Here is a 56835-nt window from a genome sequence, read left to right on the forward strand (position 1 = left end):
GTCGTACAAATGAAATCGAAACTCTTTATCTTGAGTTGGACCGCGTCATCACACGCCACAGCCTTCCCGAGCGGACTATTGATGCGCTGTTCGACGCGGCCATGCGTATGCGTGTCCGGCGGTCTGTGTACAAAGCAATTCTGAAGAGTCAGGGCAATGAGCCCATAAGCGATCAAACTGCTACACGCGACTTGCAAAGCCTTGCCAATCTCGGGCTGCTAATTCCGCATGGCGAGAAAAGGGGCAGGTACTACACTGCCGGGGAGCAGATAGCTGCAATCCGCAAGTCATTAATCGGTAGACGCACTCCAAAGGATGAAACCGATCCATTCAGTGCGCAGGCTGTTACACCGACTGACCTGGGGGAACTTTCCTAGGCCAAGGCGCCTAGCTAGTTGCCTTGGACAGAATCACCGGTGCAAATGTTGTAGTGGCCAGCCGGGTTGAATGTCTCGCCTTTGCTCGGGAAATACCATTTAGCCGCTTGGTACATCAGTTGACCGTTGCAGGTGCCGAGGTTGTAGGCGACGATCGTCGCCGGTTGGGAAACCGCCTGTGCGACGTTGCCGCCAGGGGGCACCCAGTTGGCAGTCCCGGCGCCTGTAGCTTGTTCTTCGCCCCATGAGGACCAGGTAATGTCCCAGATCATGCCAGTAGGGTCACCGCCGTTGTAGACCGTGGCCGGCTGCACTGCCCCATAACCCTGCTGGTTCGATGCCCAGACGCGGCCCAGGGTTGGTGATTGGCCGGCTGAGGCTCCGGCGGCCCCAGCTATCGCAACTCCGACCAATACGGCGACGACGCGTAACGACTTCAGCACGTCCATGAATCCCCCAAATTTCTGATGACACCGTAACTATGACACGTCAGCGGTGGGATGTCGGCGGGGCAGCCAAGATGGCCCGCCGGGCGGGCTGTGCAGGTCAACAACAAGGCATCCGCCGACTATGGGGCGCCGAGTGGGGTTCCCCAGAAAAAGTGGACGCGGTTAGGTTGCTTCCGGGGTGACTTTCAGTGATTGCTCGTAGGTGATGGGTGAGCGCATTCCGATCGCTGAATGCCTACGTCGGTGATTGTAGAAACGCATCCAATTGTCAACTGCTGCAATCAGTTCCGATTTTGTGTGGAAAGTATGCCGGTAGTAGTACTCGTGCTTGAACGTCGACCACAGCGGTTCGGCGCCGGCGTTGTCCGAGCAGATACCCAGGCCGCCGCGCGGGCAGCCGCCCGTGCGCCACGCACCCGGGCAAGTGCGCAGCGTCGATGCGCTCATCGACCAGACGCCACATCGTGGTCGTCGACGCCTTCGCCCCGCACACGTCCTCACGGTCGCCGCACAACTGCCCGACACCGTCGATGCAGTCCGCCCCGTCGGCGACCGCAACCGCCAGATCGGCGAACACCTCGCCAGGTGCATACACCCACGGACCGCGGTAGGTGTCGGCTAACACAGCGGTGACCTGCGCCGATAACCCGGTCCGATCGGCGAGTTCGCGCAGCATGCCCATCCCGGCATGCTGCGCGACACCACCGCCGTCGGCCGACACTTTGACCCGCGAAGAGGCCGCGATATTCTTCACCTGCGAGGTGCCTTCCAGCTGGAACGATCCGAACCTTAGACAAGTCCGATTATTCCTTGCAGGACAGGCACTTTCGCTTATCTACACACCGCCACAAGCGACATTCCACGAAAAATCCGGGCTAGCGCGGCCATCGTCGTGGGGTTGGCCTCGGCACGTGGTGCGATACCGAATTGCTAGAACGGGCTCACTTTGTGCCAACGAACGTCCATTCCGGTTGCCGAGATGAATCACGATGCCAACTGGGTTAGGCCCATCCCGAACGCCCACGCAACGGTGGCGAGCAGTGCGCCGGCGAGCTCGACACCCATCGACAACGCGACACCTTTCACGGCGTGCTTCGTCGAAGCCCATGCCAGCCGCTGGTCTCCGCGGGCGGCCAGCTCCGCCGCGTAGACGCCCAGCACGAAGCCGATCGCCAGGCCGATCACCGGGATCACGAAGAAACCAATGAGGCCCAGCCCCGCGCCCGCCGCCAAACTCAGCGTGCGCACGTCGGCGGCACGCATCCGCTTCACCGGCCAGGTGTACTTGATAAATGTCGCCGCACCAAGCAGGACGACCACCACGCCGAGCGTCACCCACGCGGTGATGTTGTTCTCCACGACGGCCCACACCACGATCGCACCGAGCACCAGCAACGTGCCCGGCAATACCGGCACCACGATGCCGATGATTCCGACGGCGATCGCGAGTGCTACGAGGACGATGCCGACAGCACTCATCTTCTCAAGGTATCTCTAGTGGCCGCTACGGTTCGTGTCCACCAGCGCGGAAGCAGCCCGATCCTCAACAAACGTTTTTCGCGCGCTGACCAGGCGCCCGAAGGCGACACCGTCGACGAATGTGTCTTTACGCGCTACCTGCCAATCGTCGGTCACGGTCACCAGATCGATGCAGTCCCAGCTGACCGCCCGACCGGGTCCGTCGTCCTCCGGCAACAAGCACGTCAGCGTCCAATCCAAAACCCAATGCCGAGAACCGAATTGGGTTCGGTGGACGTCGAACCCGAAGCCGGGGAGTGCGGCGAACATGGCCGTGAACTCGTCATGCACGGCGACACGACCGGTCACCGGGCCTCGGCCGTGATGCAGCCAGAACATGGTGTCTGCGGCATGGAGCGCGACGATCGCGTCGACGTCGCGGGACTCCCAGGCCAGTAGGTAGCGCCGGTAGAGGGCGCGCAACGCGCTCATCGGACCGCGAAAACCCGGTAGCGGACCTCAGAAAGCGACACCTCGTTGATCGCCACCGTGTGAATTGCGTTGAGCCACCGGTAGCGGGGATCGTCGGTGTCGAACAGGGGGCTGGATCGGGCGATCATCTCGTCGTGCCGGATCAGCTCGCCCGCCGTGAATCGGTCGGTCGCCGCACGACTCATGTGCACCCGACCGGTGTTGGTGACGTGGATGTGCGCGCCGTCGTCCGTCCGCAGCGTGGCCCGAACATCCAGTCGTGCCACCCGGTCGGTGCCGAACAGTATCCAGTCGCCGCCGCCCGGCAAGATGTCGCCGGCGATGCGGGGACCCTCGCAGCGCCCACGCCGGACCACGTAGGTGAACCGGGTACCGACCGGCGTCGGGAAGATCTGCACCGGGTCGAATTCGATGCGAATGTCGAGCAAGTGCTCCAGCGACGGGCGTGCGTCGATATCGACGAGGACGGTCATGGTGGTTCCTTCCGACACTCCGAAGCTACGCCTCTTACTTGGAGAAACCAAGTGACGACTTGGAATAGTCAAGTATCTGATACCGTCATGGCGTGGCAGCCAAGTCGTACGGTCAGCATTGCGCGCTGGCGAAAAGCCTTGACCTGGTTGGCGATCGCTGGACATTGCTCGTGGTGCGGGAGCTGCTCGACGGTCCGCGCCGCTATGTCGATCTGCTGCATGCACTGTCACCGATCGCGACCGACATGCTGGCGGCACGGCTGCGGGATCTGGAAAACAACGGCTTGGTCGTGCGCCGTGACCTGCCGCCGCCGGCCGCGGTGAAGGTCTACGAATTGACCGACGAGGGCCGTGCGCTCGAGGACGTGGTCAATGCGTTCGCCCGATGGGGCCGTCGTCTGCTCCACACTCGCAATCCCGGCGATCAGGTGCGCCCCGAATGGCTCGCCAGGGCGGTGCGGGCGTACGTGCGAGCCGAACGACCCGGCGTCGACCTGGTGCTGCAACTGACGACGCCGGAGGGATCGACCACGTTGCACATCGACGAGAACACCGTCGAGCCTACGACGGCAGAGCCGGATGTCACCTTGTGCGGCCCGGCGGAAGCCCTTGCGGCAGCGACGAATCCGGCTCATTTCGCCGACTTGGTCTCGTCCGGAGCCCTGACCGTCGAGGGTCGCCGCGCCGCCGTGCGTCAACTCGCGGTGTTATTCGGTCGATAGCCGGTTAATAAACTTCGCGAAAGCCGCCGATCAAGGTGATCGTGTTGCCATCCGGGTCGCTCAGCGCCGACAGCCGCACTCCCTTGTTCACGTCCTGGATCTCCCCCGGCGCGTATCCGCGCTCGGCGAGATCACCGACTGCCGCATCCAAATCCTCGACGGCGAGGTTGACCGCCGTCCTGCCGGCCTTCTCCGCGTCGGCGAAAACCTGGATCCAGCCCGTGCTGGTCGACCGCCACTCGACCAGTGTCGGCATCGGGTTGTTGCTAGGCGGCGTACCGAAGAAGCCGGAGTACCAGTGCGTTGCCGCTTCGATGTCGGTCACCGGAACGACCGCCAGCACATGCTGTACCTGCATTGAGTGCCTCCCTTCCGGTTGGTAAGACTCCGACCGGAAGGCAAATTCATCGGCAGACCAGCAGTAGCTCAGGATCGGACTACGGAACCCCGGGCGATCCGTCCAAACCGAGCACCCCGCCGGTGCCGCCGGCGCCGGCCTTTCCGGCTTTGCCCGGGTTCACGCTGGTGCCGCCGCTGCCGCCGTCACCGCCATTGCCGATCAGCAGGGCGTTGCCACCCTGACCGCCGTCGCCGCCGACGCCGCTCGGGTTGATGGTGACGTTCATCCCGCCGTCACCACCGTGGCCGCCGTTGCCGATCAGCCCGGCCGTGCCACCAGCCCCGCCCTTCCCGCCGATAATCGCGCTGGTACCGCCGGCGCCGCCGGCTCCGCCCTCGCCGAAGAGCAATCCCGCCTGGCCGCCGGCCCCACCGTCCCCGCCGATCGCGGCGTTCGAGGCGGCACCACCGCCGCCACCGCTGCCGCCGGTTCCGACGAGCATGCCGGCGCGGCCGCCGGCCCCGCCCTTCCCCCCGATGGCGGCTGATGTGCCGCCGGCGCCGCCCGTGCCGCCGGCTCCGGCGAATAAGCCGGCCGCGCCGCCGGCCCCACCGTCACCGGCAAACAAGCCCCCACCGCCACCGGCGCCGCCGTCCCCGCCATCGCCGAAGAACATGCCGGCCGCCCCGCCGGCCCCGCCACTACCGTTGATCGCGCCGCCGCCTCCGCCGGTGCCGCCGGTCCCGCCGTCGCCGCCGAAGGTGCCCCCGTGGCCACCGGCCCCGCCATCTCCGTTGATTGCACCGGCTTTGGCGCCCGCACCGCCGAAGCCGCCGGTACCGCCGCTCCCGACGAACCCGCCGGCACCGCCGGCGCCGCCCGGGCCCGCGACGGCGGTCTCGGTGTACCCGCCGATCCCGCCAGTCCCGCCGCTGCCGAACAGCCCCGCGGTGCCACCGACTCCGCCCGCCCCACCGTTGCCTCCGACGCCGTTACCGCTGCCACCCGCGCCACCAGCGCCGCCCGAGCTGAACAACCCGCCTGCCCCGCCCGCGCCGCCGTTGCCGCCGGAGCCCGCGGCGTTGAATCCGCCGGCGCCACCGCTGCCGCCAGCGCCGAACAAGAGCCCACCGGCTCCACCGGTGCCGCCGTTGGTGGTGCCGGGACCGCCCGCCCCGCCTGCCCCACCGGTGCCCAGCAGCCCCGCCGCGCCGCCGGCACCTCCGTTTTGACCGGCCCCGCCGGACCCGCCGTTGCCGCCGCTGCCGATCAGGATTCCGCCGGCCCCGCCGTTGGCCCCACTGCCCGGCGCTCCGTTGATTCCGTTGCCGATCAGGGGACGCCCGGTCAGCGCCAGGAAGGGCGCATTGATCGCGGTGAGGACAGGTTGCAGGGGTGTGGCGGCGGTGGCTTCAGCACTGGCATACGAGGCCGCACCGGTAGTCAAGGTCTGCACGAATTGATCATGAAACGCCGCCGCCTGGGCGCTGATCGCCTGATATCCCTGGCCGTGCCCGGAAAACAGCGTCGCGATTACTGCTGAAATCTCATCGGCGCCCGCCGCCAGTACCGCCGTCGTCTGCGCTCTCGCGGCAGCGTTGGCCGCGTTCAACGCCGATTCGATACCGGCCAGATTCGCTGCTGCCGTTGCCAGCGCCTCTGGCGCTGCGAATAGAAACGACATATTGGACACCTCCCAGTGCGCCATGGCGCTCAGGCCATGCCCCCCCGGGGAATCGCCGCGTTCAATATGCGGCTAGATACATGATCTCGCTTCAGAGCACGACATCGTGGGGTTTCGCCGAGATTGAGGGCTGACATCGACCCGTCGGTGTGAAACGTCGGCTTTGATTGTGAATCCACGGCTTCGCCGGTGAGCGCAGGGCGAAAAAATCGACGATTCCTCGCCCAGGCTTCACCCGCAACGCCCAGGCTTCACAGTCAAAGCGAGGGCGGGGCGTAGCGCCCGCGCTCGGTGACCACCGCGCTGATCAATCCAAACGGCGTCACGTCGAAGGCGGGGTTGAACACCGCGGCATCCGACGGAGTGACGGCAGACCCGGCAAAGGTCCGCAGTTCGTCAGGCGCGCGTTCCTCGATGGCGATTTCGGCACCGGTGCCAAGCGACCCGTCGATCGTGGACGAGGGTGCCACGACGACGACAGGCACATCGTGGTGACGCGCCGCGATGGCCAAGCCGTAGGTGCCGATTTTGTTGGCGACATCGCCATTCGACGCGATCCGGTCGGCGCCGACGAGCACGCAGTCGACGAGGCCACGCGCCATCGCCGCCGCGGCCGCGCCGTCCGGTTGCACCCGGTACGGCACGCCCGCCTGGGCCAGCTCCCAGGCGGTGAGCCGGGCGCCCTGCAGCAGTGGTCGGGTCTCGTCGACCAGCACCGACTCCACCAGTCCGCGCTCGTGCAGATGCCAGACGACGCCCAGCGCGCTGCCCCACGCCACGGTGGCGAGATGACCGGCGTTGCAGTGACTCAACAACCGCAACGGCCGGCGACCGCACAACTCCAGGACGATCTCGGCGGCGCAAGCGGATGCGGTCCGATTCAGCCGCTCGTCCTCGTCAAGAATTTCCAGGGCTTCGGCGAGCACGGCTTCGGCACCCTGGTCCAGCCGCTCCAGCGCACGTGCCACTCCCCAGCTGAGGTTCACCGCGGTCGGTCGGGCCGCCGCGACCCGATGAGCCGCAGCCCGCACGTCGCCGCCCTCGCGGACCGCGAGCACCACGCCGAGTGCCCCCGCCGCCCCCAGCGCCGGCGCGCCGCGCACGGCCAGGCGACGGATCGCGTCGATCAGCTCGTCGACCGTGCGCAGCCGCAACAAGCGGTAATCAACCGGCAGCGCGGTCTGGTCGATGATCGTGACCGCATCGCCGTCCCAGTCGATGGTCCTGTGCACCAGCCGACCCTACGCACGCCCGTTTACGCTGTAGCCACGATCGGACGAATCGGAGGGTCATGGCCGAGTTGACCAAGGGCGCCAACGCACCGGTACCCACTGCCGAACTGACCGTCGAAGTCAGTTGGCAGGCCGTCGCCGGAGTCGATGCCGACGCCAGTGCGCTGCTGCTGACCACGGCGGGAAAGGTGCGCGACGACACCGATCTCATCTTCTACAACCAGCCCACCTCGCGTGACGGGTCGGTGCGGCACACCGGTTCGATCCCGACGGGCGGTGACCGTCTGGTGGTCAACGCACCGGCCGTCCCCGACGTCGTCGACCGCATCGCGTTCGTGGCCTCCATTCACGACGCCGCCGCCAAGCGTCAGTCATTCGCGCAACTGCCCGGACTGTCGATCAAGATGTCATCCGGCGGCACACCGGTGGCGAGCTATTCGATCTCTGGGCTGACCACCGAGACCGGACTGATCTTCGGCGAGTTGTACCGCCGGCAGGGCGCGTGGAAGTTCCGCGCGGTCGGCCAGGGTTACGACACCGGGCTGGCCGGCATCGCGACCGAGTTCGGGATCTCCGTCGACGACGAACCGGCCACGCCACCGCCCGCGCCCCAAACGCCGCAAGCGCCTCCGGCGATCGACATGAACAAGCAGCGACAGATCAACCTGCGCAAGGCCGTCTCGGACAAGTCGCCGGTACTGCTGAAGAAATTCGACGCCGCCACCGTGTCCCTGGAAAAGCGGGGATTCCTCGGCGAGCGCGCCGAGGTGATCCTGGTGCTCGACGTCTCCGGCTCGTCGCGCCCGTTGTTCAGCAACGGCAGCTACCAGGAACTCATCGACCGGTTCCTCGCTCTCGCACTGCTTTTCGACGACAACGGCACCGTCGACACCCTGCTGTTCGATCACCGCGTGCACGAAGGTGAACCCGTCACCCTGGCCAACCGCGAAGGCTGGACCGACCGCGCCATCAACCGCAAGGGCATCTGGGGCATGACGAAGTACGCCCCGCCGATCGAGCAGATCGCCGGCAATCTAGAGCGCGGCGCCCGGCTGCCCACCTACGTCGCCTTCATCACCGACGGCGGCAACAGCGACCGCAAGAACGCCGCGGACGCCGTCTTGCGCGCGTCCGGGTTGCCGATGTTCATCCAGTTCATGGCGATCGGGCGGGAAAGCGACTTCCCGTTCCTGCACAAACTGGACGAACTGACCGGCCGCGAGATCGACAACGCCGGGTTCTTCGCCGTGGAGCAGGTGCGGGCGCTGAGCGACGAAGCGTTCTACGACAAGGTCATGACGGAGTTCCCGGATTGGCTGGGCGCGGCGCGTAATGCCGGCATTGTCGGCAGAGGGTTCTGAGCGCTCTACCAAAACGCGCCCCAGTGGCCAATGATGGGCGAATGAGTGATGTACACCACACCGATGTGGACGTCGTCGTCGTGGGTGCCGGCTTCGCGGGCCTGTACGCCGCGTACCGCCTGCGGTGCGCGGACCATTCGATGCGCATCTTCGAAGCGGGCGACGACATCGGCGGCACCTGGTACTGGAACCGATACCCGGGGGCCCGCGTCGACATACCGAGCCTGGACTACATGTTCAGCTTCGACCCGGAGTGGTCGCGGGACTGGCAGTGGTCGGAGAAGTACGCCACCCAGCCCGAGATCCTGCGATATCTGAACCACGTCGCCGACAAGCACGACCTTCGTCGCGACATGCAATTCGGCACCCGGGTCACCCACGCGCACTGGGACGACGATCTGCCCGGGTATCACGTGCGCACCGACGACGGCCGCGAAATCACCTGCCGCTACCTGGTAATGGCGACCGGCTGCCTGTCGGTGCCGAAAGAGCTCGACATCCGAGGCATCGAGAACTTCGCCGGTGAGGTGTATTTCACCAGTCGCTGGCCACATGAACCGGTCGACTTCACCGGTAAACGTGTCGGGGTGATCGGCACCGGGTCGTCGGGGATTCAGTCGATCCCGCTGATCGCGGCGCAGGCCGCGCAGCTCACGGTATTCCAACGGACGCCGTGCTTTTCGATCCCCGCGCACAACGGCCCGATCGCACCGGACAAGCTGGCCGCGCTCGCCGACGACGGCGCCTACCGGCAGGCGGCCCGGTACTCGTTCGGCGGGGTGCCGGTGGAACGCACCATCACCCCGTGGTTCTCGGTGCCCCTCGAGGAAAGGCAGCGACGATACGAAGAGTGTTGGCGGCGCGGCGAATTGCTGGAGGTGCTCAATCTCTACGCCGACACCATGAGCAACCCGCTGGCCAACGCCGACTTCGCCGACTTCGTCCGTGCCAAGATCCGCGGCATCGTGCACGATCCACAGACAGCAGACGTCTTGTGCCCCACCACCTATCCGGTCGGCGCCAAACGACTGTGCCTGGACACCGGCTACTACGCCACGTTCAACCTGCCCCATGTGCGGCTGGTCAACCTGCAGCAGCAGCCGCTGCTGGGCGTGTCGAGCACCGGGATCGACACCGCCGGTGAGTCTTTCGAGTTCGACGCGATCGTGTTCGCCACCGGCTTCGACGCCATCACCGGCGCGGTCGCGGCGATCGACATCGTCGGCCGCGACGGACTCGAGCTGAAGACAAAATGGTCGAACGGTCCGGACACGTACCTGGGGCTGACCACCGAAGGGTTCCCGAACTTCTTCCTGATCGCCGGCCCCAACAGCCCCTCGGTGCTGTCGAACATGGCGGTGTCGATCGAGCAACACGTCGACTTCGTCGCCGACGCGCTGACGTATCTGCGCAACCGCGGCTTCGACCGGATCGAACCCACCGCGCTCGCCGAGGCCGGCTGGATGCAGCACGTGGCCGATGCGGCGGCCATAACGCTGTTCCCGCAAGCGAATTCGTGGTACGTCGGCGCCAACATCCCCGGCAAGCGGCGGGTGTTCATGGCCTACGCCGCCGGGGTCGACTTCTACCGGGTGGCGTGCGACGAGTTGGTGGCTCGCGACTACCTGGGTTTCCGGTTGTCCGGCCAGGACGGTTCGCTATGCAACGACGGCATAATCCGCCGCCTGCAGCCCGACGTCCAGATGGTGCTGGAGCAGATGGCGTTGTTGGACCTGCCGCCGTTGGAGTCGCTCGGCGTCGACGGGATACGGGCCTTCATGGACGAGACCAACCTCGCACGCCCACCCGGCCCCGACGTCGGCGCAATAGTCGACGGCACACTCCCCGGCGCTGCCGGCCCATTGAACTACCGGTTATACCGGCCCGCGAGTCCGGGTCCGCATCCCCTCGTCGTCTATTTCCACGGCGGCGGTTGGGTTCTCGGCGACGCCGCATCCGACGAGCCGCTGTGCCGCGACCTGTGCGTGCGCAGCGACACGCTCATCGTGTCGGTGGACTATCGGCATGCCCCCGAACACCGATTCCCGGCGGCATTCGAAGACGGCTGGGCCGCTACGCAATGGATCGCCGAGCACGCCGAAGAACTCGGCGGCATTCCCGGTCAGCTCGTCGTCGGCGGCTGGAGCGCGGGCGCCGGAATCGCCGCCGTGGTTTGCCAATTCGCCAGGGAAGCGGCCCGGCCGACCATTCTCGGTCAGGCCCTGCTCACTCCGGTCACCGATTCCGACCAGACGCGACCGTCCTACCTCGAGAACGCCGAGGGCTACGGTCTGACCGCCCCGCTGATGGCCTGGTTCTTCGACCAGTACGCCGACCCGGACGTCCGCACCGACCCGAGGATCGCCCCGTTGCGCACCCCGGATCTGTCGGCGCTGCCGCCGGCGGTCGTGGTGGCCGCGGAGTTCGACCCACTGCGCGACGAAGGTATCGCGTACGCGGAAGCCCTTGCGGCGACCGGGGTTCCGACCGAGCTCGTGCGGGCGAGGGGACACACGCATCTGTCGCTGACGATGGTCGACATGGTGATGTCCGGAGCCCCCGTCCGGGCCCAGATCGCCGAGGCGCTGCGGGGTTTCTTCGCGCTCAGCGCGGCCACACACTGACGCCGCGCGTTGTCACGAGCACGGCACGACCACAGGCGATAGACGATGGGCGAACGCGTCACCTTCGAGAGTTCCACAGGCCCGAACCTGGCCGGGATCATCGACCCGCCGGAACAGGAATCGCGCGGCTGGGGAGTGTTCGCCCACGGCTTCACCCTGGGCAAGGAATCACCGGCGGCGGCTCGCATCTGCAAGCAACTGGCCTCCGACGGGATCGGCATGCTGCGTTTCGACGCGCTGGGACTCAGTGGCTCCGAAGGCGACTGGGGAGACGGGTCGTTCACCGTCAAGGTCGACGACATCGTGAAGGCCTGCCAGTTCATGGCGGACCGCGGCAAGCCTGCCGACATCCTGGTCGGGCACTCGTGGGGCGGCGCCGCGGTACTCGCCGCGGCACACCAAGTGCCCGGTGTCCGCGCGGTCGTCACGGTAGCCGCGCCGGTGGACCCCAGCCACGTGGAGAAGCACTACGACGCGGTGGTGGACCGCTGTCTGTCCGAGGGCAGAGCCGAATGGATGGTGGGCGGGCGCACACTGACCCTCAAACGAGCGTTCGTCGAGGACGTCCGCGCGGCCCATCTGCACGACAGGATCAAGAGCCTGCGCCTGCCGCTGCTGATCCTGCACTCACCCACCGACAACACCGTCGACATCGAAAACGCCAGCGAGATCTTCCGATTGGCCCGTCACCCGCGCAGCTTCGTTTCCCTGGAGGGCTCCGATCATCTGCTCACCGCCCGCGGCCAAGCTCGCCGGGCCGGACGCATCATCGGCGCGTGGGCCGACGCATATCTCGACGAGTCCTGACGTCAGCGTCGTAGCAGGGCCGCGAGTTCCTCGCGACTGGAGACGCCGGTCTTGGCCATGGCCCGATAGATGTGGCCCTCGACGGTGCGCACCGACAGCGTCAGACGTTCGGCCACCGCACGGCTGGACAGACCCTCGCCCAGCAGCGTCACGATCTCATGCTCCCGCACGGTGAACGGAACGCGCGTGCTGGCCTGCCGTAGCGCGGGCGTCGACGCCCCGCCGCAGCGCTGGGCCAGCGCGTCGGCCCGCGTCGAGCAGCCCAGCGCCGATCCTCGTAACCCCTTGTGGCGGTAGGTGATTGCCGCGTGGGCAGCCGCATCCGTCGCGGCCACCAGGTCGCCCATCTCTTCGAAGTCCTCGGACACCGAGGCCAATCCGGCCGCGTCACCCGCATTCAACGCGGCAGCGAACCTGGCGGCCACCGCTACCCGGGGACCCTCGACGATCGTTTCCAGCTCCCCCAACCGGACCGCGACCGAGCCGTCGCCGAACTGCGCCGCGGTCTGCAGGCACACCACCTCGGATCCGAATTGACCTCTTGCACATGATTTTTCGGCAGCCGACAAGGCGATCTTGATCGCGTCACTGACGACACCCTGGGCGGCAGCGAGCCAGGCGCGGGCGAGTTCTCGTTCATACTCGACGAAGCCGTAACTTCGATGGGGTTCGGTTTCCACCGCGTCGAGCGCGATGGCCGCTTCGTCGGTCCGGCCGGACATGGCCAGCGCCGTGGTGAGCGGAACCAGGTAACGGTAGCGGAAGCCGTTGGAATCGCCCATGAACAACTCGACCACGGTTCCCAGCAGTGCCCTTGCTTCGTCCAGTCGGCCCGACGCGGCGGCGACCCGACCCCGGATCCCCATGCTGAGTTGCTGGGCGACACCGGGAACGTCCGTCGTCTGCCTGCGCGCCTGCTCGGCCAGCGAACCCGCCTCAGTCAACCGGCCACACTGCAGCAGCGCGCCGACATGCCGGTCGACGATGAGGAGCCGCATGTGCGCGGCCGTGCCCACGCGCTCTGCATAGGCATAACCGATTTCAGCCGCCCGGCTGGCCTCCGCAGCGCACCCCGCGTCCCCGTGCGCCACGGCGAGCGCCCACGCCGCTGCCGAGCTCATGATTCCGGGGAGCTGCTCGAGGTCCAGGCCGGCGCCGAACTCCCGGGCCTTCGCGGGCTGCGCCATCGACGCCCAATAGACGGTCAGGTAGGCGTCGGACCAGCTGCGCGTGTCCGCCGTCGCCATCCCGGCGGCTTCGTCGAAATGTCGCTTCGCACCGTCGGGATCGGCGAGTGCCCACAGCTTGCTGAAGCCTCGATGCCCGAGCAGGTACACGTGGTCGGCCACGCTGAAGCCCTCGGTCGGAGTGGCGGCCACCACCGCGTCGGCCTCCTCGCCGCGGCCCTGCCACGCCAGCGCGAACGAGCGGATGTGGTAGGCCTGAACCCCCGCGCCCGCCTGGATCGCCGCTGCGGCCAGCCGGTCGGCCAGCGGAGCATCGGCCAGGAACATGGCGCCCTCGGCTGCGGTGAGCAGCAAGCCCGGGTCTGCCGGAAGGTCGGAGTCGACGCTCAATACCGCGCGCCGCACCACCATTCGCGCCTCGTCGCGTTCCGGGGACGCGGCCAACTCTTCGGCCACCCGGCCGCGTAGCCGGCGCAGTCGGGTGGGCGCGGCCCGTTTGCGACGCAGCTCGCCATACAGCGGGTGGGCCAGCCGGACCTGCACGCCGCCGTCGACCGTGGCCAGCGTGATCAAGCCGCGCACGTCGGCTTCCTCGACGGCCACCGGGTCGGTGATCCGCGACAAGGACGCCAGCTCGATCGGCTCCCCCACCGCAAGCGCGTCCACCACCTCGCCGACCGCGCCGGGGAGCGTGCCCATCCGCGACTCGATCAGTTCGGCCAAGCTGGGTGGCACGACGGGTTCACCAGTCCAGCGCCAGTAACCGTGCCGTATAGCAAACCGCCCGTCGGACACCTCTTGCTCGACGATGTTGCGCAGATACAGCGCATTGCCCCGCGTCAGTTTCCAAATATGTTGCGCGGCAGCGGGATCCACCGGACCGTCCAGTGTTGCCGACAACAGCGTGGCGACCTCGTCGGCCGAGAGGGGTTGCAGGTCGAGCCGTTCGAATGCGGCACCGCGCCACACGTCCTGCACCGCAACGGGAACCGGCTCGCCACTGCGGATGGTCAGTAGGACTTTCGCCGCGCGACGTTCGACGATCTGGTGCAGGACGAACGCCGACAAGTCGTCGAGCAGGTGCGCGTCGTCGACGGCGACCACCACCGGTGTGCGGGGCGCTCCGGCGGTCAGCGACTCGATCATGTCGCGGACCAGATGCACCAGCTGGCTGTGGTCGGGATCCGGCAGACTAACCCACGAAGCAAAGGCCCCCAACGGAAGCGATCGCGCGGATGCGCTGCCGACCGCCCAACGGATCTCATACCCTTCGGCGGCCGCCGCGGCGAGTGCTTCATGCGCCACCCGGCTCTTTCCGACGCCGGCGGTGCCCCAGACGACGATTCCGGACGCTGTGGCGTCGGAAATGGCGGCTTCGATGACCGCCAATTCCTGCGACCGTCCGATCAGCGGCCACGAAAGACGCACGCCGATAGCGTAGCCCGATACGCAACTGACGGAAGCCGATTCCGAACCTCGCGCCGCTACTGTTGCAGGGCAATGAGTTTCGCCTCAGCCAGCCGATAGACACCGTCGAGGGAACCGTTTTCGACACCGACGTATTCACAGATCACTTCCCGCGCGACACCGGCGTCGCGCAGCCGCAGGGCCAGCGAGTACGGCAGCGGGAGTTTGCGCAGCGCTTGTTCACGCTCGCTCAGAACGTCGGACACCGCATCAGCGTGCGGTCCGGCATCCGGGATCGACTGAGTAGCGCGGTACTCGATTCGGCAGGCTTCAGGGATTACGCACGCATTCGTAGGTCAGCGGAACCTCCGGGCCCGACTCCACCACCTCGAAACTGTCCACCCCGACCTTGCTGAACGACTGGGCGGTGATCCCGAGGCTTTCCCATTTGGCGGTGTTGTTGGAATCGTCGGCGAACGTCAGGGGTATCTGCCCGCCGTCGGCCAGCAGCATCCCATATGTCTTGAGCGCCTTGATGATTACCTTTTCCGAGGCCGAGAACGGTGACTCGTCGAAGTCGGCCTTGAGCCGGAACCGCACCCCGTACGGCGGGGCGTTCGGGTCCTCGCTGTCCGGGCCGCCGGCGTGCGTCGCCGGACGCACGTACACCTTCGCCTTCATCCGGGGATTGGGCAGGATGAATCGCAGCGGGTGGTTGACCGCACCCGCGGCGACTTCGTCGGCGGTGGGCAACAGCGCGGCGATCGGGAACCCGGCGGCGTCGGCACTGGTGCACTGGTCGCCCCGCAGCGTCTCCGGGTACTTCTTTTTCAAATCCCACACGAAGAAGGCGTGCGCGGCTATCGAATCGCCCTTCTTGCCGCCCAGATAGATCTCGTACAGCTTGTGCTCGTCACGTTCGGCGACCAACAGGTGGCAGTCGCTCTGACCGTCGGTGCTGCCGGTCACGTCGCAACTCAAATCCGACGAACCCTCGAAATGGGCGCCGGCCGGCACCGGCATCTTGGCCGGAACCTTGTCGCAGTCCGGCCCGCCGTCGCAGTAGTTGTCGTCGGCGACCACCTGCATGCGCGGTGAGTTCTTGTCGGCGAAGAACAGCGGAATGGAGAAGTCGACCTGGAAAACGTTGTCGTTGCCCCAACCACCCATGTTGCTGAGCGCGGCGATGATGGCGGCACTGCGCGCGGAGACCTTGGCTCCGCTGACGTTGTTGGTGAACGGCTGGTTCCCGTCGAACAACGGTCCCCCGGCACCGGGTTTGCCGCCGCTCGGCTGGGCACTCGAACCCGGGCTGGAAGCGGCGGGTTGGTTGCTGCCGCCCTTAGTGCACCCCGCGCACACCAACACCAGCGCGCAGAGCACGGCCAGCGTCTTGCTGCAGTTGTTGCCCACAGCGCATCGCTAAATCAGTGGTTGGCGAAGTCGGGGCAGAGGTTGGTCGTCGAGGCGCTGACGAACAACGTTCCCTGGCTGAAGCCGTACCGCTGTTCGACCTTGGTCATCTCGTCCAGCACCGAAGCACCACCGCGCAGGTCGCTGCACACCTGGTTGCCCGCGGCAATCGTCTGGGCCGGAGTCTTGTTCGGCAGGTGGACGTTGTTGACCTGCAGCTCGTCGAGGAAGCTGTTGGGGTCGGCCGCCGCCGATGGCGCCCAGACCACGGCCAGGACGGCCAGCGCGGGTGTGGCGAGTCGCAGCATCGTTTTCATGGGCGGGTCCTTTCGCACGGTTGCTGGAAACGCGTGAGCCGCACCCCCGACATATGCGTTCAGCTAGGACGATCTTTGCGCATTTCGGCTGTTTTGAATAGCCGGATCATTCATCCGGCCGGCGCGCGTGGTAAATCGAGAAGGATCCCGTCACCGTCGGAATCACCGCTTTCTCGGCGACGTCCACGAAGCCGGCCTGCCCGATCAACTCCGGCAGGATGCCGTCTGCGTTGGGCTGGGTATCGGCCTTGCCGTCGACGCGTTGCACGCCCCGGAACAGAAACCGCATCAGCGCGCTGCGCTGCCATCCGTAGTCGGCGATGACGAGTTCGCCGCCGGGCCGCAGCAGCGCGAACATGTTGGCGATGATCGCCTTCTTCATCGGCACCGGGCATTGATGCAGCACCAGACTGGACACCGCTCTGTCGGCGCTGCCCGGCCCGACGCGTTCGGCCGCCTGGTCGCCCATGGCGTGCACGAATTCCACGTCCACGCCGGCCTTGCGCACCTTGTCCCGCGCAATGGCCAGGATCTGCGCGTCGGGGTCCACCCCGATCACCCGCGCGTCCGGCTGCGCCTGCTTCACCCTGATCGCCAAAGATGCTGTGCCACAGCCGATATCGACAACAAGCTGACCGGATTGCAGACCGAGTTGCGCGATCGCGGCCGAGCGCCAACGCTGCTCACGGGTCAGTAGCGCGATGACCGTGTCGTAATACCTGGTGTACTTCGGGTCGCCGGCGGCCGGCGTGAACGACGGTGTCGACATGAGCGTCAGTCACCCGGCCGATAAACCGGAAGCGCCCGATATTTCGACATGAACGTGGCCTCGTCGTACTTGTCGCCGACCTCGCCGTCGTGGGCGATCACCGTCGGCCCGTCCACGGCGGTGAAGGTGAACTGCGGCACCTGCATCTCGTGGTACAGCGGGCTGCGTTGCAACCGTCCCAGCGCGAGGGCCGCCACGATCCTGGTGCGCGCCAGCCGCCGGCCGGTTTCCAGAATGCGCACGTCGATCAGTCCGTCGTCCATCCTGGTCCGCCGGGCCGGCGCGAATCCCGTTGGCAGATAAAGGGAATTGCCGACGAAGAACAGCGATGTCTGCAGCGTCTTGTTGTCGTAGCGGATGCGCACCGGCTGTTCGTTGCGCAGCGTGCTCAGCATGGCGTAGAACCCGGCCAGCGGCTTGCCGATGCGCCGCTCCAGCTTTTCGCGCCTGCGCACGAACGCGGGGTAAGCGCCGATGCTGGCGGTGTTGACCACCATGTGGCTTTCGTTGAGGCACATCAGGTCCACCGCCGCGACGCTGCCGCGACGGACCGCCTGCACGGTCTTGGTCACCGTGTCGCAGCCGATGTCCTTCGCGAAGTGGTTGAACGTGCCGGCGGGAAAGACCGCCAGTGGCAGCTGCGCTGCGACGGCGACGGCCGCCGCCGCGGACACCGTGCCGTCGCCGCCGGCGACACCGAGTACCTCGGCACGTGCGGCGGCGTCGCGCAGCACCGGTATCGGGTCTTCGCCGGGCACCAGTTCGACGATCTCGGTCTGCGGCAGTTCGGCACGAACCTGTTCGAGGACGCGGGCCCCGGTGCCGCTGCCCGAGGCCGGGTTGACCACCAGCACGATGCCCGAGCCGTCCGGCCGCTCCGGCACCGGAACCCACAGCGGTTCGGTTTTCGGCAGCGAGGTCTCGACGATCGGCGGCACCAGGCGACTGCCCGCGACGGCGATGCCGGCCCCGATGCCGAAGCCGATCACGACGTCGCCGGGATAGTGGGCGCCGGTGGCCACCCGCGACAGTCCGACCAGACCCGCCAGCACGGCCAGACCGAAGCCCAGCGGCGGATTTTCCAGACCCACACCGACCGCGAACGCGGCGGCGCTGGCGGAGTGCCCGGACGGCAGCGAGTTCGAGGTCGGCCGGCGGCGCGGCCGTCTGATCAGCGGGACCGACTCGTAACGCGGACGTGGGCGCTGCCGAATCCGCTTGGCGCCCTGGTTGGTGAACAGACTGGCCACGCCGAGCGTCACCAGTCCCCGCACCGCGCCGCGCCGCGCCGAATGCTTTCCAGTCGCGAGCAGGACTGCGGCGATGGCAAACCACAGCTTGGAATGGTCGGCCGCCCGGGTCAACGGCGGCATCGCCGTGTCCAGCAGCGGGGTCGGAGTTTCCGCGATGGCCTCGAACAGTTCGCGATCCAGCGCCCCCAGCCCGCGGGTGATCTGTTTGATGCTGTGCAGTGGTCGCGTCGGCCGCAGGTTCACCAGGCCAACCTTAACGCGTCAGCGCATTCGGATCGGATCGCCGGGATGCGGACTCAGCGGCGGGGTTTCGGATGGTCATCCACCCGGACGATCACGTCCGTTCGCCTTTCCGGCGCAGGGTCCAGGCCGGCACCCAGTGCGTCACCGCCTTCTGCCTGGCCCCGAACTGCACCGGATAGGTCACCAGCCCCCACCAGTCGCCCTGCTCGCAGATGCCCCAGCAGCTCAGCGTGCCCTCCACCACCTTGTGCAGCTGCAGACCGTTGGGGTGGTAGCGGCCGGACCGGTGTGGTTCGCGCGGGAACAGCGCGGTCAGGTCGACCAGTACCGCGATGGGCGGACGCACCACGCGGAACGGGCCGCGCAGCGGTTGCCCGTTGTATCCGATCGACGCCAGGCGACCCATTTGTCGATCATACGTTCGAACGAAATCCCGGCCCAGGTTTCGTCAGACCCTGCTCGGGCAATTCATCGGAGCAACAAGTCCGGAAGGGGATTCCCATGAAGACCGTTGTCGCCGCCGGCATTCTCGCGGCAGCAGGCGGGCTGATGACCACCGCGGTCGGCCTTGCCAACGCCGACGAAGTGCAGGTAGAGGGCACCTATTCGACGCTGGCCGCGTGCCAGGCCGACGGCCCGCACGTCGAGATCACGCACAACGACGGCGCCTACACGCATTGGGATTGCCGCCAGGGCGCCGACGGGCTGTGGAACCTGTATCTGAGTAACTAGAAGACGCGCACCCAGTCGACGAGCATGTCCGACGGGTAGTTGCCGGCCGCGGGGTCACCGCCACCGGATCCGCCGACCGCCAGGTTCAGCACCGGGAACACCGTGTAGCCGGGGTCGTTGAACGGCCATTCCTTGAAGGGCTCGTCGAGGTTCTCGATCCCGGTCGCCGGCACCGAGAAGTAGGGCGGCGCGCCGTCGGTGTAGTCGACCCAGAAGTACATGCCGGTGACGTCCCAGCGGACGCGCCAGTTGTGCCAGGCGCCGTCCACACCGATCGGGTGCGTCTCGAACGCCGTCCCGTCCGGGTTGGCGTGCACTGTGGTGCCTGACGGCCAGGTGCCGTTGCCGTACCACTCGATCAGGTCGATCTCGCCGCTGCGGCCCGGGTCGTCGTTGGACAACCACCAGGCGGGCCACATACCCGGTCCCAGGCAGTTCATCTTGATCCGGGCTTCCCAGGTGGTGCCGACGCCGCCCCGCCACAGACCGTGGACCAGGCCGCCGAAGACCCCGCCGCCGTCGCGCGTGGCGCGCAGCACCAGGTTGGAGTTGCCGTCCAGGAAGACGTTCTGCCGGCTGTCGCGGTACTGACCCCAGAACTGCGGCTGGTCGAAGCCGACCGGATTACGGATCGGCGTGCGGTGATTGGAAATGGCCCACTTGGACGGGTCGGGGGCCGAGCCGGCCGGACCGTCGAACTCGTCGTGCCAGATGAACGCGCCGGACGCGCCCGCGGCCGGGGCGGCCGGCGCGGGGGCCGGAGCGGCCGGTCGGGACGGGCTTGCACCCGCCGGGGGGGTCGGGATCGCGGCTGCCAGCGCGCCGAATCCCGCCATCATGATCATGCGGCGACGGTCCATCTGTGGCATGGCAAGGGACGATAGCAGCCCGCCCGGTGCTGCGCGGAGTCTGGCGACGTGTGCCGCGCGACTCAGCCGGGATCGCTGACCTTGACCAGGGTCTTGCCGATGTTCGCCCCGGTGAATAGTCCGTTGAGGGCGTCGACGCACGATTCGATGCCGTCGAAGATGGTCTGGCGGTGCCGCAGCCGTCCCTGAGCTTCCCAGCTGCGCAGGTTGGCGAAGGCCTCGTCGAAACGACCCCACTGATCCAGTGCGTTGAACCCTTGCATCAGCGCGGTCTTGGACAGCAGGTTGACGTAGTTGGCCGGTCCCGGGTGCTCCCCCGTGAGGTAGCTGGAGATGACCCCGCACAGCACGACCCGGGCCTTGGGTGCCAGCCGCCCGAGCACCGCGTCGAGGATCGGTCCGCCGACATTGTCGAAATAGACGTCCACCCGGCGCGGGCAGTGTTGCTTCAGCGCGGCCGCCAGGTCGTCGTTCTTGTAGTCGATGCAGGCGTCGAAACCGAAGTCCTCCACCACCGCCCGGCATTTGGCCGGGCCCCCGGCGATGCCCACCACCCGGGCCCCGGCGATCTTGGCGATCTGTCCCGCCACCGATCCGGTCGCGCCCGCCGCGGCCGAGACCACCACCGTCTCCCCCGGCTGCGGTCGGCCGATGTCGGTCATGCCGAAGTAGGCGGTGGCCCCGGTGGGGCCGTACACCGACATGATGGCCAGTTGGTCGTCCTCGCCCGGGATCGGTGTGCTGAACACGTCATCGCGGATGATGACGTATTCCTGGAAGCCGGTCAGTGTCGTGACGATGTCGCCGACAGCGTATGCGTCGCAACGGGATTCGACGACCTCCCCGATTCCGGCGGCCCGGATGACTTCGCCGATCTGCACCGGCGGCAGGTAGCTGGGCTGGTCGTCGAGCCAGGTCCGGACGGCGGCGTCCAGGCCCACGTAGGTGGTGCGCAGCAGTGCCTCCCCGGCCGCGGGCGCCGGTGCCGGACGGGTGACCAGTTCGGTGTCGTCGGGCTGGACGAGCCCAGCGGGACGGCGGCGCAACAGGACCTGACGATTCGGCAATGCGGGCACGGACGCGAGCCTATTCGCCCGTGCTGTGGATATGGGAATATCTGCCCATGAACCCGCAGGACGACCCGGAAGCCCGGATCCGCGAGCTGGAGCAGCCGCTGGCAGACGCGGCGCGCGCATCCGAACTGGGCTCTGACAGCGGCGGCGGCTACAGCTATCCGCCGCCGCCGCCGGGGCCGGTGCCGCCCCCGGTCAACGCATCGATGGGGCCCGGTGGGCCCCCGCCCTATGGCTACCCGCCCCCCTACCCCGGTGGGACGCCCCGATCGTCATCGGGGTTCCGGTGGTTCTGGATTCTGGCCGCCGTCGCCATCGTCGGCGTGCTGGTGCTGGTGGGTGGCATCGCCGCCTACGTCGCCCGCCAGTTCTCCGACACCGAAACCGCCGTCACGCCCACCACGTCGGCGACCGCCGCCACCGGCGGCGCCACGGCACCGCATACCGGTAAGACCCGCGCACCGAGTTCGGCGCCGTCACCGTCGGCGACCGCACCGGCCGGCCAGGAGGTGGTGGTCTCGGGCATCAACGAGAACCGCACCGTGACCTGCAACGGCAACGCCGTCACCGTCAGCGGCATCTCCAACACGGTGACCCTGACCGGTCACTGCGCGACGGTCACGGTGTCCGGCTTGCAGAACATCGTCACCGTCGACACGGCCGACACCATCGACGCGTCCGGCCTGAACAACAAGATCACCTACCACTCCGGCTCGCCGAAGATCAGCAAGAGCGGCAGCAACAACGTGGTCGAGCAGGGCTAGCTAGGGGTTCTCCGGCGCGTCGTCGGCCGCCGGGTCGTCCAGCACGCTGACCGCGATCCCGTACGGCAGGAACCGCACCTTGCGCTTGGGGTCGGTGTTGGTCTTGTTGGCGCGTAGCGCGTCGAGTTCGGTGGCATACACCTGCTCCACGCGCGCGTCACCGTCGGCACCCACGGTGTAGATGGCCCAGACGCCGTCACCGGTCTCGCCGGTGGTCTCGGGCTCGGGCCGCGGGCGGCGCGGCGTGAACTCGTCGAACAGCGCCGACCATCCCGACCGGGCGCCCGGCGCGGCGACGAACTTGCCGATCCGCTCGAACGCGTCGCGCAGACCCTCGGTACCTTCCCGGATCACCCGGTCCAAATCGTCGGGGTCGAAGCCGAACGCCCCGGACGAACCACTGTCGCTCACGCGACCTCCTACCAACTGGAAATGGATTACCACCAGTCTGCGCTCAACCGGCGCGATGCGCCACCAAGCGCTAAGGAGCCGGCGGCGCCGGTGGGGGCGGCGGGGGCGGCGCGTTGATCGGGATCGGGATCGAGAAGAACGGTAGGTGCAGGTAGGCCGTCATGATCGGGGTCGGCGCGGCCGGGGCGGGCGCGGGCGGCGGGGCCACCGGGGCGGGCGCCGACGGCGGCGGGGCCTGCTGCACGGGGGTCTGCACCGGCGGCGGGGCCTGTCGGGTGGGCTGGCGGCGGGGCTGGGGCGCCGGGGCCATGGCCGCCGGGGCCGGGGCCGGTTTGGTGACCGTCTGGGGCGCCGGGGCCACCACGACCGGCGGTGGGGCGGCCACCTCGGTCGGCGGCGCGGCGGCCGGAGGCGCACTCGTCGGCGGCAGGGCGGCGGGCGGTGGCGCACTCGCCTGCGACAGCACCTGCGCGGGCAGCTCGGTAGCCGGTGCCTGCGGTGTCTGGACGATCTCACGCTGCTCGGACCGTTGGGCCGAGCTGGGCCGGACATCGGAGGCCAGCGAGATCACCAACGCGCCCGCCACGACGGCGGCGACCCCGGCTACGGCACCACCGACCATCGCCAAGGGTCGGCGGTTGCCGCGGACCACCGGGTCGTCGTCGGCTGCGTCGTCCACCGCGCTGTAGGCCAGCGAACCCTCGTCCACCCCGGCCATCGCGCACACGTCGAGGTAGCTCGGGGTCAGGGCGCGCGGGCTCACCTCCCCGGTGCCCGGGTCCAGCGCATAGGCCAGGGCCGACGTCGAGGACGCGAACAGCGGCGCATTCGCCGAGGCCAGCGCCGCGCCGCGGGCCAGTGCCAGCTCCGGCTCCTCGGGGCAGCTGACCGGCAAAGACGTGGCGGCTTCCAGGGTGGGCTTGACGCCGACGATGTCGACCCCACAGCCGACCAGGAAGACGCCGTCGGCGCGTGCTTGTGGGCCGTCCAGTCCGGCGACCATCGTCACCAGTTCGGCTGCCACCGAATCGCGCAACGACTGTCGGTGCAGGTCCACGATCGAGCCGTCGGCGATGTCGACCACGGCCAGGGTCGCGCTGTCGGACTCGACGAACAGCATCGCGATGTACCGGTAGTCGAGTGCGGCGCCCACCGTCTGGGCCAGCGCCGCCGCGGCCAGCAGCGGCGACACCAGCATCACCCCGCCGACCTCGCGGGAGGCGAGTTCGGCGCGCAGCGCGGCGACCTGGCTCGGGTCGGTCCAGGTGAGCCCGGTCGAGGTGAGTTGATGCCCGCCCTCGAGGGCGCCTTCCCAGGTGCCGATCAGCGCGCCGATCACCTGGGTCGTCGAGTCATCGGCGGACGCCGGGACTTCGATGCTGTCTTCCTCGACGGTGACGCCGTCGGCGTTCGCGCCCTCGATCAGCAACATTCGGACCGCCGAGGGCTCCATCGATACCCCGAGCACGATGTCCATAACCCCTCCAAGCTGGTGCGAGCTAGTTACGGGGTCTAGGCGGACCGGCCTACCGCGCGGGCCGCCTTCGACGAAATGGTTTAACTGGCTTCTATGCAGTTTGCCAGGAAAAACCCTACTCGCGCACGTCGGGGTCGAGCGTTGTTCTGAGCAACCTCAAATCATGGACTGCCGGGACTCGAGAACGGGTTCTGTGGACCCGGATCCTGCTGGAGCTGGGTCTGCGGAACCTGGTTCTGGGGGGCTCCGTTGGCCGGCACCTGGATCGGTATCGGAACCGGGATCAGCGGGACGTGCAACCACTGCGTGGTCATCCGCACCGACGACGGCGACTCCGGGGCGCTCGGCGCCTCCGCCGCGCTGGGTGCCTCCGCGGCCGCCGGTGCCTCCGCCGCCGAGGGCGGGGGCGCGGTGGTGGTGACTGTTGTCGTGGCGACCGGCGGCCTGGTCGTGGTCACCGGCGCGGGCCTGGTCGTCGTCATCGGGGGCGCCGGTGGTGGTGGTGTCTCCTGGCTGGGCGGCGGCGCCACCACACTCGGGGCCGGCGCCTCGCTGGGCGGCGGTAGCGGGCTGGGCTTGAGCGGACTGGCTGGGGCCGGGCTGGGCAGCTTGGCGCTGGGAGACGACGGTGTCGGTGCCACGCTGGGCACGATCGCGGGCTTGTGCGGCGCCTGGCGCTGCTCGAGGGCGGTCAACGTGATGGCCACCCCCCCGATGGCCGTCATCGCGACCGCCGCGCAGAGCCCGATCAGCACCTGCGACAGCCGGACGCGTCGCCACGGCGGCTCCTTGGGCGGATCGATCACGTTCAGCCGCATCGAGAAGCAGGGGCCGTCTTCGTTGTACGAGTCGCCCTCGAACCGGGTCAGCACTTCGGGGAACTCGGTTTGCGACCAGGCCAACTCGCGATCGGTCAACGCGTCGTGGTCGATCACCAGCACGTCGCGAGCCGGTGGCGAGTCGAGCAGGGCGGTGCCCGCGACTCCCGCCATCACACCGATGGACGCGCGGGTCCGCAGGTCGAGCAGGTCGCCGCGGTCGGCCAGCAGCAACGCCCCCTGCGCGGCGGCGCACAACGGCTGCGCGGCGGTCAGGACCGGAATCCGGGTGTGCGCCGAAAGACGTTGGGCGACAAGCGGAATGCTGGCTCCGCCGCCGACTGTGACCAATGCGGCCAGGTCGGCGAAACGGAAGTCATGCTGTGCCAGCATGTCGTCGAACGCATAGACCAGGCCGCTGAACCGGTCTCGAATCAGGTCCTCGAACTTGTCGCGGGTCAATTCCAGTGCCGCACTGGCACCGGAAAGCTCGATCGAGAGCTCGGTCACCGCATCGGTCGACAGTCGCTCCTTGGCCTCCCGGCACTGCGCCTGCAACCGGCCCAACCGGCCCACGTCGGCGTCTTCGTGACCGAGCATGTCGATGGCGTGCAGTAGCACCGACTGGTCGATCTGGTTGCCCGAGAATTCCTCGTAACGCATTGTGGCGCCGACAGGTTCGAAGTCAGCCTTGATCTCCAGCAGTGTCACCTGCGTTGCGGACGCACCGAAATCCAGCAGTCCCACCACGCCGCCCGGCGGGAGTTCCGCCTCGGCTTTGACCGCCGTCAGCCCCGCTATCGCATCGGAGACCAGGCGCGGGGCCATCCCGCTGCGCACGAAGCCGACATGGGTACGCAAGGCATTTCGCAATGCCTGCACGGTGCCCGGTTTCCAGTGCGCGGGAACGGCGATCGCGATCTCGGCGGCACTGGAGTCGGCCCCGGCCGCGACGACCATGGCCTCCAGCGCCTCGACCGTCAGCAGGTCGGGGTCGTGCGCCGAGCCGTCCGGGGAGACCAGTGCCACCGAGTCGCCGATGCGCTCCACGAAGCCACTCATCGGCAGGCCCAGTTCGGCCGCACTCGAGTTCTCCTCGGGTGCAACGAGTTTCGGGGCGCAATGCGGATACAGGGTGAGCACGGCGCGACGGATGACCGGGGAACTCCCGGTCGTCGCCGCGACCATGTTCATGGTCCCGATCGACAACCCCAGCGGGTCGTACATATGGCCAATACTTTCGTCGACAGGGTCGGTAGCCAGCGCGTCAACCATAGCTGCGGGTCGGCTCAATATGGTTCGGCCCCAACCTCATTGGTATCCGGTCGTGGCCGTGTCGTCATCAAAAAGGTACCCGCGTCACTCTTGACAGAGCGCACCCGCCGGCGTTCGATTCACCGCCCCTGCGGTGAGGGCGCCGCCCCGGTGTGCTGCAATGACCGGGTGAGCCTTCCCGAGTTCCCCGTGGCAGACGTCGAAGCGATCAAACAGGTCAAGTACCGCTACCTGCGGGCGATGGACACCAAGCACTGGGACGAGTTCGCGGACACCATGACCGAGGACATCGTCGGCGCCTACGGCTCGTCGCTGGGCAAGGAGTTGCACTTCGACAACCGCAAGGACCTGGTGGAGTACCTGAGCTCGGCGATGGGGCCCGGTGTGGTCACCGAACACCGGGTGACGCATCCGGAGATCACCGTCACCGGCGACACCGCGTCGGGCATCTGGTATCTGCAGGACCGGGTCATCGTGGCCGAGTACGACTTCATGCTGATCGGGGCGGCGTTCTACCGCGACCAGTACCGGCGCACCCCGGACGGGTGGCGGATCAGCGCCACCGGATACGACCGCACCTACGAGGCGACGATGTCGGTGGCGGACCTGAAGTTCCACCTCAAGCCCGGCCGGGCGCGGGCGGACCTAGCCTGACGAGAAGACGCAAAAGCCCCTGATTTGCGGAGCAAATCGGGGCTTTTGCGTCTTCTCGCGGGGGGAACGCTACTTGGCGATCGCGATGACGGCGCCGGGACGCAGCCACTTGATGATCGACACCAGCGTGGCGTCGTCGATTGCCACGCAACCCTCGGTGGGTCCGCCGTCGGTGGTGTGAAAGAAGAATGCGGCGCCGCCGCCGGGCACCTTGTTCTTGTTGACGCCCATCACCACCGAGTGCTTGTACTGCGGGATCTGCAGGTTCTCGCTTTCGGCAGTGTTGAAGGAACACTGGGCTTTCTGACACACCTGCATCGAGTTGAAGGTAGGACTGTGATCGTCACCGCTCCACCAGTGATTGGGTCCGACCTGCGTATAGGGCAGTCCCCCACCGGGATTGGGCGCGGTGCCGAAGGCGGAGTCCAGGGTGTACACCCCCATCGGGGTGGCGGGATAACCACTTCGGGCCTGCGGCGCCATGCCCGCCGAGCCGACATGGGTGGGGATCCCGGTCTTAAGCGGTTGCCAGCCGGCCGCGGTGCGCTGATAGATGTCCATCTTGGCGTTCGAACCACCGGTGGAGACAACCGAAACCACTTGTGTCGCATTGCCGACCGAGTTCGCGAACCACGGATTGCCCGCGGCGCCGGCCACCTGCGCGGATCCCGTCGCCAACACCGCCGCCGCACCGACGGCGCATACCGCAGCACACAGCAGAGCTACCAGTCGGCGCATCGTTTCATCGTCAGACCGGGCGAGGTGAGGGTCAAGTAAAGGTTAAGGCCCGATTGGGTCACGCGGCCGTGATGAACACTCGACCGGTTGCGGCCGAAACACCCACAGGCACAGCAGGAAATACACGTATCCCAGTGCCCAGCCGGCGATCACGTCCGAGGGGTGATGCACGTTGAGGGCGACGCGCGCGACGCCGACGATGAACACGGCCAGCGCCCCCAGCGCCAGCGCGGCGATACGCACCTGCGCGCGGGTCAACAGCGGCCACGCAAACGTCAGCAAGGCGAGCACACCGCACATGGCCTCGAGGGCATGCCCGGACGGAAACGACGACTCCGGAATCACCACCAGCGCCGTCGACGGGCGAGGCCGCCCGGCCAGGCCCTTGGCCAGCATCGTCACCAGTCCGTTGAGCGGCCCACAGAACAACAGCAACAACGCCATCCGCACCCGGCGGCGCACCAGAGCCAGCACGGTGGCCGCCAACCCCACCATCCGCATCGGGACCGGACCCAGGACGAAAGACACCGCAACCCAGAACCGCACCCAACCGTCGTGCTTGACGCCGATGTCGTGCGCCGGGTTCAGCAGCGACCAGTCGAAAGCCACCAGCCAGCCCCACTCCTGACGGTGCCCGACCCACAACATGACGTAGAGCAGCACCGCGGCCGCGGCCAGACCCGTCGCCCACGAAGCTCGCAGGATCGGTGCGCGCACGGCGAAACCACCCCATACTGGCGTCATGGCGGTGATTGTTCGGAAGTTGTTCGGCGTCGGCAAATTACCTGCGGATCTGCGGGCCCGGCTGGACGACGAGGGACTGCTGTACCTGGCCGAGTCCATCCCGGTCACCCGACGGTTCAGCGGCGCCATTCCCGGCATCCGGTCCCAAGGCAGCATCGCCGGCTACGTGGGCGCGCTGGCGTTCACCTCGCAGCGGGCCCTGGCGACGCTGTCGGTGGTGCCGAAACTGGCCGGCCGCGCGATGGACGTGCGATGGGACGAGCCGAACAGCGGAGCCGCCCGCGCGGAGATATCCGCAACGGGATTGCAGCTCGACCTGGACACCGCCGCCGTCGACCAGCGTTTCCACGGCCATCTCTCGCTGCATTTCAAGGACGCGATCGACGAAGACGTGCTGGCCCTGCTGCCGCGGCGGTCGCTGGCTTTCGACGTGCCGCCCGAGTATGTGATCCGGGCGGTGGGCGTCACCTACAGTCCCTGACGGTCGCGTTCCTACGATGGCCCAGTGACAGATCACGCGTTCACCGCGGCAGAACGCCGCGCCGTGTACCGGGTGATCTCCGAACGACGAGACATGCGCCGCTTCGTACCGGGCGGCGAGGTGCGCGAGGAGGTGCTGACACGTCTGCTGCAAGCGGCACACGCCGCGCCCAGTGTGGGGTTGATGCAGCCGTGGCGGTTCATCCGGATCACCGACACCCGGCTTCGGCACCGGATTCATGCACTCGTCGACGCCGAGCGTGCGCACACCGGGAGTGCGCTGGGGCCGCGGGAAGCCGAGTTTTTGGCGCTCAAGGTCGAAGGCGTCCTGGACTGCGCGGAGTTGCTGGTCGTAGCGCTGTGCGACGGCCGGGACGCGCACATCTTCGGCCGGCGCACGCTGCCGCAGATGGACCTGGCCTCGGTGTCGTGCGCGATCCAGAACCTGTGGCTGGCGGCCCGGTCCGAAGGTCTGGGCATGGGTTGGGTGTCGCTGTTCGATCCGCGGCGGTTGGCGGCGTTGCTGCAGATGCCCGCCGACGCCGAACCAGTGGCGATCCTGTGCCTGGGGCCGGTGCCGGAGTTCCCGGATCGACCGGTGCTGGAATTGGACCGCTGGGCCGTGGCGCGACCGTTGCACGAGTTCGTCACGGAGAACCGATGGAGCCCGGCCGCACACGTACGAAGGGTGACCGACCTTGACGAATGACCACGCAGGCGCGGCCGGCAAGAACATTCTGCTGGTGCACTGGCACGACCTGGGGCGCTACCTCGGCGCGTACGGGCACCCCGACGTGTCGAGTCCGCGACTGGACCGCCTGGCCGCCGAGGGCATCCTGTTCACCCGGGCGCACGCCACCGCGCCGCTGTGCTCGCCGTCGCGCGGGTCGCTGTTCACCGGTCGCTATCCACAGAGCAACGGCCTGATCGGTCTGGCGCACCACGGCTGGGAATACCGCAGCGACGTACGCACCTTGCCCCAGTTGTTGAACGAATCCGGTTGGTACTCTGCACTTTTCGGAATGCAGCACGAGACGTCCTATCCCAAGCGGCTGGGTTTCGACGAGTTCGACGTGTCCAACTCCTACTGCGAGTACGTGGTGGACAAGGTCGAACGATGGCTGCACGAATGGGTGCGGGACGGCAACTCCGAGGACCCGTCGGCACGGCCGTTCCTGCTGACCGCCGGGTTCTTCGAAACCCACCGGCCCTACCCGCACGACCGGTACGAACCGGCCGACAGCGCCGCCGTCGACCTGCCCGACTACCTACCCGACACTCCCGAGGTGCGCGGCGACCTCGCCGACTTCTACGGGTCGATCAGCACCGCGGACACCGCGGTGGGCACCATCTTGGACACGCTCGCCGAAACCGGCCTCGACACCAGCACCTGGGTGGTGTTCTTCACCGATCACGGCCCGGCCTTCCCCCGCGCGAAATCCACGCTGTACGACGCCGGAACCGGAATCGCGCTGCTCGTCCGGCCGCCCACCGGGCTGTCGGTGGCGCCGCGGGTCTACGACGAGTTGTTCAGCGGTGTCGACCTGTTGCCGACGCTGCTGGGACTGCTGGGTGTGACCGTGCCGGACGATGTCGACGGCGTCTCGCATGCCGACGCCCTGCTGGCGCCCCAGCCGGAAGCGCCGGTGCGCGAGCACCTGTACACCACGAAGACCTACCACGACTCGTTCGACCCGATTCGGGCGATCCGCACCAAGGAATACAGCTACATCGAGAACTACGTCCCGCGGCCACTGCTGGACCTGCCGTGGGACATCGAGCAGAGCCCGTCGGGACTGGCCGTCGCACCCCTGGTCACGGCACCCCGTCCGGAACGCGAACTCTACGACCTGCGCGCCGATCCCACCGAGAGCAAGAACCTGTTGGACGGCACCGGCGCCCGCGACGCGTACACCGACTCCGTGGCGTCGGATCTTGCTGTCCGACTTCATGATTGGCGCCAGCGCACCGGCGACGTGATCCCGTCGGATTTCGCCGGCACCCGCATCTCCGAGCGCTACACCGAAACATACCTGCGGATCCACCGCACGGTCCCCACCAGCCGATCGGCCATCGCCACCGACCGCGGCATCGAAGACGAGGTCGAGCCGGGGTTAGCCACCTGACCGGCGCGCCGCACCGACCTGCGCCACCAGGAAAACCCGCCGGAACGGGAAGATCGTCGTGCCGTCCGGGCGCGGCGGGTACGCGTCGTCCAGCAGCGGGATGAGTTCGGCGCGGAACTGTTCCCATCCCTCGTCGTCGAGTCGGTCGCGCACCGGCACCAGCGCAGTCCCGGTGATCCATTCCAGCACCGGATGCTCACCGGTCAACTGGTGCAGGTAGGTGGTCTCCCACACGTCGACCCGGCAGCCGGCGTCCATCAGCAGGTCGGCGTAGTGCGACGGCGGCTGCACCACGGCGCCGACCCGAAACGGTATGTCGCGCATGATCTTTGCGTACGGTTCCCGGCGTGCCAGCGCACGCACCGCGGCGTGCGACGGGGTCTCGAAATTGCCCGGGATCTGGACGGCGATCCACGAGCCGGACGCGAGTTGGCCGGTCCACCTGACCAGCAACTCGGAGTGCTCGGGCACCCAGTGCAGCGCGGCGTTGCTGACCACCACGTCGGTGTCCGGCTGGGGCTTCCAGTTACGCAGGTCGGCGGTGTTGGCGTCGATTCCGCGTTCCCGCGCCGCCGCCACCATCTCCGGTGAACTGTCGATCGCCTCGATCACCGCGCCGGGCCAGCGCTTCGCCAGGTAGCGCGTCAGATGTCCGGGACCGCAACCCAGGTCGACCACCCGGCGCGCCCGGTCGGCCCCGACCCGCGACAGCAAGTCGTAGAACGGGCGGCTGCGGTGATCGGCGAAGGCCAGATAGACGTCGGGATCCCACATATCGGTCCTCCTGATCGACACCGTCTTGTGTGTCTTAGACAAACCGTATTACCGGACCGCTCCGCGGTGCGCACCGACGGGGCAGAATTGCGAAATTGACGAGGGGGTCTATTCCTCCTCGATCGCCCAGACCGGCGAGTTACGATCGGCGAGATGTCCGAAACCTCAGAGGTGACCGCCGAAGCGGATCCGATCAGTCCGCCCGTCCCGGTACCCGACGTGCCCGGCGCGGACGCCACCAGCGAGGGATTGCCCCCGACGTCGTCACTGTCGCTGCGCCAGCGGGTGGTCGTGACGGCCTCGGCGGTCGGCGACGTCGCGTTGCGCACGTCGGCGTCGTCGTTGCTCGCCACCACGGTGGCTCCCGCCGTCGTGGCCGCCAACCTGCGCCGGCGCCACGCCGAAAGCGAGCGCGACAGCCTGAAGTTCTACGCCGAACTGGCGGCCGAGCACGATCCGGGTAAGTCGTTCCCGGCGCCGACGCAACCGCCCACCGACGTGCAGCGCCGGCCCAGCCGACTCGCCGAGCGGGTCGCGCTGGCCACCATCGACAACATCGCCTTCCCCAGCAGCTTCCGCGCCGTCAACCCGGCCATGCGCGAGAGCTGGAGTGCGCTGTCGGCCAACAACATCGTGCACGCCCAGCACTGGCGTCACGACGACGGTCCGCGCCCGACGCTATGCGTGATCCACGGGTTCATGGGCTCGTCGTACGTCTTCAACGGGTTGTTCTTCTCGTTGCCGTGGTATTTCCGGTCCGGCTACGACGTCTTGTTGTACACCTTGCCATTTCACGGCAAGCGCGCCGAAAGGTGTTCGCCGTTCAGCGGTTACGGCTATTTCGCGAGCGGGCTGAGCGGGTTCGCCGAGGCGATGGCCCAGGCGGTGCACGACTTTCGCTCGATCGTGGACTACCTGCGCGGCACCGGCGTCGAACGGATCGCGCTGACCGGTCTGTCGCTGGGCGGCTACACCTCGGCGCTGGTGGCTTCCGTCGACGACCGGCTCGAGGCCGTCATCCCCAACTGCCCGGTCATCACGCCGGGAGACCTGTTCGCCGAATGGTTCCCGGCCAGTACGCTCGTCGGGCTGGGGTTGCGGCTGACCAGCATCAGCCGCGAAGAGCTGCAGGCCGGCCTGGCCTACCACGGGCCGCTCAACTACCGGCCGCTACTGCCCAAGAACCGTCGGATGATCATCACCGGGCTCGGTGACCGGATGGCGCCGCCGCAACACGCGGTGGCGTTGTGGGAACACTGGGATCGGTGCGCGCTGCACTGGTTCCCCGGCAGCCACGTGCTGCACGTCAGCCAACTGGACTACCTGCGCCGGATGACGCCATTCCTGCACCAGTTCATGTACGACTGAGCGCGATCACCTGGGTGGCGGCCTCGCTGCTCGGCGCGCGGTGTGCGCCGGGCACCGCGGTGGGCCACGGCAGCCGGGCGAGCAGCTCGGCGGGTGCCGCGGTGTGCCCGGCGAGGCGACGGGTGGACAGCGGATCCAGCGCCGCCAGCGCCGGACGCTGATTGCCGCGTTCCAGCGTCAACCCGGCGGCCGGCGCGGCGCTTCCCGGCGCGTCGTCCGTGCGGAAGGCGCATGCGGCGGCAACCGTGTAAGGCCCGCCGTGGCCGCCGCGCCCGACCTCCAGCGCCGTCCAGGTCTCCCGGGCGGGCTCGGACCGCACCGCGTCAAGGGTCTCGGCCAGTGCCGTGTCCACCGTGATCCGGTATGCCGCAACATAATCCGACCCGCTCTGCTGGACCGCACGCCACGTCTCGCGTGCCCCACCCTGGGATGGGGTGGACAGCAGTTCCGGAACATCCTCGGGCACCACAGTGCCGGCCTCCCAGCCGATTTCGCGCAGGTGATCGGCGAGCCGGCGGGCGGCGACCTCCGCGGTCTCGTGCAGCGGGATCCGCGCCGAGCGGGCCTGCAGGGCCGCCAGGTTGTCCACGGCCGACACCGTCAGCCCGATCCAGGTCTCCCGCCGTCCGGATGCGGTGTCCCGGTTGATGATTCGGACGCTGTCGGCGCGGATGCCGTAGCGGTCCAGGTAGCCGGCGATCAGCGGCAACGGCAACACATCGGACTCCGACGGGCCCGGACCCACCCGCAGCAGCGCCGTGGTGCGGGTCTCGGCGTCCGGTTCGGGGTCCGTCCGGTTACCGCGGCCCAGGATCGCCAGCCGGCGACGCAGGATCGTGGTGACATACAGTCCGCGCCAACGGCCGAACAGCAGGATCAGCGCCACGACGGCGATGCCGATCAGCAGGTAGGCACGGGAGGACTGCCAGGGGTAGGCCATGGCGGCGGGCACGACGGCCAGCAGGGCCAGGGTGATCCGCGCGGCTCCCGGCCACGACGTGGATTCGAGCGACTGGCTCACGGGGTGGGCTCCTTTCGGCGGCGCGTTACCGCCACCGTGGCTGCGGTGACTAGGACGAGCAACGTCAGCACGCCGGCTCCTACCAGCGCGACGTTGCGGGGGGTGGTGTCCGGGGCCGGCGGTGGCGGCGGGACGGCGACGGGTCTGGTGGCCGGGTTCGGCGGCGCGGAGTCGGCCGGCAACTGCCACGTCAGCGCCGCGGCCGCGTCCAGGGTGCCGGCTCCGACCATGTTGGACGGGTCCCGCGGGCCGTTCTGCGCGGTGGCGGTGATGCGACGCACCACTTCGGCGGCGGGCAGCGCCGGGTACTTGGCGCGTACCAGTGCCGCGACGCCGGAGACGTAACCGGCCGCGTAGCTGGTGCCGCTGAGCGGGATCAGCTGCTGGTGGTCGTCGGGCAGGCCGTTGGCCACACCGCCGCCGTCGGAGTTGCTCAGCGAGGCGATGTTCTCCCCGGGTGCGGCGATGCCCACCCAAGGACCGGCCATGGTGAATTTCGACGGACGGCCGTCGGGCGCCACCGAGGCCGCCGACAACACGTAGGGCTGCCACCAGGACGGGACGGAGACCGAGGTGACGCCGGCCCAGTTACGCGGGTCGTCGGGTCGACTCAGATCGGTCAGCGGGTTCGAGTCGCACGACGTTCCGCCGGCGACCGACCCGGTGGGGCCGCTGTTTCCGGCGGCGGCCACGATCACCGCGTCCTTCTCCACCGCCGCGTACTTGATCGCCGCGCCCAGCGCGGCCTGGTCCACCGGGCGATCGGCGGGCAAGCAGGTGATCGCGGAAATGTTGATCACCCGGGCACCGCGGTCGGCGGCGTGCACGACCGCCCGGGCCAGCGCCTCGATCTCGGCGGCGGCGCGCGCCAGCGCCGGATCGCCGCCCGGCGTGCGCGGTGAGAACTTGGCCGACGTCACCCGGATGGACAGCAGCCGGGCCGCCGGCGCGACGCCGGAGAACCCGTCGTCACCGGGCTGGCCGGCGACGATACCGGCCACCAGGGTGCCGTGCCCGTCGCAGTCGGTCAGGCCGTCGGTGGACTCCACGAAGTCACCACCGGCGTCGACGTTGTTCAGCCGGGGACCGGGCCGTACGCCGGTGTCGATGATGGCCACCAGCTGGCCTTCACCGCGCGAGAACTGCCATGCCGCAGGCAGATTCAGCGATGTCTGGCTCGGGGTCGGCAGCCCCGCGTCGGTGCCCGGGATCACCCCGGAGACGCTGCATTGGCCGCGCTGCTCCATCGGCTGCACGGGTCCCGGGGAGCCGGTGGGCGGTTGCGCGGCGGCGTCGACCACCGGCGGGCTGACCGCCAGGGCCGGCGGAGCCGCCAGCCCCGCCTGCACAGCCACCAGAGCGGCTGCCAGACAGGTTGATCCGGCACGCATCATCGATTGAGCACCCAGGCGAACAATCCCACCAGGAACGCCATCACCGGGATCAGGGAGGCGTCCAGCCCGGCCGCGAGGAAGCCCAGCAGCCGGCGCAGCGGCAGCGAGTAGCTGTCCGGCGAGGCGACGGCCGGGTTCAGCGCCACCACGACCCACACCAGCACCAGCACGACGAGCACCGCAACCGCGCCCAGGGCAGCGACGTAACGGCCGGTCGCCGTGTAGTGCACCAGCAGCGTGCCGGCCACCAGGAACGGCTGGGCGAGCAGCCAGGCTTTGCAGGCGGCGGAGTCCCACACCCGCGCGCGCAGCGTAGCCGCCAGCGACGTCGCGCCCACCACGTACCAACCCGCCACGCTCAACGTCTCGGGACGCAGCGCGATGGCCACCGAGCCGGCGACACTGAGCAGCACGGCCGCGGCGATGAACCCGTTCTGGTGGGCGTCGCCGATCCGCACCCGCCGCGGCAGGTCCTCGAGCACCCGCGACGACGGCGGCGCCGGCGTCGGGTCTCCGGGCGCCGGGATGACGGGCAGCGGGAACCGGGCCCACAGCGCCGAGAGTTGAGCCGCCTGGATGGTGATCAGCAGCGCCGCGACAATCAGCCCGCAGCCGATCGTGAGCAGCGGTGGCTGCCAGAGCAATTCGGCGCCGGAGGCCAGTGCCACCGCGAGCCCCACCACTGCCGTGGTGGTGAACAGTGCCACGGCGCGCTCGCGCTCCGCGCTGGGCACGATCAGGGCGACCAGCGACCAGGCGGCGACGCCCGCCGCGGCCAGCAACACCTGTGCGGCGCCGAAGCTGCCCGGCACCGCCAGCGCCAGCGCACCGGCGATCGGTACCAGAGCGGTGATCGACAGCGCGATCCCGGTGCGCGGGGAACGCGCCGTGATCAGCAGCCCGGTGATCGCGACGAGCGCGGCGATCGCACTGACCGCGACCAGGCCGCCGAGTGCTCCGGTCGCGACGCGATGGGTGACGGCCAGTCCGGTCGCCACCAGGGTCACACCGATCACCGCGGCCAGCGCACCGCGCTGGATGTGCCTGGTGCCCCACGGATTGCGCCGCGAGGTGGAGAAGATCATGGCCGCGTCGGCGATGTCCTCGACGATGCCCGGCGCGGCCGGACCGGCGGGCACCGGCTGCAACGCCAGCAGGTCACCGTCCACCACGCCGACGGTGTCCAGGCTGGCGTCCAGGCTGAACGGCGCCCCGCCGACAGGTGCCAGGCTCAGGTGGGTGGCCGCGCCCGCGTCACCGGCCTCGCCGCCGTCACCATTGGTGGCCGGAACCACCAAACGCTGTACCGCGGGCAGGATTTCGCGCAGCGGCAGCTCGGCGGGCAAGGCCATCTCCGTCAACCGACTGTCCGCGAGGATTGCGACGCGGACGATCGGCATGACGGTCCCGGCCGTCACCGGACCTCGGTTCGTGGGTGCCGTTGCTGCAACATCGTGCTCTCCGATTTCTCTTGATGTGTGTTACGTGGTCTGTGCCGAGAAGTCTCGGGACAGCCGGTGTCCGGGGAACCAGTCCCCGTCCGGCAGATAGGAAGTCAGTTGTTCGATCGCGACGGCGGTCGCGAACGGGGTTCCGGGTGCGAACGTCGAGACCCATTCGCCGTCGAACGCGCGGGACGGGCTGACCAGCACCCGTCCCGCCGCGGTGTCGACGATGCTCATGCCGACCTCGGTGGTGGTGTGCCGGCCGTCCCGGTTGCAGCCCGCGACGACCTCCACGTAGCTGCGCTGCCCGGAGAAGACCGACTCGACCACCGGCCGCGCCGAAGCCGGGATGCCCAGGTACTCGAGGACTTCGGCGAGCGGCGCGCCCGAGCGCAGTCGCTCGTCGGCCCGGGCACCCACGCGGGTCGGCATGCTGAACTCGTCGAATCGGGCGGGTGGTCGCTGCGACAGTCCGACGCCGAGAACGGGAACCAGCGCCCGCGGGTCGTCGATGTCCATCGCGGTGAAAGTCACCAGCTGGGCGCTGCGCAGCGCCACCACGGTCCGGCCGGCGCGCTGCGCGACGATGCCGCGCAGCATGTCGCTGCTGCCGTCGGGACGGGTGGGTCCCAGGTAACGCAGGTCGAGCCAACGGTCCGGGAAACACACCACTTTGATCCAGTCGGCCACCCGCGGGTTGACGACATCCCCGGTCATCAACCCCATCCGGGTCAGCTCGTCGGCCTGCCGGTCGAAGAACGCGGTTCGCTGCGCGGCGTCACGATACGGCGTCGTGATGGCCAGCACCCACGGAAAGCTGCCCGCTTCAACAGTTTCCGCGATGAACCACGCCTGGTCGACCGTCAGCTCGACGGCATTGGGCATTGCGTCCAAGGTCGGCGCTAGCCGCCCCACTTGGCGGCTTCGGCACCGTCGCGGGCCAGCATCGCCATGGTGTTGGCCTCGTGGATGCTGGCCATCGACTGATAGGCCCGCACCAGGTCCTCCATGGCCTGGTTCCACTGCACCTGCCAGGCCTGATACGTCAGCCCGGTGTCACCCTGCCAGGCGTTCTGCAACGCGGCCTGCTCGGCGGAGATGTCGGCCCCCAAACCCGTCATGGTGCCGGCATAGCCCGCCATGTCCCCGGCATGAGCGAGCATCGCCGGGTAGTTGTACATGATCTGCGACATCAGCAAACCCTTTCTCGTCTGAGCCGGCTCAGAAACCGGTGTAGGTCGACGCGGCCGCAGCGTCGGCGGCCACATAGGTACCGGCCGCCTCGCCCAGGTTGGCTTGGGCGATGTCGAGCAACGTGTTCACCCGCGCTGCGACCTTCACGAACCGGGCGTGCGCGGCCTGAAACGCCGCCGCGGACTCCCCCTGGTGAAACGCCTGCGCCGATATCGCTGCCTGCTCGGCCTGACCGATCGTGTGCCGCATCAACCCCGCCTTGGCGCCGAACGCCGACTGCGAGGACACCAACTGCGGAATATGAGCATCCAACAAACTCATGACTCTCCCTTTCCCTTTCCCTGACTCCGAATCCCTCTAACGACCCGCACGCGGTAGTTCGTCTCGCTGACTTTCCGGCCCCCCTTCCTCCCCGGCCTGTTCCCAGGTGCCCGGCATCATGGGAACCTTTGGGCCACCGCCGAATTCGTCGCCGGCCAGTGCCGTCAGCCCGGCGGCCTGCAGCAGCGTCTCCCTGGGTATCGTGCCCGCGAAGCCGAACGTGCCGGCGCCGCTCCGGGAAGCCTGCGCGTCGTCGTCCCAGATGGGGTCGACGGCCGAATCCAGGTCCAGGAACTCGTCGCCGTGCTGGTGCTGGGGCGCGCGCCGGCGGCGCTTGGCCCGAGCCGCCGCGCCGCTGGCCGCCGCCGCCCCGGCCGCGGGGATGGTGGCTGCCGGCGCCTTGGCCGCGGCGCGGTCGCCCACCGTCGGACCCAGGCCCGGTCCCCAGCCGTCGGGCCCGGCAACCACGTACGGGAAAGCCGTCGCCGCCGGGGCCGCGGTCGCCGTGACCGTACCGGCGGGCGCAGCGGCCGCGGGTGCCGACGCCGGCGTGCCGGCCGGGCTTGCGACGGTCGGGGCGAGTCCGGCCACTCCGACGCTGTGCGGCGCGGTGCCGGCGATCGGGACGGGCGCCTGTTCGGCCGGGATCTCGGGGATCACGTCGACCCGGATCAGGTTCAGTAACCCCAGGCTGCCCAACCCGACGGCGGCCAACGTCGGCAACCACGCGGGCGACGTCGCCACCATGCCCCAGAAGGTCCAGCCGACGGGCTGGAAGAACGCCTGATACCCCAGCGCGAACAGCAACGGCCACCAGGTGACCAGTGCGGCTTGCGGGTTGGTGGCGAAGTCGATGATCATCTGCTGGATCGCCGGCAGCGGATTGGACAGGAAGTCCCACAGCAGTGGGCCGTCGGGCAGCAGTAGCACGTAGTCGCGCAGGAGATTGACGATGATCTGCAGGATGTCGAACTGCGAACCCGAGTCGGCGGCCGCGGCCTCCGCAGCGGGGCTGACGATCGCCGGTGCCGCGGTGGCACGCGGCGCAGTGGCCAACGCCGCGCCCGTCGCCGCCTGGTAAAGACCCATGGTGGCCGCGGCCTGCAACCACATCCGCATGTAGTCGGCCTCGTTGAGGGCGATCGGAATGGTGTTGACACCGAAGAAGTTCGTGGCCACCAGCACGCCGTGCGCGATGTGGTTGGCGGCCAGTTCCGCCAGTGTGGGCATCGCCGCGAGCGCGGTGGTGTAGGCCGAAGCCGCGATCTCGTGCTGCGCCGCCGTTCCCGCGGCGTCGGCGCCGGCCTGGTGCAGCCACGCGATGTAGGGCTGATGTGCGGCCACATACCGTTCGGCGGTCGCGCCCTGCCAGGCGCCCGCTTGAACTGCCGCCACGAGACCACTGAGTTCGGCTGCCGTCGCGGCATATTCGGCGCTGAGCGCGTTCCAGGCCCCGGCCGCCGCGAACAGCGACGCCGGTCCAGGACCACTACTGAGCAACGCCGAATGCACCTCAGGCGGCGAGGCGATCCAGACCGGCCCCATGGGGGAGCTCATATTCAGCCGCCCGCGATCCCGTACGTCGCAGCGGCCGCCGCGTCACCGGCGAGGTAACTGGCGCCGGCCGTGCCGACACCGACGCCGGCACGACCCAGCTCTTCGACACCCTGGGCCGCCACCGCGGCGTGCTCCTGGCCCTGCGCGCTGAACCCGGCGGCGGTCTGCAGCGAAACCGGGTCCGCCGCCGGCGGCACCACCGCGGTGATCAACGGCGCCGCGGCGGCGTGCGCGGCGGCCAGACGCGCCGTCAGCGCCTCCACCGCGGCGCTGGCGCCGGCCAATCCTTCTGGAACCACTCGCAGCGTCATGACTGACTTCCCTTCTGTTGCGTCTCACCGGATATCGCCGCCGCACCGACGAGCGGGTTGACCAGCTGCACGTAGGTCGGGTAATCGCTGTCGGTGAGCAATATGGCCCGCCCCGCCGGTAGCCGACTGAACCGCTGGCCCCGGATCTTGCCGCTGTCCTGCGGGTTTCCGGCCAGCATCAATGTCGTCGCCTGCAGGTCGTTGAACCTGCGCAGCAACGGGTTGGTCATCAACGCGTGCGACGACCCGGACGCCCGGCCGGTCACGATCACCCGCAGTCCCAGGTCGGCGGCCTGCCCCAGCAGCCCGATCAGCGGGGTCCAGGGCCGCTGTCCGAGGTAAGGGCCGGAGGTCGCGGCGGAGTCCGGGATCTGGTCGACGTCGTCGATGATCAGGTAGTGCGTGTGGCCCTGGAATGTCCAGCGCGACAACTCGGCCGGTGACAGACCGGCCGGTGGCCGGCGTGCCTCGATGAGGTTGGCCAGCCCGATCATCGCCGGGGTGATCCGGTCGATGTTGGCGGTGTACTCGTTGTCGGCGAACAGCGGTTCGTCGACGAGGTGCAACCGGCGGTCCAGCACGGTGAAGGCCACCTGGTCGGAAGTCGAGTTCTCCCGGACGGTGCGGATGATGTGGCGCAGCAGGGTGGTCTTGCCCGACTTGCTGTCGCCGAACACCATCAGCAGCGGATTCTCGGCGAAGTCGTGCACCACCGGCGCGAGGTCCTCTTCGCGCTGGCCGATCACCACCTGCTCCGGTCCCCGGTGCAGCGAACCCACCGCTGCCGGTGCGAGGTCGGTGGGCAGCAACCGCACCGGCGGCGCCGACTGGCCCGGGTAGCGGGCGTTGATCGCCGGGATCTGCTCCAACTCCGGTTCGGCGAACAGGAAATGCTGGGCGGCCATGGTCAATCCGCGACCCGGCAGGTCGTGCGGGACGGCGTCGGCCGGACGGCTCAGTGCCCCGGTCACCCGCACGTTGCTGTCCCGCGCGTCGTGCAGCTTGAGCTCCAGGCGCAGACCAAGCCCGTCGCGCATCGCCAGCGGCACCTCCAGCCAGCTGGGCGTGGTGATGACCACGTGGATGCCGTAGGCCAGGCCGACGTTGACCAGTTCGGTCACCTTGGCCAGCAACGGGTTTCGGGTGTTGAACTGGTCGACGTTGTCGCGGCCGAAGCCGTACAGGTTGTCGATGACGAGGAAGACCTCGCCGAACCCGTCGTCCTTGTCCAGCCGGTGGCCGTGTCCGTTCGCGGGACGGTCCCGGAACGCCTCGCGCTGCTGACGGGACAGCAGCAGCTGCTCCAGCTCGCCGAAGGTGCGGCGGATGCGTTCGGGCTCGAGCGCCGAGGCGACACTGCCGACGTGCGCCAGGCCTTCCAGCGCGCGTAGCTGTCCGCCGCCGTAGTCCAGGCAGTAGAAGGTGACGTCGCGCGGCGAGTGCAGGCTGGCAGCCGACATGATGAACGTCTGCAGCGCAGTGGATTTGCCGGACTTGGGGCCGCCGTGGATCACCACGTTGCCGGCCGACGACGTCGCGTCGAACACCAGCGGGTCGCGGCGCATCTCGAAGGGCTTGTCCACCTCGCCGAGCGGCCAGCGCCACTGCCGGGCCGGCACGCCGGCCCGCGCCAGCACCGAGGTCAGCGGGATCGGCTCGTCCAGCGGCGGCAGCCACAGCTGCGGCGCCTTGGGCCCGTATGCGGCCAGTTGCTCGCCGATGGTCGCGATCAGCTTGCGCGGCGGACCGATCGGCTCGTCGTCCTCGGCCCCGGTGATCACGGTGCCCGGATCGGGCTCCACCGGGCCGGCGCTGAACAGCTTGGGCTCCGGAACCGACTGCACCACCAGGGTTTTCGCCGCCTGCGGCGGCTCGTAGATGCCGTCGACGTAGGTGGAGCGGAACTTGATCGGGGTGGCCCCGGGTGCGGGCACCAGGAACCCGATGCCTTTGTGCTCCTTGCCCGACTCGATGTGGTAGGCGTCCTCCACCCCGATGATCTGGCGCGACACACTGGGGCTGGCCACCTTCAGACCGATCCGGTAGGAGGTGTTCTTGTCGATGTCCTTGATCTTGCCGACGTCCAGTGTCTGCGACGCGAACAGGATATGGATGCGGAACGAGCGCCCCTTGCGGGCCACGTAGTCGAACAACTCCGCGTATTCCGGGTGGTCGGCCAGCATCAGGGTGAACTCGTCGGCGACCACGAAAAGCGTTGGGATGGGCGGCAGGTCATGCCCGCCGGCCTGAGCGGCTTCGTACTCGGTCACCGAGTTGAACGCGCTGCCCTGCACCCGGCGGCCCGCCTCGCGCAGCAGCATCTCGCGCCGCGCCACCTCGCCGCGCAGCGTGTCGGCGAACCGGTCGGCCAACGACTTCTTCTCGGCCATGTTGGAGATGACCGCGACCACCTGCGGGAAGTTGCGGAAGCTGTCGGCCCCGGCCTCACCCTTGAAGTCGGCGTAGATGACGATCAGCCGGTCGGCGGAGTGAGTGGTCAACAGCGACAACAGAATCGACATCAACGTCTGCGACTTGCCCGAGCCGGTCATACCGATCATCAGGCCGTGCGGACCCATCCCGCCCTCGGCCTCGTCCTTGAGGTCGAACATCAGCGGCTCACCCGTGGCGGTGACGCCGATCGGCACCCGCAACTCGTCGTCACGGCGTCGCGGCGCGAACAGGGCGGGGACGTCCAGCCGGGACGCATCCGAAATGCCCAGCAGGGTAGTGAAATTCGCGCCGCGGGTGGCCGCCGAGCGCAGCCCGGTATGCGTCGGGTTGGAGTCCCACCGGGACAGCCGACGGGCCAGGTGTGCCGCGTCGTCGGCGCCGAACAGATCGGCGGCGTCGATATAGGGCTGCCAGCCGCCGGTCTGCCACCGGTCGATGCTGCCCTGGGCGACCCGCAGGATCGGCTTCTCCGGGTCCGAGTACTGCTCGCGGTTGGGCGCCGTGGCCGAGATGTGCAGCACCGTGACGCCGGCCCGACCGGCCGACAGCGGCGAACCGGTCAGGTCGTAGTCGGGATCGTCGACGACAATCAGCAAGTGCCGCAACGCATCCACCGGCTGCCCGGTGAACGCGGGGCGCTCGTCGAGGGCAGGCTCCAACAGGTCTATCAGCTCGTCGGGATCGGTGGTGAGGTAGCGGGCCGGACCGACACCGTCGACCTGGCCGGGAATGTCGACGTGCGGCAACCACTTCAGCCACGACCAGTCGTCGGTCTCCAGATCGCGGGAGGCCAGCGCCACACCGAGCACCGTCGGGTCATGCCAGGTCACCGCCTGGGCGATCCAGGCACGTACCGCCCCGCGGACGTCTGCGCTGTCGCCCAGCACGCTGATCCGGGAGACCTTGCTCAGGTCGATGCCGGCCGGTACGTCCGGCACGGTGCGCTGGGTGTCCAGCAGGCTGCGTAATGCGCTGTGCGACACCGGTTCCAGGTCGACCTCGTCGGCGGTGTCGTTGACCCGCAGCGCCGTGGTCAGCGGCGCGGAATGCCGACCGGCGCGCAGCACCAGGAAGTCCGGGTCGTGCGGGTCGCGCTCCCACTGCCGACGGGATCCGGGCACCGCGGCCAGTGCTTCGGGCTCGGGGTGCGACCACTGCGCGGCGGCGCGCTGCTCGGCGGCCTGGGCGCGGATGTTGTCCCGGACCACCGACAGGTACCGCAGATAGTCGGCCCGCTCGGCGTCGACTTCTTCGGTGCGCATCTTGTTGCTGTCGCCGCGGTAGAGCGCGGTCGCGGCAAGCAGCAGCACGAACGGGAAGAACAGCGTCTGCGGCGAGATCAACCGCATGCCGGTGGCGAACAACGCGACGATCATGCCGACGATCAGGATCCCGATCAGGTACGGCATCGCCCGCCGGAACAGCGACGGCGGGATCACCCGCGGCAGCTCCGGCGGCGCCTCGATGGTGATGGTTCCCTTGCGGGCGCTCGGCGGCGTCAACCGCCGGCGCGCCTCGAAGATCAGTCTGCTCATCGGGGCTCCCCTTCGGCGGCTACCGGATGGCCCGGTCGGCTGTCCGGCGGCAAACCGTCATGCGCCAGCAGCGCATCGGCGCGCGACAGCGTCGGGCCAGTTGCGAACAAGGACAGGACCGACCAGGGGATGGCCAGCGGCGGCGACTTGAGGCCAAGCGCCTCAACCGTTTTGCCGTTGACCCCGGACCGGTCGGACTCGGTGTCGATGCCGTACCGGACACCGGTGTCGGATACCCAGAACAGCGAACCGGTGGCCGGCGCCGCCGGACCCCCGCCCGCGGTCTGGGTGAAGTATCCGGTGCCGGGGGTGAGCGCGACTTTCGCCCCGCCGCCGACCAGTTCGACGGTCCGCACACCCTCGGTGACCGGCAGCGCCGAACCCGAGAGCAACGTCAGCGAGCTGGTGGCAGCGCCGTTCGGCTTGCTCCAGAACGCGCAGGCAACGGGGCTGCTGGCGGCGTCGACGACGGTGACCGGTTGGGCGGGGTAGCGCGAGGTGTCCAGCAGCCGCGACACCGGCAGCTTGGCGACCTCGTCGGCACCCAGCCGCGGCGGCTGTTGCAGGCCATGGGAATTGGTGTTGCGCAAGACCGAGGCCAGCACCGGTGAGATCGACTGCAGACCGTCGGGCAGCACGGCGTAGAACGTGTCCGAGCCGGCCTTGTCCAGCGAGTAGGCCACCACGACCCCGCCGATCGGCGCGGGGACCGCGAAGCCGGCCGGAGCACCCGCGTTGGGGATGGGTGGTGCGGTCAGCGGCGCCGATTCCGGTATGGCGTTGAACAATCCGGCGGCTATGGGTCGCGGTGCGGGCACCTCGGTGCCCAAGCCCAGCGCGTTGGTGACCGCGCGGTCGGCCAGGTCGATCCGGCTGCGCTTGCCGTCCCACAGCAGCCAGGTTCCGTTCCCTCCCGAAGAGGCTGCGTCCACCAGCAGCGCCTGGGTCGAGCCGATCGCGGCTGCGCGGGTGCCGTCGCTGTACGGCTTGCCCGCGATGACGGTCACGCCGGTGCTGCGCGCGCCGCGGCCGGGCTGCCCGGTGACGGCGTCACACACCGTCCAGGCGGCGTCGCGGGCGCTGCTCTGCACCATGCGTTCCGGGGCGCCCGGGATGCCGACCAGGTTGCCGCGCGGAAAGCGGTCCAGCTCAGCGCTTTTCACCGTGGTGGGGTTGACCGGCTGACCGGCGATCAGGCGGGCGGAGGTCAGGTTCAGCACCGGATGCAGCTGGTCGCCGACCCGCACATAGAGCGCGGCGGTGGACCGGTCGGCCAGGACCGCGTTGTTGCCGACCTGCCCGTTGGGCCGGATCAGCGAAAACACAAAGCAGCCAAGCAATCCGGTGATCAGCAGCAGCGCACCCATCAGCACGGCCCGGGACTGGGTCCGTAGCGGGTCGACCAGCATCCTGGTGTCGTGCAACGCGATTCCCGAGGCGATGCGGCGCATCACGAACCGCCAGCCGGTCACCTGGTGGCGGGTGACGAAGCCACGACGGTACTCGACCTTGTCGGGGTTGTCGTTGACCGGAGTCCGGGACGCGAACGAACGGCGGTCGTCACCCCATTCGTTGTCCGAGTCGTTCTTGCTCATGCCGGCACCGACAGCCCGAGGCCACGCAGCAGCGGGGCCACCGTATTGCCGACGTCTTGTGCGGTGATTGTCATCAGGTCCTCGTCGGTGAACTCACCCGTGCCGGCTTGTTCGGAATGATCGAGCCGGAACTCACGCTCTTCTTCCGAACGCTCGACCACGTTCCGTACGAACCGGCCGTTGCCGGCGATGTCCAGGTTGCGCCGGTCTATCCCGTTGCTGTCCGGCGACGACGTCTCGGCCAGGTGAGTGAAGAGCCGTTGCATGTCGTCGAGTGCCGCCTGTTCGAACATGCTGTCGCGTTGCTGCGCCATGAGATTCGCGATCTCAGTCAACTCCGACGGCTGGTACGACGGGAAGTCGATGCTGCGGGTGAACCGGGACCGTAGACCCTCGTTGGTGTCCAGGAACTTGTCGAGGTCGGCGCGGTATCCGGCGATGATGACCACCAGCCGGTCGCGGTCGTTCTCCATGCGCGCCAATAACGTGTCGATGGCCACCAGACCGAAGTCGTTCTTGGCTCCGGTGGCCACCAGTGCATACGCCTCGTCGAGAAACAGCACCCCGTCCAGCGCGCTGTCGATGATCGCGTTGGTCTTGGCCTCGGTCTCGCCGATGTGCTGGCCGATCAGGTCGGCGCGGTGCACCTCGCGGATGTTCTCCCGCTTCAGCAGTCCCAGGCCGCAATAGATCTTCGCCACCACTCGGGCAATGGTGGTCTTACCCGTCCCGGGCGGGCCGGCGAACACCAAATGATGGGTGCGCTGGGCGACGGTGAGTCCGCGTTGCTGGCGCAGTACGGCCATGGCGACCGAACTCTTGAGCCGGGCAACCTGATTCTTCACCTCGTTCAGGCCGATGAACTCGTTGAGCGCCACCTCCGCTTCGGCCAGCAACGCGGCCTTACGTTCCCGTGCGCCCGGGTCCACGAAGTCGGCGTCGCTGGGTTCGGTGTCGCGGTTCCACGGGTCGGTCCGCGCTTCGATGCGGGCCGCGGTGGTGGTGACCATTCCGAAGCTCGGGTCGGACAGCGCCTGCTCGATCTCTTCGTTCTCCGGGTTGGCCGCGTAGAGCTCGTGCAGCACGTCGCTGGCGGCTTCTTCGTCGACGTGCGCCCGCAGCGCGAGAGCTTTGGCCAGCGCGCCGTCGACCGCCGCCACGGCGATCGGACCCTCGGGCTCCTCGAGGTAGGACAGCGCGGGAGCGAACATCCCCAGCCGGGCCAGCGAGGTACCCAGGGCGATCTTCACCGCGTGCGCGAACGCCGCGTCGAGGTCGGCGTCGTTGACGATCGGGGTGAGCAGCTTGACGACGTCCGACCAGCGTTCGGCCCGGTAGTTGATGACCACCGCGATCCAGCGGGCCTCACGCGACTGGGGGCGGCGCTCGGCGATGCGGCTGACGATGTCGTATGCCTGGGCAAACTCCCCTTCGGATGCCAGGGTGGCCGCGTAGGCGAGGTGGAAGTCGTCGGGACTGGTGGCACGGAACTGCAGATACAGGCCGGTGTCGTAGCGGAACCCGAGGGCACCGCGGGCCAGCTCGACCTGCCGCTGCAACACTCCGGCCGTCGCCGCGGTGCGCGAAACCTGTTCCAGCACACGCTTGGACGTGTCGCCGGAAGCGGCCAGGCCGGTCCACGCGTCGCACTGGTCGTGGGCGATCCGGGTGAGCGCGCTGAATCCCGATCGCGCCGCGCTCAGATCCGCCGGGCGCTGCCGTTCGTAGACCGCGATGCCCAGGGCGCGGCAGCACGTCGCGAATCTGCTGACCACGTCCTCGTCGACCCTGCCGTCGGTCCGGGATGCGCGGGGCTGAGCCCCAATCATGCCGATATCACCGCGTTCACGCCCCGCCTTCTTTTGGAAGAAAAGATCACCGCTGGCCGACTCCGCCTGCGGTTAGCCTCACGAAGTTAGCATTCCCTAAGCTAACTGTCGAGGCGGTCGATCGCGTGCGCTTCGCCACATCAATTCCCGTCTTGGCACGTCTGACCAGCATTTCTTGCGCTGGCCGCACTGAGCGGCCGCCCGGGTACACAGCTTACTGAATATGATTTTCATTAACAACGGCGGGGGTCGTTGCCCGCGCCGGGGGCCGGCTACGGCTTGGCGGCGCTGACCAGAGTGTTGCGGGCGAACATCGGCGCGGCCTCGGACTCCGGCCCGGGTACCGGCCGGCCCACCTCACGCAGGTAGTCGTTCAGTGGCGTGCCGACGGCCGTCCACCCGTGCTGACCGAACCACTCGGCGGCGGGGGCGCACTGTTCGTTGTAGACCAACTGGAAGAAGGGACGCTGGTTGGCTTCCGGGTCGGCGCGCTCCTCTTCGACCTTGGCTTCGTATTCGTCCTGGGGCAGCGGAGCGCCGTCCTCGACGGCGACGTGACTGCCGAGGGCAGCCAGCGCGTCGATGCCGGTGAACAGCGCCTCCTGAGCGGCGGCCGGAAGATAGATCAGCAGTCCCTCGGCGATCCAGGCCGAAAACTGGGTGGGGTCGAATCCGTTGTCCTGCAACGCTTGTGACCAGTCGTCGCGCAGATCGACGGCGATCTCCCGGCGCTCGGCGCGGGGTTGCACACCGTGCTCGGCGAGCACCTCGCGCTTGAAGTCGAGCACCTGCGGCTGGTCCAGCTCGAAGATCGTCGTCCCGTCGGGCCAGGGCAGCCGGTAGGCCCGGGAGTCCAGTCCGGCCGCCAGGATGACGACCTGTCGGGCGCCGGCGGCGGCGGCGCGCTGGAAGTACGCGTCGAAATATCTGGTGCGACCGCCCTGGAAGTCGACGAAGTGCCGGCCGAAGTCTTCGCTGAGCAACTCGTGGTCGGGTGCCTGGCCGTCCAGGACCTCAGCCCAGGAACCGCCGACGGCGCGGCAGAACAATTCCGCGTACGGGTCGACGGCCAGCGGGTCGGGCTTCTGCGCCTCCAGCGCCCGCGCGGTGGCCACGAACAGCGCCGTCGACCCCACGCTCGTGGTGATGTCCCAGCTGTCACCTTCGCTTCGCACCCGCCCGACCTTACGCGTGCCCGCCGAAGTTCAGCCGCGATCCGCATCCCAGCTGCCGGGCAGCATCGGCACCCGTGGACCGCCGCCGAATTCGTCGCCGGCCAGGGCCGTCAGCCCGGCCGCCGCACCGGCTGCTTCGCGGTGCACGGTGCCGGTGAAGCCCAGGTTTGCGGCGCCGCGATCCGAAGCACCGACCCATTCGGTTTCCGGCGATGCGCCCCAGTCCGGGTTGACATCGACATTCATGTCGGCGAACTCGTCGCCGTGCTCGTGCAGCGCCGAACGGCGCCGTCGGCGTTGGCGAGCCTGCTCGCGTGCGGCGGCGGCCGCGGCGACCGCGGCGGCGTCGGGCTCGGAAGCCTTCCTGCTGGCGCTGGCGCCGGCGCTCATTCCCGAACCGAAGCCGATGCCGGGCCCCCCACCGACCAGGAAGGGAAAACCCGGGCCGGCGGCTGCGGCGGGCGCCGGGGGCGGCGGTCCGGCGCTGGTGACCGAGCCGGCCACGGTCGAGGTCGTCGGCGCCGGGGCCGCGGGTGCGGCCGAGGCGACGACGGACGGGGCGGCGGTCCCGACAGCGGGCAGCACGGGTCCCGCGCCCACCGGTGCGAGCGCGACCGGGATCGCGGCGGGCTGGATGGCGCCCAGACCGGCCAGGCCGGCGAAACCGGAGACCGCACCCAGATTGGCGACGGCGCCGCCCATCGCGGCGGCGAACAACTGCGGGGACTGCAGCAGCGGCGCAAGTTGGGCCAGGTGGGTCGGCCAGTCGAATTCGGCCAGCTGAACCACGTACTCGATGGCACCGGCGGGGTCGGTGAACAGCTCCTGGACGAACGTTTCGAACTGCTGCCCGAACTCCAACGACCGGGCTACCCACCAGATGGGCTGCGTGGCGTCGGTGATGTCGTGCATGTGGATCCCGTTGAGGGTCTCTTCCAGGGGATTCCAGTCGATTTGCCCGTTGGTCAGGGCGCGCAGCAGGTCGGCGACGAGGTAGTCCAGTTGGGTCGGGTCGCCGTGGTCGTGACCCTCGTGGCCGTCCTCACCCTCGTGCTCGCCCTCGTGCTCGTCGTCGTGGTCGTGGTCGTCTTCGGCGTGGACGATCTCCGGTGCGGCGGTGGTCTGCGGCGTCGACGCGACCGCGGCGGCGGCCACCGCATCGTAGGACGCCATCGTGGTGGCCGCCTGGACCCACATCCGCGCGTAGTCGGCCTCGTTCAGCGCGATCGGGATGGTGTTGATTCCGAAGAAGTTGGTCGCGACCAGGATCCCGTGGACCGCGTGGTTGGTCGCCAACTCGACCAGCGTCGGCATCCCGGCCAGTGCGGTGGTGTAAGCGGCGGCCGCGGTCTCGTGCTGGGCAGCGGCATTGGCACTGTGGGCGCTGGCCTGCGTCAGCCAAGCCAGGTACGGCACGTGCGCCGCGACGTATTGCACGGCGGTCGGTCCATCCCAGGCCCCGCCCTGCACCGCACCCAGCAGCGCCATCAGTTCGTCGGCAACCTCGGTGTATTCGGTGCTCAGCGCCGACCATGCCGCGGCGGCCGACAGCAGCGGGCCCGGTCCGGGTCCACTGCTGAGCAACGCCGAGTGCACCTCCGGCGGCGACGCGAGCCAGACCGGCATCTCAGCCAGACCGGTTGATGAATATGATTTTCATTATCAGCCATTCGACACCATGGCAGGATCGAGCGCAAGTGCTGTACGGGAAGTGTCGGCGGCCGAATTCGGCTTGAGTTCGGACGACGTCCGTGCGGTGCTAGACGAGCGGGAGACCGGCCTGGATCCGCCGGTCGAGGTCCCACAGCAACACGTTGAACGGGAACTGCCGGACGAACCGCGGCATCAGGCCGTTGCTGATCTTTATCAACGCCATCAACTGGTCGAACAGGAGTTGCCGGCCGGCGTCCCATGGGAACTGCATCTCGTCGCGGAACTGTTGCGGCAGAAAGCCCGTGGTGATCAGCAGGGCGATGTTCTCCGGGATCGCGCGCAGCAGGCCCGGCATGGGCAGCCGTTTGATGCGCGCGACGGCGATCGGGTACAGATAGGCGCGCACCGCGTCGTCGATGTGCACCTTGCCCAGCGACTCCTGCCAGTACTCGTCGAAGGCCGCACGGTCGGCCGGCCACATCTCCGGCGGCACCTGCAAGGTGGTGCCCAACGTCATCGACTCTTGGTAGTGACGGTCGGCGTCCTCGTCGCTGAGCTCTCCGACGAACGTGCGGTAGACGTCTACACCGCCCTTGTAGAGGCAAGCGGCCACCCACAGCTGCAACGCGGGATCGAAGGCGTTGTACGACACGGGGCTCTCGGGAGTGGAGCGAACCTGGGCGTGGGCCCGGTTCACCGCGCGCCGGTAGGCCGCCTTCTGGCTGTCACTTCCGGCCGTGGCAACAGCAAGGTAGGTGAAGGTGGTGCGCGCCCGCTTGATCGGATGCAGGTCGATGCGCCCGCTCTCGACGCGGCTCTCCATCACGCCGTAGCCGACCCCCGGCCGCGCCAATTGCATGATCACGTTGGCAGGCCCGGCCAGCAGCGCCACTCCCATCATGCCGTCGTCGATACCCGACCGTCGCTTGCCGGACGTTCGGACCGCCCGGGCCGGATCCGACACGGCCCGCTCGACATGTCGACGCCGCTGCGGAGCCGCCTCATGAATCGCCATTTGACGGCCCTTTCGCACATTTTTTGTCCGCAAATTGTAAAAACATGTGTTCTCAGATATTTGTCCGCTCTTGCACATGTGTCAAGATGTGTCCCATGGCTCCGGACAGTGAGGGTGCCCGCGCGCGGCCGTACCGCGGCATCGACGCCGCGGTGCGCTCAGCTGAGCGGCGGCGAAAGCTGCTGGCAGCGGGTCTGGACCTGCTGGGCGCCGAGCAGCAGGATCTGTCCACGGTGACCGTTCGCAGCATCTGCCGAGAGGCCGGGGTGGCCACCCGCTATTTCTATGAGAACTTCACCGAGAAAGACGAGTTCATCGGCGCTGTTTTCGACTGGATCATCGCCGATCTGGCGGGAAAGACGCAGGCCGCGGTGATGGCGGCCCCGCCGCATGAGCAGTCCCGCGCCGGGATGGCCAATATCGTCAACACCATCGCCGACGACGCGCGTGTCGGCCGCTTGGTGTTCAGCAACCAACTCGCGGACCCCGTGGTGATCCGCAAACGCGCCGAGTCCACCGCCCTGTTCGCCCTGCTGTCCGGCCAGTACGCGGCCAGCGCACTGCAGATAGCAGCAAACGAGCGCCTCAAGATGGGTGCGCACTTCGCGGTGGGCGGCGTCGGACAGGCCATCAGTGCCTGGTTGGCCAGCGACATCCGGCTCGAGCCCGATCAACTCGTCGACCAATTGACGCTGCTGGTCAGCGAGCTCACCAACCCGGGCCTGTACGGCCTGATCGGAAAGGCCGGAGTCGCCACCTAAGGCGCAGCCGCTACCGGCGGTCGCCGGTCGGCCGCCGTCCTGGGCACCGCCGGGGTGTCGGCATCGGTGAATTCCCGCACCCAGCAGGCGAACTCCAACATGATCCCGTCGGGGTCCTGAAAGTAGAACGAGCGCACGTACACGCCGGGGTGCACCTTGGCGGCGACCTGCATCGGGCTTTCGTCGTGGTTGAGCACCGGACCCACCCGTACGCCCTTGTCCTTCAGCCGCTGCCGGTAGGCGTCGAACTTCTCGGCCGGCACGTGGAACGCGAGATGGTTCATGGTGCTGACCGCGCTGGTGATGTCACCCAGGCCCGGCAGCGCGCCCGGCGAACTCAGCCCCGGCACCCGGTCGGCGGCCTCGGCGAACCAGAAGAACGCCACGCAGTCGCCGTTGCCCGCGTCGAAGAAGAAGTGCTGCCCCGCGCCACCGGGCAGGTCGAGCGACTTGATCAGCGGCATGCCCAGGACGTTGCTGTAGAAGTCCACGGTGCGGGCCATGTCCGAGCACACCAGCGCGACGTGGTTGATCCCGCCGAGTTCGAACTCGGTGTTGACGTTGTGCGGCTTGATCATCGTGCCCCTCCCTACCTATGATCGTCCAAAACTGAATCTAACATCAGATTCAGGTCTGCGGGAGGTGCATGAGGTGACGGCCGCGGCAGAACCCAGCAGCCGTCCCGCCACGTTTCCGACTCACCGCGGTCGGCGGACCCAGGCCGCCATCGACGCTGCCGCCCGAAAAGTCATCGCGCGCAAGGGAGTTCTGGCTACCACCATCGCGGACATCACCGCCGAAGCGGGCCGTTCCGCGGCGTCGTTCTACAACTACTACGACTCGAAAGAGGCGATGGTCCGGCAGTGGGCGCTGCGTTTCCGCGACGAGGCCAACCAGCGCGCGCAGACGGTGACCCAGCACGGTCTGTCCGATCGCGAACGCGCCCACCAGGCCGCGGCGGCGCACTGGCACACCTACCGGCATCGCCTCGCGGAGATGATCGGCGTGTCCCAACTGGCGACGGTCAACGAGGACTTCGCCCAGTACTGGGCCGAAATGTGCTCGTTGCCAATCTCTTTCATCGCCGAATCGGTCAAACGCGCGCAGGCGCAGGGCTATTGCGCGGACGACGACCCACTGCTGCTGGCCGAGGCGATCGTGGCGATGTTCAACCAGTTCTGCTACATCCAACTGACCCGGACGCAGGAACCCGACGATCAGGCCTGCATCCGGACGCTGGCCAACATCTACTACCGGGCCATCTACTGCGAGGAGGATCGCTCGAGTTGACCGAGGTCATCCGCGAGTTCATCGGGTTGCCGTCGCCCACCGCCGGACGCGCCGGGGCGGGCGGACACCCGTGCCAGGGGCTCTATCACCACGCATCCGGGCATCGACCGAAGGTGGCGATGATCGCCACCCACTACCAGATCGATTTCTCCGAGCACTACCTCGCCGAGTACGCCGCGGCCCGCGGCATCGGGTTCCTGGGCTGGAACACCCGGTTTCGCGGCTTCGAGAGCAGTTTCCTGCTCGACCACGCCCTCGTCGACATCGGGGTGGGGGTGTGCTGGCTGCGTGCCGTGGCCGGCGCGGAAACGGTTGTGCTGCTTGGTAATTCGGGTGGCGGTTCGCTGATGGCGGCTTACCAGTCGCAGGCGGTGGATCCCAATGTCACCCCACTGGACGGCATGCGCCCCGCCGACGGGGTCACCGAGTTGCCGGCCGCCGACGGCTACGTCGCGACGGCAGCCCATCCGGGACGACCGGACGTGCTGACCGCCTGGATGGACGGTGCGGTCGTCGACGAGAACGATCCCGTCGCAACCGATCCCGATCTGGATCTGTTCGACGGGGACAACGGACCGCCGTACTCGGCGGAGTTCGTCGAGCGTTACCGGGCCGCGCAGGTGGCGCGCAATGACGCCATCACCGACTGGGCCGAAGCCGAGCTGAAACGTGTTCGCGCCGCGGGCTTCTCGGATCGACCGTTCACCGTGATGCGCACCTGGGCCGACCCGCGCATGGTCGACCCCGATATCGAACCGACCAAGCGCCAACCCAACTCGTGTTATGCCGGTACGCCGGAGAAGGCGAACCGCTCGGCGCGCGGCATCGCCGCGGCGACCACACTGCGCAACTGGCTGGGCATGTGGAGTCTGCGGACGGCCCAGACCCGCGCCGAGCCGCATCTGGCCCGCATCACGGTGCCGGCGCTGGTGATCAACGCCGAGGCCGACACCGGCGTGTTCCCGTCCGACGCGCAGCGCATCTACGACGGGCTGGCCGGCACCGACAAGACGCAGGCCGCGATCGACAGCGACCACTACTTCACCACCCCCGGTGCCCGCGACGAGCAGGCCGACACCATCGCGGAGTGGATCGCCAACCGGTGGGGTTGAGTCACGCCCAACCGACCGGTTGTTAGCTTGGAGGAAACCGCGCACGGGAAGGCGAACAATGCCGATCGCAATCACCCCTGAACATCAAGACCTGGCCGACTCGGTGCGGTCCCTGGTCGAACGGGTAGCGCCCTCGGAGGTGCTGCACGAGGCGATGGAAACGCCGGTGCAGAACCCGCCGCCGTACTGGCAGGCCGCCGCCGACCAGGGCCTGCCGGGTGTGCACCTGGCCGAGTCGGTCGGCGGGCAGGGGTTCGGTGTGCTCGAGCTGGCCATTGTGCTGGCCGAATTCGGATACGGCGCGGTACCCGGACCGTTCGTGCCGTCGACGATCGCCAGCGCGCTGATCGCCGCGCACGACCCCGAGGCCAAGGTGCTGGCCGAGTTGGCGTCCGGGGCGGCCATCGCCGCCTACGCGCTGGACTCCACCCTGACCGCCACCCGGCACGGTGACGCGTTGGTGATCCGCGGCGAGATCCGCGCGGTGCCGGCCGCGGCGCAGGCGTCGACCCTGGTCTTGCCGGTGGCGATCGACAGCGGCGAAGAGTGGGTGGTGCTACGCGCCGACCAGCTCGAGATCGAGCCGGTGCAGAGTATCGATCCGCTGCGGCCCGTCGCCCACGTGCGGGCCAACGCCGTCGAGGTCGGCGACGACGTGGTGCTGGACAACCTGAGCATGACCACCGCCCACGCGCTGATGACCACGCTGCTCTCGGCCGAGGCGGTGGGCGTGGCGCGCTGGGCGACCGACACCGCGTCGGGCTACGCCAAGATCCGTGAGCAGTTCGGTCGGCCGATCGGGCAGTTCCAGGCCATCAAACACAAGTGCGCCGAGATGGTCGCCGACACCGAACGGGCCACCGCCGCCGTATGGGACGCCGCCCGCGCCCTGGACGAGGGCAGCGAGCACGTCGAGTTCGCCGCGGCGGTGGCCGCCACACTGGCTCCGGCCGCCGCCCAGCGCTGCACCCAGGACTGCATCCAGGTGCACGGCGGCATCGGCTTCACCTGGGAGCACGACACCAACGTCTACTACCGCCGGGCGCTGATGCTGGCCGCGTCGTTCGGCCGCAGCTCGGAGTACCCGCAGCGGGTGGTGGACACCGCGACCAGCACCGGGATGCGCGCGGTGGACATCGACCTGGACCCGGAAACCGAGCAGTTGCGGGCCGAGATCCGGGCCGAGGTGACCGCGTTCAAGGACATGGACCGGGCGGCGCGCACAGTCGCGATCGCGGAGGCCGGCTGGGTGCTGCCCTACCTGCCCAAGCCGTGGGGCCGGGCGTCCAGTCCGGTCGAGCAGGTGATCATCGCCCAGGAGTTCACCGCCGGACGGGTCAAGCGGCCGCAGATCGGCATCGCGGCCTGGGTCATCCCGTCGATCGTCGCGTTCGGCACCGAGGAACAGCAGCAGAGGTTCCTGCCGCCGACCTTCCGCGGCGAAATGGTGTGGTGCCAGCTGTTTTCCGAGCCCGGCGCGGGATCCGACCTGGCCGGGTTGTCCACCAAGGCCACGCGGGTGGACGGCGGCTGGCGCATCACCGGACAGAAGATCTGGACGACGGCCGCGCAGTTCTCGCAATGGGGTGCCTTGTTGGCTCGTACCGACCCGAGCGCTCCGAAGCACAACGGCATCACCTATTTCCTGCTGGACATGAAGAGCGAGGGGGTGACGGTCAAGCCGCTGCGTGAGCTCACCGGGCAGGAGTTCTTCAACACCGTCTACATCGACGACGTGTTCGTGCCCGACGAGAACGTGCTGGGTGAGGCGAACCGGGGCTGGGAGGTCAGCCGCAATACCCTTACCGCCGAACGGGTTTCGATCGGCGGCAGCGATCTGAACTTCCTGGCCAGCCTGCCGGCATTCGTCGAGTTCGTCCGTGACGGGCAGTTCGACCAGACCGCCCGGCACCGCGCCGGACAGTTGATCGCCGAGGGGCACGCCGCCAAGGTGCTCAACCTGCGCTCCACGTTGTTGACGCTGGCCGGGGGTGACGCCATGCCGTCGGCGGCTATCTCCAAACTGCTGTCGATGCGCACCGGGCAGGGCTATGCCGAATTCGCGGTGTCGTCCTTCGGTTCCGATGCGGTGATCGCGGATCCCGAAACGCCGCAAGGCAAATGGGGTGACTACCTGCTGGCCAGCCGGGCCACCACGATCTACGGCGGCACGTCGGAGGTGCAGTTGAACATCATCGCCGAACGGCTGCTGGGCCTCCCCCGCGACCCGTGACGCCCCTGCGCGAGCAGACGCAAAAGCCC

General features: G+C 68.4%; 54 protein-coding genes and 1 pseudogene. 16 read left to right on the forward strand and 39 right to left on the reverse strand.

All coding sequences use genetic code 11. The features are described 5' to 3' along the window. Window positions 1-377: hypothetical protein (locus AC5Y4D_RS22575; protein WP_500038256.1), on the forward strand; the 377-nt coding region annotated here is incomplete at its 5' end. A gap of 14 nt (window positions 378-391) precedes the next feature. On the opposite strand, the gene AC5Y4D_RS22580 is transcribed toward AC5Y4D_RS22575, so the two are convergent. From AC5Y4D_RS22580 to AC5Y4D_RS22605, 6 genes and pseudogenes are all read right to left on the reverse strand, one after another. Further along, window positions 392-826: a hypothetical protein gene (locus tag AC5Y4D_RS22580; protein ID WP_499993290.1), complete on the reverse strand. Its 435-nt coding sequence runs from the start codon at window positions 824-826 to the stop codon at window positions 392-394. A gap of 162 nt (window positions 827-988) precedes the next feature. Continuing rightward, complete coding sequence (locus AC5Y4D_RS22585; RefSeq protein ID WP_500038278.1) at window positions 989-1207, reverse strand: integrase core domain-containing protein; 219 nt, start codon at window positions 1205-1207, stop codon at window positions 989-991. Continuing rightward, window positions 1189-1580 (reverse strand): annotated as a pseudogene (locus AC5Y4D_RS22590) (IS1380 family transposase); the annotation flags it as partial. The gene AC5Y4D_RS22585 and the pseudogene AC5Y4D_RS22590, both read right to left, overlap by 19 nt. Before the next feature lie 230 nt (window positions 1581-1810). Further along, window positions 1811-2305, reverse strand: a complete 495-nt coding sequence (locus AC5Y4D_RS22595) for a DUF456 domain-containing protein (RefSeq protein WP_499993287.1) — start codon at window positions 2303-2305, stop codon at window positions 1811-1813. 15 nt (window positions 2306-2320) lie between these two features. Then, the gene (locus AC5Y4D_RS22600; RefSeq protein ID WP_499993285.1) at window positions 2321-2776 is read right to left on the reverse strand and encodes a nuclear transport factor 2 family protein; all 456 of its coding nucleotides are present in this window, start codon (window positions 2774-2776) and stop codon (window positions 2321-2323) included. Beyond that, window positions 2773-3249, reverse strand: a complete 477-nt coding sequence (locus AC5Y4D_RS22605) for a DUF3237 domain-containing protein (RefSeq protein ID WP_500038257.1) — start codon at window positions 3247-3249, stop codon at window positions 2773-2775. The genes AC5Y4D_RS22600 and AC5Y4D_RS22605 overlap by 4 nt, the downstream gene beginning before the upstream one ends. A gap of 92 nt (window positions 3250-3341) precedes the next feature. Between AC5Y4D_RS22605 and AC5Y4D_RS22610 the strand changes: the two genes are divergently transcribed. After that, window positions 3342-3971: a winged helix-turn-helix transcriptional regulator gene (locus AC5Y4D_RS22610; RefSeq protein ID WP_500038258.1), complete on the forward strand. Its 630-nt coding sequence runs from the start codon at window positions 3342-3344 to the stop codon at window positions 3969-3971. Window positions 3972-3975: 4 nt separating this feature from the next. Here AC5Y4D_RS22610 and AC5Y4D_RS22615 read toward each other — a convergent pair whose 3' ends face one another. The 3 genes from AC5Y4D_RS22615 to mtnA form a co-directional block, all read right to left on the reverse strand. After that, the gene (locus AC5Y4D_RS22615) at window positions 3976-4329 is read right to left on the reverse strand and encodes a VOC family protein (protein WP_500038259.1); all 354 of its coding nucleotides are present in this window, start codon (window positions 4327-4329) and stop codon (window positions 3976-3978) included. Between the two features lie 79 nt (window positions 4330-4408). After that, window positions 4409-5995 (reverse strand): PE family protein, encoded by a 1587-nt coding sequence (locus AC5Y4D_RS22620; protein ID WP_500038260.1) that lies wholly within the window; start codon window positions 5993-5995, stop codon window positions 4409-4411. A gap of 257 nt (window positions 5996-6252) precedes the next feature. Then, window positions 6253-7227: an S-methyl-5-thioribose-1-phosphate isomerase gene (mtnA, locus tag AC5Y4D_RS22625; protein WP_500038261.1), complete on the reverse strand. Its 975-nt coding sequence runs from the start codon at window positions 7225-7227 to the stop codon at window positions 6253-6255. Window positions 7228-7286: 59 nt separating this feature from the next. Between mtnA and AC5Y4D_RS22630 the strand changes: the two genes are divergently transcribed. Genes AC5Y4D_RS22630 through AC5Y4D_RS22640 form a run of 3 tightly spaced genes read left to right on the forward strand, consistent with a single transcriptional unit; the run spans window position 7287 to window position 12019 of the window. Next, window positions 7287-8588 carry a VWA domain-containing protein gene (locus AC5Y4D_RS22630; protein WP_500038262.1) on the forward strand — a complete coding sequence of 434 codons (1302 nt, stop codon included), beginning with the start codon at window positions 7287-7289 and terminating at the stop codon, window positions 8586-8588. A gap of 41 nt (window positions 8589-8629) precedes the next feature. Further along, window positions 8630-11212, forward strand: a complete 2583-nt coding sequence (locus tag AC5Y4D_RS22635; protein ID WP_500038263.1) for a flavin-containing monooxygenase — start codon at window positions 8630-8632, stop codon at window positions 11210-11212. A 45-nt stretch (window positions 11213-11257) separates the two neighbouring features. After that, window positions 11258-12019, forward strand: a complete 762-nt coding sequence (locus AC5Y4D_RS22640) for an alpha/beta hydrolase family protein (protein ID WP_500038264.1) — start codon at window positions 11258-11260, stop codon at window positions 12017-12019. A 2-nt stretch (window positions 12020-12021) separates the two neighbouring features. Here the strand turns inward: AC5Y4D_RS22640 and AC5Y4D_RS22645 are convergent, their stop codons facing one another. The 7 genes from AC5Y4D_RS22645 to AC5Y4D_RS22675 form a co-directional block, all read right to left on the reverse strand. Next, entirely contained in the window at window positions 12022-14634 is a 2613-nt protein-coding gene (locus AC5Y4D_RS22645) for an AAA family ATPase (protein WP_500038265.1), read from the reverse strand. 56 nt (window positions 14635-14690) lie between these two features. Further along, window positions 14691-14879, reverse strand: coding sequence for a hypothetical protein (locus AC5Y4D_RS22650; RefSeq protein WP_499943934.1), 189 nt, complete (start codon window positions 14877-14879; stop codon window positions 14691-14693). 64 nt (window positions 14880-14943) lie between these two features. Continuing rightward, window positions 14944-16026, reverse strand: a complete 1083-nt coding sequence (locus tag AC5Y4D_RS22655; RefSeq protein ID WP_500038266.1) for a hypothetical protein — start codon at window positions 16024-16026, stop codon at window positions 14944-14946. A gap of 14 nt (window positions 16027-16040) precedes the next feature. Further along, on the reverse strand, window positions 16041-16343 hold the full coding sequence (locus AC5Y4D_RS22660) for a DUF732 domain-containing protein (protein ID WP_499943936.1): 303 nt from the start codon (window positions 16341-16343) through the stop codon (window positions 16041-16043). Between the two features lie 106 nt (window positions 16344-16449). After that, window positions 16450-17112, reverse strand: a complete 663-nt coding sequence (locus tag AC5Y4D_RS22665; protein ID WP_500038267.1) for a class I SAM-dependent methyltransferase — start codon at window positions 17110-17112, stop codon at window positions 16450-16452. Between the two features lie 5 nt (window positions 17113-17117). Continuing rightward, window positions 17118-18608 (reverse strand): bifunctional phosphatase PAP2/diacylglycerol kinase family protein, encoded by a 1491-nt coding sequence (locus tag AC5Y4D_RS22670; RefSeq protein WP_499943938.1) that lies wholly within the window; start codon window positions 18606-18608, stop codon window positions 17118-17120. Between the two features lie 91 nt (window positions 18609-18699). Beyond that, window positions 18700-19014, reverse strand: a complete 315-nt coding sequence (locus AC5Y4D_RS22675) for a hypothetical protein (protein ID WP_500038268.1) — start codon at window positions 19012-19014, stop codon at window positions 18700-18702. Window positions 19015-19109: 95 nt separating this feature from the next. Between AC5Y4D_RS22675 and AC5Y4D_RS22680 the strand changes: the two genes are divergently transcribed. Next, the gene (locus AC5Y4D_RS22680; RefSeq protein ID WP_499993273.1) at window positions 19110-19340 is read left to right on the forward strand and encodes a hypothetical protein; all 231 of its coding nucleotides are present in this window, start codon (window positions 19110-19112) and stop codon (window positions 19338-19340) included. On the opposite strand, the gene AC5Y4D_RS22685 is transcribed toward AC5Y4D_RS22680, so the two are convergent. Both AC5Y4D_RS22685 and AC5Y4D_RS22690 read right to left on the reverse strand, forming a co-directional pair. Continuing rightward, the gene (locus AC5Y4D_RS22685) at window positions 19337-20209 is read right to left on the reverse strand and encodes a glycoside hydrolase family 16 protein (protein ID WP_499943941.1); all 873 of its coding nucleotides are present in this window, start codon (window positions 20207-20209) and stop codon (window positions 19337-19339) included. The genes AC5Y4D_RS22680 and AC5Y4D_RS22685 overlap by 4 nt on opposite strands. Before the next feature lie 62 nt (window positions 20210-20271). Beyond that, on the reverse strand, window positions 20272-21285 hold the full coding sequence (locus AC5Y4D_RS22690; protein ID WP_500038269.1) for an NADP-dependent oxidoreductase: 1014 nt from the start codon (window positions 21283-21285) through the stop codon (window positions 20272-20274). 47 nt (window positions 21286-21332) lie between these two features. Here AC5Y4D_RS22690 and AC5Y4D_RS22695 point away from each other — a divergent pair, with 47 nt between their 5' ends. Further along, window positions 21333-22046 (forward strand): DUF3060 domain-containing protein, encoded by a 714-nt coding sequence (locus tag AC5Y4D_RS22695; RefSeq protein ID WP_500038270.1) that lies wholly within the window; start codon window positions 21333-21335, stop codon window positions 22044-22046. On the opposite strand, the gene AC5Y4D_RS22700 is transcribed toward AC5Y4D_RS22695, so the two are convergent. The 3 genes from AC5Y4D_RS22700 to AC5Y4D_RS22710 form a co-directional block, all read right to left on the reverse strand. Then, window positions 22047-22457: an Rv0313 family protein gene (locus AC5Y4D_RS22700; RefSeq protein ID WP_500038271.1), complete on the reverse strand. Its 411-nt coding sequence runs from the start codon at window positions 22455-22457 to the stop codon at window positions 22047-22049. Between the two features lie 70 nt (window positions 22458-22527). Beyond that, window positions 22528-23934 (reverse strand): DUF7159 family protein, encoded by a 1407-nt coding sequence (locus AC5Y4D_RS22705; protein ID WP_500038272.1) that lies wholly within the window; start codon window positions 23932-23934, stop codon window positions 22528-22530. A gap of 161 nt (window positions 23935-24095) precedes the next feature. Continuing rightward, window positions 24096-25979, reverse strand: a complete 1884-nt coding sequence (locus AC5Y4D_RS22710) for an Hsp70 family protein (RefSeq protein WP_500038273.1) — start codon at window positions 25977-25979, stop codon at window positions 24096-24098. Window positions 25980-26177: 198 nt separating this feature from the next. Between AC5Y4D_RS22710 and AC5Y4D_RS22715 the strand changes: the two genes are divergently transcribed. Then, a complete protein-coding gene (locus AC5Y4D_RS22715; protein WP_499993804.1) occupies window positions 26178-26681 on the forward strand; it encodes a nuclear transport factor 2 family protein in 504 nt (167 codons plus the stop codon). 69 nt (window positions 26682-26750) lie between these two features. Here AC5Y4D_RS22715 and AC5Y4D_RS22720 read toward each other — a convergent pair whose 3' ends face one another. Together AC5Y4D_RS22720 and AC5Y4D_RS22725 are read right to left on the reverse strand one after the other, a co-directional pair. Then, window positions 26751-27419: a L,D-transpeptidase family protein gene (locus tag AC5Y4D_RS22720; RefSeq protein WP_499943948.1), complete on the reverse strand. Its 669-nt coding sequence runs from the start codon at window positions 27417-27419 to the stop codon at window positions 26751-26753. 42 nt (window positions 27420-27461) lie between these two features. Next, on the reverse strand, window positions 27462-28163 hold the full coding sequence (locus tag AC5Y4D_RS22725) for a phosphatase PAP2 family protein (RefSeq protein ID WP_499993797.1): 702 nt from the start codon (window positions 28161-28163) through the stop codon (window positions 27462-27464). Here AC5Y4D_RS22725 and AC5Y4D_RS22730 point away from each other — a divergent pair. Genes AC5Y4D_RS22730 through AC5Y4D_RS22740 form a run of 3 tightly spaced genes read left to right on the forward strand, consistent with a single transcriptional unit; the run spans window position 28162 to window position 30769 of the window. Next, window positions 28162-28644 (forward strand): hypothetical protein, encoded by a 483-nt coding sequence (locus AC5Y4D_RS22730; RefSeq protein ID WP_499993796.1) that lies wholly within the window; start codon window positions 28162-28164, stop codon window positions 28642-28644. The two genes, AC5Y4D_RS22725 and AC5Y4D_RS22730, sit on opposite strands and share 2 nt — an antisense overlap. A gap of 24 nt (window positions 28645-28668) precedes the next feature. Beyond that, complete coding sequence (bluB, locus tag AC5Y4D_RS22735) at window positions 28669-29352, forward strand: 5,6-dimethylbenzimidazole synthase (protein WP_499993795.1); 684 nt, start codon at window positions 28669-28671, stop codon at window positions 29350-29352. Further along, the gene (locus AC5Y4D_RS22740; RefSeq protein WP_499993793.1) at window positions 29342-30769 is read left to right on the forward strand and encodes a sulfatase family protein; all 1428 of its coding nucleotides are present in this window, start codon (window positions 29342-29344) and stop codon (window positions 30767-30769) included. The genes bluB and AC5Y4D_RS22740 overlap by 11 nt, the downstream gene beginning before the upstream one ends. On the opposite strand, the gene AC5Y4D_RS22745 is transcribed toward AC5Y4D_RS22740, so the two are convergent. Continuing rightward, window positions 30758-31543: a trans-aconitate 2-methyltransferase gene (locus AC5Y4D_RS22745; RefSeq protein WP_499993792.1), complete on the reverse strand. Its 786-nt coding sequence runs from the start codon at window positions 31541-31543 to the stop codon at window positions 30758-30760. The two genes, AC5Y4D_RS22740 and AC5Y4D_RS22745, sit on opposite strands and share 12 nt — an antisense overlap. A gap of 153 nt (window positions 31544-31696) precedes the next feature. Here AC5Y4D_RS22745 and AC5Y4D_RS22750 point away from each other — a divergent pair, with 153 nt between their 5' ends. After that, entirely contained in the window at window positions 31697-32911 is a 1215-nt protein-coding gene (locus AC5Y4D_RS22750) for an alpha/beta fold hydrolase (protein WP_499993790.1), read from the forward strand. Here the strand turns inward: AC5Y4D_RS22750 and eccE are convergent. The 14 genes from eccE to AC5Y4D_RS22820 form a co-directional block, all read right to left on the reverse strand. Beyond that, window positions 32898-33932: a type VII secretion protein EccE gene (eccE, locus tag AC5Y4D_RS22755; RefSeq protein WP_499993789.1), complete on the reverse strand. Its 1035-nt coding sequence runs from the start codon at window positions 33930-33932 to the stop codon at window positions 32898-32900. The two genes, AC5Y4D_RS22750 and eccE, sit on opposite strands and share 14 nt — an antisense overlap. After that, entirely contained in the window at window positions 33929-35326 is a 1398-nt protein-coding gene (gene mycP / locus AC5Y4D_RS22760; RefSeq protein ID WP_499993787.1) for a type VII secretion-associated serine protease mycosin, read from the reverse strand. Before mycP ends, eccE begins: the two co-directional genes overlap by 4 nt. Then, window positions 35323-36726, reverse strand: a complete 1404-nt coding sequence (eccD, locus tag AC5Y4D_RS22765; RefSeq protein WP_499993802.1) for a type VII secretion integral membrane protein EccD — start codon at window positions 36724-36726, stop codon at window positions 35323-35325. The genes mycP and eccD overlap by 4 nt, the downstream gene beginning before the upstream one ends. A gap of 81 nt (window positions 36727-36807) precedes the next feature. Continuing rightward, complete coding sequence (locus tag AC5Y4D_RS22770) at window positions 36808-37665, reverse strand: ESX secretion-associated protein EspG (protein ID WP_499944088.1); 858 nt, start codon at window positions 37663-37665, stop codon at window positions 36808-36810. A gap of 8 nt (window positions 37666-37673) precedes the next feature. Next, window positions 37674-37964: a WXG100 family type VII secretion target gene (locus AC5Y4D_RS22775; protein WP_499993785.1), complete on the reverse strand. Its 291-nt coding sequence runs from the start codon at window positions 37962-37964 to the stop codon at window positions 37674-37676. A gap of 28 nt (window positions 37965-37992) precedes the next feature. Then, entirely contained in the window at window positions 37993-38286 is a 294-nt protein-coding gene (esxG, locus tag AC5Y4D_RS22780; protein ID WP_499993783.1) for a type VII secretion system protein EsxG, read from the reverse strand. Between the two features lie 36 nt (window positions 38287-38322). Then, a complete protein-coding gene (locus AC5Y4D_RS22785) occupies window positions 38323-39843 on the reverse strand; it encodes a PPE family protein (protein ID WP_499993782.1) in 1521 nt (506 codons plus the stop codon). Between the two features lie 2 nt (window positions 39844-39845). Next, a complete protein-coding gene (locus AC5Y4D_RS22790; protein WP_499943961.1) occupies window positions 39846-40154 on the reverse strand; it encodes a PE family protein in 309 nt (102 codons plus the stop codon). After that, the gene (gene eccCa, locus AC5Y4D_RS22795) at window positions 40151-44143 is read right to left on the reverse strand and encodes a type VII secretion protein EccCa (protein WP_499992445.1); all 3993 of its coding nucleotides are present in this window, start codon (window positions 44141-44143) and stop codon (window positions 40151-40153) included. The genes AC5Y4D_RS22790 and eccCa overlap by 4 nt, the downstream gene beginning before the upstream one ends. Next, entirely contained in the window at window positions 44140-45738 is a 1599-nt protein-coding gene (eccB, locus tag AC5Y4D_RS22800) for a type VII secretion protein EccB (protein WP_499992446.1), read from the reverse strand. The genes eccCa and eccB overlap by 4 nt, the downstream gene beginning before the upstream one ends. Continuing rightward, complete coding sequence (gene eccA / locus AC5Y4D_RS22805; protein WP_499992447.1) at window positions 45735-47567, reverse strand: type VII secretion AAA-ATPase EccA; 1833 nt, start codon at window positions 47565-47567, stop codon at window positions 45735-45737. Before eccA ends, eccB begins: the two co-directional genes overlap by 4 nt. A 272-nt stretch (window positions 47568-47839) precedes the next feature. Then, window positions 47840-48742 (reverse strand): class I SAM-dependent methyltransferase, encoded by a 903-nt coding sequence (locus tag AC5Y4D_RS22810; RefSeq protein WP_499992448.1) that lies wholly within the window; start codon window positions 48740-48742, stop codon window positions 47840-47842. Between the two features lie 30 nt (window positions 48743-48772). Next, complete coding sequence (locus tag AC5Y4D_RS22815; protein WP_500038274.1) at window positions 48773-50368, reverse strand: PPE family protein; 1596 nt, start codon at window positions 50366-50368, stop codon at window positions 48773-48775. Between the two features lie 133 nt (window positions 50369-50501). Further along, window positions 50502-51410 carry an oxygenase MpaB family protein gene (locus tag AC5Y4D_RS22820; RefSeq protein WP_500038275.1) on the reverse strand — a complete coding sequence of 303 codons (909 nt, stop codon included), beginning with the start codon at window positions 51408-51410 and terminating at the stop codon, window positions 50502-50504. Between the two features lie 95 nt (window positions 51411-51505). Between AC5Y4D_RS22820 and AC5Y4D_RS22825 the strand changes: the two genes are divergently transcribed. Further along, complete coding sequence (locus AC5Y4D_RS22825; RefSeq protein ID WP_499943968.1) at window positions 51506-52171, forward strand: TetR/AcrR family transcriptional regulator; 666 nt, start codon at window positions 51506-51508, stop codon at window positions 52169-52171. On the opposite strand, the gene AC5Y4D_RS22830 is transcribed toward AC5Y4D_RS22825, so the two are convergent. Further along, window positions 52168-52749 carry a VOC family protein gene (locus AC5Y4D_RS22830; RefSeq protein ID WP_499943969.1) on the reverse strand — a complete coding sequence of 194 codons (582 nt, stop codon included), beginning with the start codon at window positions 52747-52749 and terminating at the stop codon, window positions 52168-52170. The two genes, AC5Y4D_RS22825 and AC5Y4D_RS22830, sit on opposite strands and share 4 nt — an antisense overlap. A gap of 73 nt (window positions 52750-52822) precedes the next feature. On the opposite strand from AC5Y4D_RS22830, the gene AC5Y4D_RS22835 reads away from it, so the two are divergent. The 3 genes from AC5Y4D_RS22835 to AC5Y4D_RS22845 are packed head-to-tail and all read left to right on the forward strand — an operon-like array spanning window position 52823 to window position 56806. After that, on the forward strand, window positions 52823-53461 hold the full coding sequence (locus AC5Y4D_RS22835) for a TetR/AcrR family transcriptional regulator (protein ID WP_499943970.1): 639 nt from the start codon (window positions 52823-52825) through the stop codon (window positions 53459-53461). Then, on the forward strand, window positions 53458-54573 hold the full coding sequence (locus tag AC5Y4D_RS22840) for an alpha/beta hydrolase (RefSeq protein WP_500038276.1): 1116 nt from the start codon (window positions 53458-53460) through the stop codon (window positions 54571-54573). Before AC5Y4D_RS22835 ends, AC5Y4D_RS22840 begins: the two co-directional genes overlap by 4 nt. Window positions 54574-54631: 58 nt before the next feature. Continuing rightward, window positions 54632-56806 (forward strand): acyl-CoA dehydrogenase family protein, encoded by a 2175-nt coding sequence (locus AC5Y4D_RS22845; RefSeq protein ID WP_500038277.1) that lies wholly within the window; start codon window positions 54632-54634, stop codon window positions 56804-56806. Window positions 56807-56835 lie beyond the last annotated feature (29 nt).

This window comes from Mycobacterium sp. NGS67 (assembly GCF_059812185.1).

Bases quoted from the DNA above. Each gene is read 5' to 3' on its own strand.
- AC5Y4D_RS22580 (WP_499993290.1), bottom strand. From the start codon at position 826: ATGGACGTGCTGAAGTCGTTACGCGTCGTCGCCGTATTGGTCGGAGTT.
- AC5Y4D_RS22595 (WP_499993287.1), bottom strand. From the start codon at position 2,305: ATGAGTGCTGTCGGCATCGTCCTCGTAGCACTCGCGATCGCCGTCGGA.
- AC5Y4D_RS22600 (WP_499993285.1), bottom strand. From the start codon at position 2,776: ATGAGCGCGTTGCGCGCCCTCTACCGGCGCTACCTACTGGCCTGGGAG.
- AC5Y4D_RS22605 (WP_500038257.1), bottom strand. From the start codon at position 3,249: ATGACCGTCCTCGTCGATATCGACGCACGCCCGTCGCTGGAGCACTTG.
- AC5Y4D_RS22615 (WP_500038259.1), bottom strand. From the start codon at position 4,329: ATGCAGGTACAGCATGTGCTGGCGGTCGTTCCGGTGACCGACATCGAA.
- AC5Y4D_RS22620 (WP_500038260.1), bottom strand. From the start codon at position 5,995: ATGTCGTTTCTATTCGCAGCGCCAGAGGCGCTGGCAACGGCAGCAGCG.
- AC5Y4D_RS22630 (WP_500038262.1), top strand. From the start codon at position 7,287: ATGGCCGAGTTGACCAAGGGCGCCAACGCACCGGTACCCACTGCCGAA.
- AC5Y4D_RS22635 (WP_500038263.1), top strand. From the start codon at position 8,630: ATGAGTGATGTACACCACACCGATGTGGACGTCGTCGTCGTGGGTGCC.
- AC5Y4D_RS22640 (WP_500038264.1), top strand. From the start codon at position 11,258: ATGGGCGAACGCGTCACCTTCGAGAGTTCCACAGGCCCGAACCTGGCC.
- AC5Y4D_RS22660 (WP_499943936.1), bottom strand. From the start codon at position 16,343: ATGAAAACGATGCTGCGACTCGCCACACCCGCGCTGGCCGTCCTGGCC.
- AC5Y4D_RS22665 (WP_500038267.1), bottom strand. From the start codon at position 17,112: ATGTCGACACCGTCGTTCACGCCGGCCGCCGGCGACCCGAAGTACACC.
- AC5Y4D_RS22675 (WP_500038268.1), bottom strand. From the start codon at position 19,014: ATGGGTCGCCTGGCGTCGATCGGATACAACGGGCAACCGCTGCGCGGC.
- AC5Y4D_RS22680 (WP_499993273.1), top strand. From the start codon at position 19,110: ATGAAGACCGTTGTCGCCGCCGGCATTCTCGCGGCAGCAGGCGGGCTG.
- AC5Y4D_RS22685 (WP_499943941.1), bottom strand. From the start codon at position 20,209: ATGCCACAGATGGACCGTCGCCGCATGATCATGATGGCGGGATTCGGC.
- AC5Y4D_RS22695 (WP_500038270.1), top strand. From the start codon at position 21,333: ATGAACCCGCAGGACGACCCGGAAGCCCGGATCCGCGAGCTGGAGCAG.
- AC5Y4D_RS22705 (WP_500038272.1), bottom strand. From the start codon at position 23,934: ATGGACATCGTGCTCGGGGTATCGATGGAGCCCTCGGCGGTCCGAATG.
- AC5Y4D_RS22710 (WP_500038273.1), bottom strand. From the start codon at position 25,979: ATGTACGACCCGCTGGGGTTGTCGATCGGGACCATGAACATGGTCGCG.
- AC5Y4D_RS22720 (WP_499943948.1), bottom strand. From the start codon at position 27,419: ATGCGCCGACTGGTAGCTCTGCTGTGTGCTGCGGTATGCGCCGTCGGT.
- AC5Y4D_RS22730 (WP_499993796.1), top strand. From the start codon at position 28,162: ATGGCGGTGATTGTTCGGAAGTTGTTCGGCGTCGGCAAATTACCTGCG.
- AC5Y4D_RS22725 (WP_499993797.1), bottom strand. From the start codon at position 28,163: ATGACGCCAGTATGGGGTGGTTTCGCCGTGCGCGCACCGATCCTGCGA.
- AC5Y4D_RS22745 (WP_499993792.1), bottom strand. From the start codon at position 31,543: ATGTGGGATCCCGACGTCTATCTGGCCTTCGCCGATCACCGCAGCCGC.
- AC5Y4D_RS22750 (WP_499993790.1), top strand. From the start codon at position 31,697: ATGTCCGAAACCTCAGAGGTGACCGCCGAAGCGGATCCGATCAGTCCG.
- mycP (WP_499993787.1), bottom strand. From the start codon at position 35,326: ATGATGCGTGCCGGATCAACCTGTCTGGCAGCCGCTCTGGTGGCTGTG.
- eccD (WP_499993802.1), bottom strand. From the start codon at position 36,726: ATGCCGATCGTCCGCGTCGCAATCCTCGCGGACAGTCGGTTGACGGAG.
- AC5Y4D_RS22775 (WP_499993785.1), bottom strand. From the start codon at position 37,964: ATGTCGCAGATCATGTACAACTACCCGGCGATGCTCGCTCATGCCGGG.
- esxG (WP_499993783.1), bottom strand. From the start codon at position 38,286: ATGAGTTTGTTGGATGCTCATATTCCGCAGTTGGTGTCCTCGCAGTCG.
- AC5Y4D_RS22785 (WP_499993782.1), bottom strand. From the start codon at position 39,843: ATGAGCTCCCCCATGGGGCCGGTCTGGATCGCCTCGCCGCCTGAGGTG.
- AC5Y4D_RS22790 (WP_499943961.1), bottom strand. From the start codon at position 40,154: ATGACGCTGCGAGTGGTTCCAGAAGGATTGGCCGGCGCCAGCGCCGCG.
- eccCa (WP_499992445.1), bottom strand. From the start codon at position 44,143: ATGAGCAGACTGATCTTCGAGGCGCGCCGGCGGTTGACGCCGCCGAGC.
- eccB (WP_499992446.1), bottom strand. From the start codon at position 45,738: ATGAGCAAGAACGACTCGGACAACGAATGGGGTGACGACCGCCGTTCG.
- eccA (WP_499992447.1), bottom strand. From the start codon at position 47,567: ATGATTGGGGCTCAGCCCCGCGCATCCCGGACCGACGGCAGGGTCGAC.
- AC5Y4D_RS22815 (WP_500038274.1), bottom strand. From the start codon at position 50,368: ATGCCGGTCTGGCTCGCGTCGCCGCCGGAGGTGCACTCGGCGTTGCTC.
- AC5Y4D_RS22820 (WP_500038275.1), bottom strand. From the start codon at position 51,410: ATGGCGATTCATGAGGCGGCTCCGCAGCGGCGTCGACATGTCGAGCGG.
- AC5Y4D_RS22825 (WP_499943968.1), top strand. From the start codon at position 51,506: ATGGCTCCGGACAGTGAGGGTGCCCGCGCGCGGCCGTACCGCGGCATC.
- AC5Y4D_RS22830 (WP_499943969.1), bottom strand. From the start codon at position 52,749: ATGATCAAGCCGCACAACGTCAACACCGAGTTCGAACTCGGCGGGATC.
- AC5Y4D_RS22845 (WP_500038277.1), top strand. From the start codon at position 54,632: ATGCCGATCGCAATCACCCCTGAACATCAAGACCTGGCCGACTCGGTG.